This is a genomic window from Streptomyces sp. NPDC127106 (genome assembly GCF_042677605.1).
In the GTDB taxonomy this organism is placed as follows: Bacteria; Actinomycetota; Actinomycetes; order Streptomycetales; family Streptomycetaceae; genus Streptomyces.
Map to the genome: position 1 here is coordinate 1 of NZ_JBHXTC010000046.1, position 47,289 is coordinate 47,289.

The window sequence follows — 47,289 nt, forward strand, 5'->3', positions numbered from 1 at the left end:
GGGCCCCCGCCCCGGACGAGCGGGGCGAGCGGGGCGAGCGGGGCGAGCGGGGCGATCCCGCCACCGTGGCCCCCGGCTCCGGACCGGCCCCCGCCCCCGGGCCCCCGCCCGGGCGCGTCGCGGCCCCCGCTTCCTGGCGGCGGATCGTCCCGCAGGCGCTGGTCGTGGCCTTCCTCGCGGGCGGCACCACCGCGTTCGTCGCCGCCGACAAGTCCGTCCGCCTCACCGTCGACGGGCAGTCCCGGACCCTCCACACCTTCGCCGACGACGTCGACGAGCTCCTCGCCTCCGAAGGCCTCGGCGTCGGCGCCCACGACCTCGTCGCCCCGGCCCGCGGGGCCGCCCTCGACGACGGCGCCGAGGTGGTCGTCCGCTACGGCCGCCCCCTGCAGCTCACCCTCGACGGGCAGAGCCGCCAGGTCTGGACCACCGCCGACACCGTCGAGGCGGCCCTGCGCCAGTTCGGGATCCGGGTCGAGGGCGCCTACCTCTCCGTCCCGCGCACCGCGGCCGTCCCCCGCGCCGGCCTCACCCTCGCCGTCCGCACCGAGCGCAGCGTCACGTTCATGGCCGACGGCGACGAGATCACCGTCCGCACCAACGCCGCCACCGTCCAGGAGGCCCTCGGCCAGGCCGGCATCACCCTGAACGGCCAGGACACCACCTCCGTCCCGCCCGACTCCTTCCCCCGCGACGGCCAGACCGTCACCGTGCTGCGCATCACCGGCACCCGCGAGGTCCGCGAGGAGCGCATCCCCTTCGAGACCGAGCGCGTCGAGGACGACACCCTGTTCGCCGGCACCGAGCTCGTCGAGCAGCCCGGCCGCACCGGCACGCGGCGCGTCACGTACGTCCTGCGGACCGTCAACGGCGTCCGGCAGACGCCCCGCCAGGTCGCCGAGGAGACCGTCCGCGAGCCCGTCACCCAGCTCGTCAAGGTCGGTACCAAGCCGCTGCCGGCGTCCGTCGCGGGCGCGGAAGGCCTCGACTGGTCGGCGCTGGCCCAGTGCGAGTCGGGCGGGCGGCCCGACGCGACCGACCCGTCGGGCACGTACGGCGGCCTGTACCAGTTCGACGTCCGCACCTGGCAGGCCCTCGGCGGCAGCGGCCGCCCGCAGGACGCTTCGGGCGCGGAGCAGACGTACCGGGCCAAGAAGCTGTACGTGCAACGGGGGGCGACTCCGTGGCCGCACTGCGGCCGTAGGCTTTACCGGTGAGCACCGCAGAGCAGCAGCCCGACAGAACCCCTGACGCCCTCCTCGGCGCGGCCGACATCCGCGAACTGGCCGACGCCCTCGGCGTGCGCCCGACCAAGCAGAAGGGCCAGAACTTCGTCATCGACGCCAACACGGTGCGGCGCATCGTGCGCACCGCCGACGTCCGGCCCGACGACGTGGTCGTCGAGGTCGGGCCCGGGCTGGGTTCGCTGACGCTCGCGCTGCTGGAGGCCGCGGACCGGGTCACCGCCGTCGAGATCGACGACATCCTCGCCGCGGCGCTGCCCGCCACGATCGCGGCGCGCATGCCGGAGCGCAAGGACCGCTTCGCGCTCGTCCACTCCGACGCCCTCCTCGTCGAGGAACTGCCCGGCCCGCCGCCCACCGCGCTCGTCGCGAACCTGCCGTACAACGTGGCCGTGCCGGTGCTGCTGACGATGCTGGACCGCTTCCCCAGCATCGAGCGGACCCTGGTCATGGTGCAGTCCGAGGTCGCCGACCGGCTGGCCGCCCGGCCCGGCAACAAGGTGTACGGGGTCCCCTCGGTCAAGGCGAACTGGTACGCGGACGTGAAGCGGGCCGGCGCGATCGGCCGCAACGTGTTCTGGCCCGCGCCGAACGTGGATTCGGGCCTGGTGTCCCTCGTCCGGCGCACCGAGCCGATCAAGACGACCGCCTCGAAGGCGGAGGTGTTCGCGGTCGTGGACGCGGCGTTCGCGCAGCGCCGCAAGACGCTGCGGGCCGCGCTGTCCGGCTGGGCCGGCTCTGCGGCGGGAGCGGAGGCCGCACTGGTCGCCGCCGGGATCTCGCCGCAGGCGCGCGGCGAGTCGCTGACGGTGGAGGAGTTCGCGGCCATCGCCGAGAACAAGCCGGCGCACGCGGAGAGGCCGGCCCTGTGAGTGCTGCTCTGGACGCGGGCGTGACGGTACGCGTGCCCGCAAAGGTGAACGTGCAGTTGGCGGTGGGCGCGGCCCGGCCGGACGGGTTCCACGACCTGGCGAACGTCTTCCTCGCGGTGTCGCTGTTCGACGAGGTGACGGTCACCCCGGCGGACGAGCTGACGGTGACCTGCTCGGGCCCCGACGCGGACCAGGTCCCCCTGGACCGCACCAACCTCGCGGCGCGGGCGGCGGAGCTCCTCGCGGCCCGGGCCGGCCGCCCCGACTCCGCCGTCCACATCCACATCGCGAAGAACATCCCGGTGGCGGGCGGCATGGCCGGCGGCAGCGCGGACGGGGCCGGCGCGCTGCTGGCCTGCGACCTGCTGTGGGGGCTGGACACGCCGACCGGGGAACTCCTGGACATCTGCGCGGAGCTGGGCAGCGACGTACCGTTCAGCCTGATCGGCGGCGCGGCGCTCGGCACGGGGCGCGGGGAGCTGCTGACTCCGGTCGGGGCGGGCGCGTTCCACTGGGTCTTCGCGGTCGCCGAGGGCGGGCTGTCCACCCCGGCGGTGTTCCGCGAGTTCGACCGGCTGGCCGAGGGGCGGGACGTCCCCGAGCCACAGGCCTCCCCCGCCCTGCTGGCGGCCCTCGCCTCCGGAGACCCCGACGCGCTGGCCGCGACCCTGGCCAACGACCTCCAGCCCGCGGCACTGTCCCTCCGCCCGGAGCTCCAGCGCACGCTGACGGCCGGCACGGAGGCCGGCGCCCTGGCCGGCCTGGTCTCGGGCTCCGGCCCGACCACGGCCTTCCTGGTACGGGACGAGGAAGCAGCGGCCAAGGTCGCCGCGGCCCTCGAAGCCTCGGGCACCTGCCGGGCCACCCGCACCACCACCAGCCCCGCCCCCGGAGCCACGGCCGTCTGACGGCCCGCGCCCCACCCGCGCGGGCCACGGCGGGGGCCTACAGGCAGGTGTGGAGGGCGCGGAGCAGCGCCTGGGCGCGGGGGTCGGCGGTGACCGACTTGGCCAGGGCGTTGGTGACGTAGCCGAAGCCGACGCCGGCCTCCGGGTCGGCGAAGGCGAGCGATCCGCCGCGGCCCGGGTGGCCGAACGACGCCGGGGACAGCATCGGCGAGGCCGGACTGTGCAGCATGTACCCCGGCCCGAAGCGGGTGTTCACCACCAGGACCCGGTCCGGGCCGGCCGAGAGTTCCCGGCCCGCCAGGGCCGCGGTCTGCGGTGTGAACAGGCGGGGTCCGTCCTCCGTGTCGCCCAGCAGTGCCGCGTACAGCCCGGCCAGGGCCCGGGCGGTGCCGATGCCCGCGGAGGCGGGGAGTTCGGCGGCCCGGTATGCGGGGGCGTTCTCGTCGGCGAGCGGGGTGATCGCGGCGAAGGCGCGGCGGGTGAGCGACGCGGGGTCGGCGTAGGCCTCGGAGACGTTCCGCCGCGGCCGGGTCCGCAGGGCCCCCGCCGATTCCGGCGGCTCGACGGCGCCGACCCGCCCGACCCGCCCGGACGCCGCCTCGGTCTCCGGCAGCCCGATCCAGAAGTCGAGGCCGAGCGGCCCGGTGACTTCCTGGGCGAGCCACTTGCCGAGCGAGGCACCGGTGACCCGGAGCACCAGCTCGGACAGCAGCCAGCTGTAGGTCTGGGCGTGGTAACCGTGGGCGGTGCCCGGCTCCCAGAACGCCTGCTGTTCGGCGACGGCCCGTGCTCCGGTCAGCCCGTCCGCGGCCTGCTGCGGCGTGAGCGGCACGTCCAGGGCCGGTACGCCCGCCCGGTGGGCGAGGAGGTCCCGCACGAGGGCCCGCTCCTTGCCGCCGGCCTTGAATTCCGGCCAGTACGCGCCGACGGGCGCATTCAGGTCCAGCAGTCCGCGCTGGTGCAGCAGCAGCGGTACGACGGCGGCCACGCCCTTGGTGGCCGAACGGACGACCTGCGCTGTGCCGGCCGTCCACGGTACGGCGTCGCCGTCCGTGTCGGCGTCGACGTCCCGTACGCCGGCCCACAGGTCGACGACCCGGCGTCCGTCCCGGTACACGGTGACCGCCGCGCCCCGGTCGCCGAGCACCTCGAAATTGCGTATGAAGGCGTCCCGGACGGCCTCGAAGCCCTCCGCCACCTGACCCTGGATGTTCACGAGCGGTCCAACCACCTCGGGCTTCCGGTTATGCCGCCGGCACGGAGCGCGGGTCGAAGCCGAAGGGCAGCTCCAGGCGGTGCTCGCGCATCAGCCCTTCGTCGCACATCAGGTCCTGGGTGCGCCCGTCGGCGGCGATGACGCCCTCGCTGAGGACGACGGAGCGGGGGCACAGCTCCAGCGCGTACGGCAGGTCGTGGGTGACCATGAGCACGGTCACGTCGAGCGAGCGCAGGATGTCGGCGAGCTCGCGCCGCGACGCCGGGTCCAGGTTGGAGGAGGGCTCGTCGAGGACGAGGATCTCGGGCCGCATGGCCAGGACGGTCGCCACGGCGACGCGCCGCCGCTGGCCGAAGGACAGGTGGTGCGGGGGCCGGTCGGCGAAGCCGGCCATGCCGACCTGCTCCAGGGCTTCCCGGACCCGCTGCTCCAGCTCGGGTCCGCGCATTCCGGCCGCGGCCGGGCCGAAGGCCACGTCCTCCCGGACGGTCGGCATGAACAGCTGGTCGTCGGGGTCCTGGAAGACGATGCCGACCCGGCGCCGGATCTCGGCGAGGTTCCGCTTCTCCACGGGGAGGCCGGCGACGGACACGGTGCCGACCCCGCCGGCGAGGATGCCGTTGAGGTGGAGGACCAGGGTGGTCTTGCCGGCGCCGTTGGGCCCGAGCAGGGCGACCCGCTCGCCGCGGCCGACGGTCAGGTCCACGCCGAAGAGGGCCTGGTGGCCGTCGGGGTAGGCGTAGGCGAGGCCGGAGACCTCGAGCGAGGGAGCAGCAGCGGAAGTCATATCGTCCAACCCATCACGCAGACGGCGAGCGCCGCCGCCGGAAGCACCGCCGCGTACGCCCACTGCGCACGGCTCGCGGTCACCTCGTCGATCACCGGCATGGAGCCGGTGTACCCCCGGCTGACCATCGCCAGGTGGACCCGTTCACCGCGCTCGTAGGAGCGGATGAACAGGGCCCCCGCGGTCTTGGCCAGCACCCCCCAGTGTCGGATGCCGCGCGCCTCGAAGCCGCGTGAGCGCCGCGCGATCGACATGCGGCGCAGCTCGTCGGTGATGACGTCGCCGTACCGGATCATGAACGAGGCGATCTGCACCAGCAGGGAGGGCAGGCGCAGCCGCTGCAGCCCGAGCAGCAGCTCGCGCAGTTCGGTGGTGGAGGCGAGCAGTACGGACGCGGCCACCCCCAGCGTGCCCTTGGCGAGCACGTTCCAGGCGCCCCAGAGGCCGGAGACGGACAGGGACAGGCCCAGGACGTCGACGCGCTCGCCCTCGGCGACGAAGGGCATGAGCACCGCGAACGCCACGAAGGGGATCTCGATCAGGAGCCGCCGCAACAGCAGGCCCGCGGGCACCCCGGCGACCGCCGCGACCGCGGCGAGCAGGACGGCGTAGAGCCCGAAGGCCCACACCGCTTCGCGCGGTGTGGACACGACGACCAGGACGAAGGCGAAGGTCGCGACCAGCTTGCAGTGCGGCGGGAGCCCGTGCACGGGCGAGTGGCCGTGCACGTAGAGCCGGTGGGCGTGGCCCGCACCCATGTCAGCCCGCCGCGGACGGGGTGGTCGAGGACGCCGACGGGGCGGCGGTGGTGGCGGAGCGGCGGCTGCGCACGACCCAGAACACGCCGGTGCCGACGGCGACGGTCGCGCCGACGCCGATGGCACCGGCGAGGCCGCCGGAGAGGCGCTCGTTGTCGACGTCCTTCACGCCGTAGTCGGCGAGGGGGGAGTTCGCGGAGGCGTGCTCGTACTCGCGCTCGCCCTCCGGCTTCTCCTCGTCGGCCTTGACCTTGGCGTCGATGCCCTTGTCGGCGGCGACCTTCTCCAGGCCGTCCGGGTTCGCGGAGGCGTAGAAGGAGACGAATCCGGCCAGGACCAGGGCGGTGACCAGGCCGGCGGCCCACACCCCGCGGGCGGAGCCGGCGGTGGCCGCAGCGGCGGGCGCGGCTGCCGCGGCCGGGGCGTCGACGAGTTCGCCGTTCACCCGGAGCTTGAGCGGGGCGGCCAGGCCGCGGGCGCCGAAGACCAGGTCCGGGCGTACGGCGATCACGGCGCCCACGGTGGCGGCGGTGATCAGGGCCTCGCCGATGCCGATGAGCACGTGGACGCCGACCATGGCGGTCAGCACCTTGCCGACGGGCACGTCCGTGGTGCCGCCGACGGCGTACATGCCGGTGAAGGCGGCGGCCGCGGCCGGCACGGAGACCAGGGCGGCCGTGAAGGAGGCGACGGTGACCGAGGCCCGGTTCCGCGGCAGCACCTTGAGCAGGCCGCGGAACAGCCCGTACGCGACGAGGACGGTGACCACGCCCATGACCGTGATGTTCACGCCGAGGGCGGTCAGGCCGCCGTCCGCGAAGAGGACGCCCTGCATCAGCAGGACGACGGACATGCACAGCACGCCGGTGTACGGGCCGACGAGTATCGCGGCGAGCGCCCCGCCCAGCAGGTGTCCGCTGGTGCCGGCGGCGACCGGGAAGTTGAGCATCTGGACGGCGAAGATGAAGGCGGCGACGAGTCCGGCGAGCGGGGCGGTCCGCTCGTCGAGCTCGCGGCGGGCGCCGCGGAGGCTGACGGCGACCGCGCCGACGGCGGCGACGCCGGCGGCTACGGAGACGGGAGCGTCGATGAATCCGTCGGGCACGTGCATGAGGCTGGCTCCGCTTCCTGCGGTCCTTGAGCTGACAAAATCTTTATCCGCTCAAGAATAGTCCCTACTTGCAAACTGCTGGCAAGAGCGGCGGCATCACAAATGCGTGTTCGCAGCTTCGTCGGAATGTGCGAGGCTGAAGGGAATACGGACTGATTAGTTCCGATGCGAGGAGTCTTGTCGATGTCTGCCACCGCCGAGAATCCCTCCGGGCCCGCCACCGCCACGGCCGCTACCGCTACCGCGACCGCGACCGCCGTCGCCGCCGCCGTGGTCGAGGAGCGCGTCACCGCCCGCGTGATCACCGACGATCCGCTCTACCGGAAGATCCCCGTCGCCCTGCGCTTCGCCCCCGCCGAGCCGCTCGCCGTGCGGATCGTCTTCCCCGCGGGCCTCTCCCCCGAAGGCACCGACAACGAGTGGGTCTTCCCCCGGGCCCTGCTGGAGGCCGGCCTCCAGGCCCCGTCCGGGACCGGCGACGTACGCGTCTGGCCCTGTGGCCGCGTCCAGGTGGTCGTGGAGTTCCACTCCCCGGAGGGGGTGGCGGTCATCCAGTTCGACAGCGCCGCGCTGCGCCGCTTCCTGCGCCGTGCGTACTCCCCCGCCACCCGGTCGGCGTAACGGGCCGCCCCGGACCGGAACACGCGAACGGCCCGGCCCCGGACCCGGCCGATCCGAGGGGATCGCCGGGTACGGGACCGGGCCTTGCGGTACCGGCGCCGCTGCGGGCGCCGGTCACGCGTCGACCGGCTCCGGTCAGGCGTTGACGAGCTGGCGGTCCTTGTCCGGGCCGCCCTCGGCGGGGCCGGCGGCCTCCAGGTGCTTGCGCAGGCTCTCGCCCTCCACGTCCACGTTCGGCAGCAGCCGGTCCAGCCAGCGCGGCAGCCACCAGGCCCGGTGGCCGAGCAGCGCGAGCACCGCCGGGACGATGGCCATGCGGACGATGAAGGCGTCGAAGAAGACGGCGACGGCCAGACCGAAGCCGATCATCTTCACCATCTGCTCGCTGGCGCCGATGAACCCGGCGAACACCGCGATCATGATCACGGCGGCCGCGACGACCACCCGGGCGCTGTACTGGAAGCCGGTCACGACGGCCTGGCCCGGGCGCTCGCCATGGACGTACGCCTCGCGCATCCGGGTGACGAGGAAGACCTCGTAGTCCATGGCCAGGCCGAAGACGACGCCCACCATGAAGATCGGCATCATGCTCATGATCGGGCCGGTCTGCTCCACTCCGAAGACCGAGCCGAGCCAGCCCCACTGGAAGACCGCGACGACCGCGCCGAGGGCGGCGACGACGGAGAGCAGGAAGCCGAGGGCCGCCTTGAGCGGGACCAGGATGGAGCGGAAGACGACCATCAGCAGCAGGAAGGCGAGGCCCACGACGAGCGCCAGGTAGGGCAGCAGCGCGTCGTTCATCTTCTGCGAGAAGTCGATGTTCATCGCGGTCGCGCCGGTGACGAGGACGTCGTCCCCGCTGCCGTCGCGGATGTCGTGGACGAGGGCCTCGGTCTGCGCGGAGGACGGGCGGTCCTTCGGGATGACGGTGATCACGGCGGCGCTGCCGTCCTGGTTGGGCGACGGCGGGGTGACCACGGCCACGCCCTCCAGGCCCTTGATCCGGTCCGCGGTCTCGTTGGCGAGCTTCTTGTCGCCGTCGACGACGACCAGCAGCGGGCCGTTGAAGCCCGGGCCGAAGCCCTCCGACAGGAGGTCGTACGCCCTGCGCTGGGTGGTGGAGACCGGCTGGGCGCCGTCGTCGGGCAGACCCATCTCCAGCTTGCCCGCCGGGACCGCGATCACGCCGAGGCCGATCACGCCGAGGAGGAGGACGACCACCGGTCGGCGCAGCACGAAGCGGGCCCACCGGGTGCCGGCGTTGGCCTTGGGCTCGGCGTCGGCCGGGCGGCCCTTGCCGAACAGCTTGCTCTTGGTGCCCGCCGGCAGCACCTTCTTGCCGGCGAAGCCCAGGATGGACGGCACCAGCGTCAGGGCGACGAGGACGGCGATGACCACGGTGCCCGCGGCCGCGAGGCCCATCTTGGTCAGCATCGGGATGTTGACGACGGCCAGGCCCACCAGGGCGATGACCACGGTCAGGCCGGCGAAGACGACGGCGGAGCCGGCGGTGCCGACGGCCCGGCCCGCGGCCTCGTCCCGCGCGCGGCCCTCGGCGAGCTCCACGCGGTAGCGGGAGACGATGAAGAGGGCGTAGTCGATGCCGACCGCGAGGCCGATCATCATCGCGAGGGTGGAGGTGGTCGAGCCGAGGTCGAGGACGTTGGCGAGCGCGGTGACGGTGGACACGCCGATGCCGACGCCGATCAGCGCGGTCAGCAGCGGCAGCCCGGCCGCGACCAGCGAGCCGAAGGTGATGACGAGCACGACCGCGGCGACCGCGATGCCGATGATCTCGCCGGAGCCGGTCTCGGGGGCGGCCATCAGGGCGTCGCCGCCGATCTCGACGGTCAGCCCGGCGGCCTTGGCGGGGTCACCGGACTCCGTGAGCGCCTCACGCGTGTCGTCGCTCAGCTCCATGCCGCTGACGGTGTACTTCACGCTGACGTACGCGGTGGAGCCGTCCTGGCTGACGGCCTGCATCTGGAAGGGGTCGGCGACCGAGGCGACCTGGGCCTTGCCCGGGCCCTGCTGGAGGCCGGAGACGATCTTCTCGACCTGGGCCTTGTTCGCCTCGTCGGTGATCTTGGCGCCCTGCGGGGCCTTGATGACGATGCGGGCGGAGGCGCCGTCGGCGGACATGCCCGGGAACTTCTCGTCGAGCAGGTCGAAGGCCTTCTGGGCCTCCGTGCCGGGCATGGAGAACGAGCCGGAGGTGGGCGCGCCGGCCGACGCCGCGCCGAAGCCGGCGGCGAACAGCAGCGCCACCCATATGAGGGCGACGAGGCCGCGGCGCCGGAAGGCGCCCCGGCCGAGACGGTAGAGGAAGGTGGCCACGGAGGCGGTCTCCCGTTCTGGTCGTGGGATGTATCCGGGTACGGATCAGGGCGTGCGGAGCCGGCCCGACGACGAGAGCGGCGTGTCAGGAGCAGCAGGAACGGTGCGCGGGTGGTGACTCAGACGCCGAGGGCGGGGAAGACCACGGCGTCGAGGAACTCGGCGAGGAAGGCCCGGTCGACGGACCGGTCCTCGATGAGCGGGAGCGCGATGAAGGCCCCGATGAGCATGTGCGGTACGAAATCCAGGGCCGGACAGTCCGGGGCGATCTCACCCCGGTCGACGGCCCGCCGGAGCATGACCTGGAGTCCGGTGATCTCCGGGTCGATCAGCAGTTCCCGGAGGGCCTGGTGGAGTTCCGGGCTCTCGTGGACGGCATGGGCCAGGCCCCGGATCAGGGCGGTGTCCTTGGCCATCTGCGCGTCGTCGGAGTGCTGGACCATGAGGCCGAAGTCCCCGCGCAGGCTGCCGGTGTCGATCTCCCCGAGGGAGACCGGCTGCGTGCAGCGCAGGGCCCGCGCGACCAGCTCGGGCTTGCTCCCCCACTGGCGGTAGAGGGTGGCCTTGCTGGACTTGGTGCGGGCGGCGACCGCGTCCATGGTGAGCGCGTCGTAGCCGACCTCGCGGAGCAGATCGAGGACCGCTCCGTGGAGTTCGGCCTCCCGTTCGGGGGTGATGCGGCTGCGCCGCGACGAGACCTCGTCGGACACCACGGCACCTCCCTTCGAACGAAACCGTTTCGTACTTCACGTCGTACAGGTACGACGATACCGCCGACGCGAGCGAAACGAAACCGTTCCGTTTCGCTTTCCGAGTGGCATGGATCACCTGTACGAGTTGCCGGGCCCCCCTGGCGCGGAAAGCATTGTGGGGTGAGCCACGACCTCGCGTACCTCCGTTTCCCGCACCTCCACGGCGACCGCCTGTGCTTCGCCGCCGAGGACGACCTGTGGATCGCGCCGCTGGTCCCCGAGGGCGGGAGCCCCGGCCGGGCCTGGCGGATCACGGTCGACCGCACCCGGATCGGCCACCCCCGCTTCTCCCCCGACGGCCGCCACATCGCCTACACCACCTGGCGCAGCCTCGACCCCGAGATCCACCTGGCCCCCGTCGAAGGCGGCCCGGCCCGCCGGCTCACCTACTGGGGCGCCACGGACACCCGGGTCTGCGGCTGGACCCCGCCCGACAAGGACGGCCGCAGCGACATCCTGGCCGTCTCCTCGCACGGGCAGCCGTTCTCCTACTTCGCGTGGGCCTACAGCGTGCCCACCGACGGCTCCCCCGGCGGAAAGCTCCCCTGGGGCCCGGTCTCGGACATCGCGGTGCACGAGGAGGAGCACGACGGCGACGGCCCCGGCGAGCGGCGCACCCTGCTGCTGACCGGCAAACCCCCGCACGAGCCGGCCTCCTGGAAGCGCTACCGCGGCGGCGCCACCGGACGGCTCTGGCTGCACGGCCAGCGGCTGCTGGAGGACATCGGCGGCCACCTGGACGCGCCGATGTTCGTCGCCGGCCGGATCGCCTTCCTCTCCGACCACGAGGGCATCGGCAACCTGTACTCCTGCCTGCCCGACGGCACCGACCTGCGCCGGCACACCGACCACGAGGAGTTCTACGCCCGGCACGCCTCCAGCGACGGCTCCCGGGTCGTCTACCAGTGCGCCGGCGAGCTCTGGCTCGTGGACTCGCTGGCCCCCGGCTCCGCCCCGCGCCGGCTCGACGTCCGCCTGGGCGGGCCGCGGGCGGGCCGGCGCACCTACCAGGTGCCCGCCGGCAGCCACGTCGACTCGCTGTCCGTCGACACCACCGGCCGCGCCAGCGCCGTCGTCGTCCGCGGCAGCCTGTACTGGCTCACCCACCGCGACGGGCCCGCCCGGACGCTCGCCGACACCCCGGGCGTGCGGGTCCGGCAGCCCGAGATGCTCGGCACGGGCGGGCAGGTCGCGTACGTCACGGACGCGGAGGGCGAGGACGCCGTCGAGATCGCCTACCTGCCGCGGGCGTCCGGCGACCGGGAGCCGCGCCGGCTCGCCTCCGGGCAGCTGGGCCGCGTACTGGAAATGGTGGCCGACCCGGCCGGGGAGCGGCTCGCGATCGCCTCCCACGACGGGCGGCTGCTGCTCATCGACGCGACGGAGGACTCGGCCGGCGAGGTCACCGAGCTCATCCGGTCCGTCAACGGGCCCGTCACCGACCTGGCGTTCTCCCCCGACGGGTCGTTCCTGACCTGGTCGCACCCGGGCGTGGGGCACGCCCTGCGGCAGATCAAGATGGCCCGGATCTTCGGCCCCGGCGCGCGGAACATCGTGGACGTCACCAGCGGCCGCTTCGTGGACGAGAACCCGGTCTTCACCCGCGACGGCCGCTACCTGGCCTTCCTGTCCTGGCGCGGCTTCGACCCCGTCTACGACGTGCACACCGGCGACCTGTCCTTCCCGCTGGGCTGCCGCCCGTACCTGGTGCCGCTGTCCTCGGCGACGCCCTCGCCCTTCGCGTTCACCCCGGACGGCCGCCCGGCGGCGGGCGGACTCGACCCGGTGGAGGGGGAGTCCGGCGAGGAGGGCGACGGCTCGGTCACCGTGGAGGTGGAGGGCCTGGAGAGCCGCGTCACCCCGTTCCCGGTGACGGCGTCCAAGTACTCGGCCCTGTACCCGGTGCACGGCGGCGGGCTGGTGTGGCTGCGCTGGCCGATCTCCGGCGCGCTCGGCGAGACCTTCGCCAACCCGGCCGACACCAGCGGCAAACCCACCCTGGAACACTTCGACATCACCAAGGCCCGCAAGACCGAACTGGCTTCCGGGCTGGACTGGTTCGCGGTCAGCGGCGACGGCACCCGGCTCGTCCTCAACGACGACGGCGACCTGCGGGCCGTCCCCGCCACCGAGGCCGGCGACGGCGACTCCACCGTCTACCTGGACCTGCGCCGCATCCACCACGAGGCGGACCCGGCGGCCGAGTGGCGGCAGGCCTTCGAGGAGGCGGGCCGGCTGATCCGCGCCTACTTCTGGGAGCCGGACATGTGCGGCATCGACTGGGACGGCGTCCTGCGCCAGTACCGGCCGCTCGTCGAACGGGTCGCCTCCCCCGACGAGTTCGCGGACCTGCTGCGCGAGGTGCTCGGCGAGCTCGGCACCTCGCACGCGTACGTCTCCCCCGCCCGCCGCAACGAGGGCCCGCCGCACTACCAGCGACCCATCGGGCTGCTCGGCGCCGACCTCGTCCCCCGCGACGGGGGCTGGGCCGTCCGGCGGATCCTGCCCGGCGAGGCCTCCGACTCCAAGGCCCGCTCCCCGCTGGCCGGCACCGGCATCCGGGAGGGCGCCGTACTCACCCACGTCGACGGGCGGCCCGTCGACGCGGTCTCCGGGCCCTACCCGCTGCTGGCCGCGGCCGGCGGCACCACCGTCGAGCTCACCTTCCAGCCGGCGGAAGGCGAGGGCGCGGCCCGCCGCGTGGCGGTGGTCCCGCTGATCGACGACCGGCCGCTGCGCTACCAGCACTGGGTGTCCAAGCGCCGCGCCGTGGTCCGCGAGCTCAGCGGCGGCAAGTGCGGCTACCTGCACATCCCCGACATGGGCGGCTCGGGCTGGGCTCAGTTCAACCGGGACCTCCGGATGGAGATGACCCGCCCGGCGCTGATCGTGGACGTACGCGGCAACGCGGGCGGGCACATCAGCGAGCTGGTGGTGGAGAAGCTCACCCGCTCGATCCTGGGCTGGGACCTCACCCGCAACGCCCAGCCGGTGAGCTACGCCTCCAACGCGCCGCGCGGCCCGATCGTGGCGCTGGCCGACGAGGCGACCTCCTCCGACGGCGACATGATCACCGCCGCCTTCAAGCTGCTGGGCCTGGGCCCGGTGGTCGGCCAGCGCACCTGGGGCGGTGTCGTCGGCATGACCGGCCGGCACACCCTGGGCGACGGCACGATCATCACCGTGCCCATGAACGCCGCCTGGTTCCCCGAGTACGGCTGGTCGGTGGAGAACCACGGCGTGGAGCCGGACTTCGCGATCCTGCGGACCCCGCTGGACTGGGCCGAGGGACGCCACGGGGAACTCGACGACGCCGTGCACCTGGCGCTGGAGCTCCTGGAGCAGGAGCCTGCCGCGGTGCCGCCGGGTTACGAGGACGTCCCCGACCTGCGGCGGCCGAAGCTGCCGCCGCGCTAGGTGTACTCGGCCGGGCCCGGTGCGGGCCGCCGGGGGCCGTTCAGGCCGGCGTGCTGCCGCTGCGCTCCCGCTCGTCGGCGGCTCCGCCGGCCCCGACGAGCCCCCGGGACACGCCGGCCAGCCGCGGCTCGAACCGCTGCATGTCCCGCCGGCCGCCGACCGCGATCAGCCCCGGCAGGTAGCCCCGTACGCCCTGCATCCCGCGCAGCCACCACTGGGCGTACACGTGCGCCGAGCGCCGCTCGATCCCGGCGACGATCCGGTCCACGGCCGGGCCCAGCGGGTAGGTGCGGTTCGCCGGCCACGGCAGCCGCTGCCGCAGCTCCCGCATCACGTCGTCCCGGTCCGCGCCGCGCACCATGTCGGTGTCGGTCCAGGACAGGTAGCCGACGCCCACCTTGACGCCCTTGTGGGCGACCTCGGCCCGCAGGCAGTGGGCGAAGGCCTCGACCCCGGACTTGGAGGCGCAGTACGCCGTCATCATCGGCGCCGGGGTGATCGCGGCGAGCGAGGCGATCTGCAGGAAGTAGCCGCGGCTCTCCGTGAGGACGGGGAGGAAGGCCCGGCCCGTGACGGCGCTGCCGATCAGGTTGACCTCGATCACGCGGCGCCAGGCCTCGGGATCGGAGTCGGCGAACGGGCCGCCCGCGGCCACCCCCGCGTTGGCGACGACGACGTCGACCTTGCCGAAGCGCTGCTTGACCTCCTGCGCCACCCGGGCCATGGCCTCGTGGTCGGTGACGTCGGCGTGCCAGTGGTCGCTGTCGGTGTGCAGGCGCTCGGAGACCTCCTTGAGGGCCTCCGGCTCCAGTCCCACCAGTGCGATCCGCGCGCCGCGCGCGGAGAGCTTGCGGGCGAGCAGCTCGCCGACGCCGCGGGCGGCGCCGGTGACGACGGCGACCTGGCCTTCCAGACTCCTGTGCGGGCTCACGGCGTCTTCTCCTTGGCGGGTGCGTCGGTGGCGGGTGCGTCGGTAGCGGGTGCGTCGGTGGCGAGGTAGGCGGCGGTCAGCTCGCGCACGGCGTTGGCGACGGCCTCGGGGGCCTCGATCGGGGTCATGTGCCCCATCCCGGTCAGCTCGGTCAGCCCGACGCAGTGCGGCAGCGCGGCGGCGATCCGCCGGGCGTGCACGATCGGGGACAGCCGGTCGGCGGTGCCGCCGAGGACGGCGGTGGGGGCGGTGAGGGCGGCCAGGTTCGCGTCCACGTCGAGCTCGGCCAGGACCTGCGACCAGGCGTGGCGGACCGGAGTCGGGCAGGCGTGCACGATCCGGGCGCAGGCCTCGACCCGGTCGGGCGCCGAACCGGGGCCCATGGTGGCGTACTTGAGCACCCGTTTGGCGGGCGGGGCGACCGGGCCGAGCGGCGCGCGGGAGCCCAGGAGCACGCGGGTCAGGCGGGTCCGCAGGGGGCCGGGGCGCAGCGGCACCACGAGCGCCTCGGCGGCCAGTCGGGAGCTGCCGGTGCTGCACAGCAGGACGGCGGCGGCGTGCTCGGTGACCTCGGGCCGCCCGGCGGCGGCCATGATCGTCATGCCGCCCATGGAGTGCCCGGCCAGGACGGCCCGCTCGCCGGGGACGAGGGCGGCCCGCAGCACCGCGGCCAGGTCGTCGGCGAGGGCGGTGGTGGAGTAACCGGAGCCGACGGGGCTGCGGCCGTGGCCGCGTTGGTCGTAGGCGATGACCCGGTGGTCGGCCGAGAGGTCGCGGATCTGGGCCGCCCAGAAGGCGGTGGAGCAGGTCCAGCCGTGGGCGAGCACGACGGGCGGCGCGTCCGGCTCGCCGTGCTCCTCCACGTGCAGCCGCGCCCCGTCGGCGGAGACGGCGACCAGCTCGCGGCGGGCGGCGGGCGGCGCGTACCGCCCGCTGGTGACGTGCGTCAGGCGGCTCACGCGGCGCCCTCCTCGGCGGAGGCGGACAGGGAGGCGGTCGTGGTGGTGGAGGCGGCCGTGGAGGTGGAGGCGGCCGTCTCGGCGGCAGCGCCGGCCGGGGCCGGGATCCGTTCGGGCCCGGGCTCCCGGAGGCGGACGACCTCGTACTCGCTCATGTCCACGGTCCGCGTCAGCCTGCGGAACTCCCCCGTGGTGCCCGGCCAGACGGTGGTGTTGCGGCCCTGCGCGTCCAGGTACCAGCTGGTGCAGCCGCCGGTGTTCCACACCGTCCGCTCCATCCGGGCCTGGACCTGCCGGTTCCACCGGTTCACGGCCGAGGGGCGGGCGGCGAGGGCGACGCGTCCGCCGAGGACGTTCAGCTGGCGCAGGTAGTCAGCCATGTAGTTCAGCTGCGACTCGATCATCAGGATCATCGAGCTGTTCCCGAGCCCGGTGTTCGGTCCGATGATCGTCATCCAGTTCGGGAAGCCGGCGGCGGTCGCCCCGCGCAGCGCCTGCATCCCGTCCTTCCAGTGGTCCGCGAGGGTGCGGCCCTCGGCACCCACCACGCGGTCCGCGATCGGCATGTCCGTGACGTGGAAGCCGGTGCCGAAGACGATCGCGTCGACCTCGGCCTCGGTGCCGTCGGCGGCGACGAGGACGCTGCCCCGGATCTCCTTGAGCCCGGAGGCGACCAGGTCCACGTGGGGGCGGGCGAGCGCCGGGTAGTAGTCGCTGGAGAGCAGGATCCGCTTGCAGCCGATCCGGTACGAGGGCGTCAGCTTGGCCCGCAGCGCCGGGTCCTTGATCGAGCGGGCCATGTTGGCCTTGGCCAGGGACTCGATCAGCCCGAGCTGGTTCGGCCGCTTGGTGAAGGCGCTGACCTGGAGTTCCCGGATCCCCCACAGCAGCCCGCGGCGGGCGGCCCGGGTGAACGGCAGCTGCCGGTGCAGCCAGCGCTCGGCGATGCTGATGGCCCGGTCGGTGCGGGGCATCACCCACGGCGGGGTGCGCTGGAAGAGGGTGAGCCGCTCCACGTCGGGCGCGATGGCCGGGACGATCTGGATGGCGGAGGCGCCGGTGCCGACCACGGCGACCCGCTTGCCGCGCAGGTCGTAGCCGTGGTCCCAGCGTGCGGAGTGGAAGACGGTCCCGGGGAACTCGGCGAGCCCCGGTATCTCGGGCAGCTTCGGGTCGGACAGCGGCCCGGTCGCGGAGACGACGACGTCGGCGGTGAGCGCGCCGGCGGTGGTTTCGAGCTCCCAGCGCAGCTCGGCCGCGTCCCAGCGGGCCGTGAGCAGCTCGGAGTTCAGCCGGACGTGCGGACGCAGCCCGAAGGTGTCGGCGACGTGCTCCAGGTAGGCCCGGATGTGGGGCTGCCCGGAGAAGGTCCGGGGCCAGTCGGGATTGGGCGCGAAGGAGAACGAGTACAGATGGGACGGCACGTCGCAGGCGCACCCCGGATAGCTGTTGTCCCGCCAGGTCCCGCCGACGGAGTCGGCCCGTTCCAGGACGACGAAGTCCGTGATCCCCTCGCGACGCAGCCGGACCGCCGCGCCGAGCCCGCCGAAGCCGGACCCGATCACCGCCACCCGAACGTGCTCGCGCCGTTGCCCGCGGTTTCCGTGTCCGTGCCCGCCCTCGTGCCTGTCCGTGCCGCCCATGCCGCCTCCCCAGCCACCACACCACACCATCGCGCACGCTGCCAGCAATCACTGGCACAATCGGGAGGGTAGAGCAGCTCCGTACCGCTGGGTAGGGGTCGCACCCGGAAAGTTACTGCCGGTACGCCATAGGCTTCGACCGTGGCAGACACGGAAGCGGGGACGACAGTGCGCGAATACCGTACGGAGGAGCTGGCCGAGGCCGCCGGCATCTCCGTCCGCACCCTGCGCTTCTACCGCGAGCGCAGGCTCCTGCCCCCGCCGCGCCGCGAGGGCCGGATCGCCTGGTACGACGACCACCACCTGGCCAGGCTGCGCACCATCACCGCCCTCCTCGAACGCGGCCACACCCTCGGCGGCATCGCCGAGCTCACCGCCGCCTTCGAGAACGGCCGCGACGTCGGCCAGCTCGGCGAGCTGCTCGGCATCGGCTGGTCCGAGGAGACCCCGGTCCGCCTGACCCCGGAGGCGCTGGCCGACTACTTCGAGGGCGAGGTCACCCCCGAGAACCTGGCGGCCTCCCTCGAACTCGGCTACGTGGCCACCGACGGGGACGAGATCGTCCACGTGAGCCGCCGCCTGCTGGACGTCTCCTCGGCACTGGTGCGCGAGGGCGTCCCGCTCGCCGCGGTCCTGGAGACCGGGCGCCGGGTCCGCGAGCACGCGGACGCCCTGGCGGCCCTGTTCGCCGGACTGATCACAGAACACCTGAACAACGGGGACGAGGAGGACGCGGAGGCGGTCACCCGCCTGCGGCCGCTGGCCAAGAGCGTGGTCGAGGCCGAGCTCTCGATGGCCATGGACCGGCTCCTGGCCACGGCATCCGCCGGCGCACGGTCCGAGGCGCCGGGGAGTCCTCAGGAAGCTCAGACGCCCGCCCCGTAGACGACGGTCACCGGCGCGTGGTCGGACCACCGCTCCGGGTGCGTCTCGGCCCGCTCCACGAACGCCTTCACGGCCCGCGCGGCCAGCCCCGGCGTCGCGACCTGGAGGTCGATCCGCCAGCCGGAGTCGTTGTCGAAGGCCCGCCCCCGGTAGGACCACCAGGAGTAGGGACCCTCCTCGTCGGGGTGCAGCTCGCGTACGACGTCCACGTAGCCGGCGTCGGAGTAGACCTTGCCGAGCCACTCCCGCTCCTCCGGCAGGAAGCCGGCGCTCTTGCGGTTGGTCCGCCAGTTCTTCAGGTCCGCTTCGCGGTGGCAGATGTTCCAGTCGCCGCACACGACGACCTCCCGCCCGTCGGCCGCGGCCTTCTCCTTCAGGGCCGTCAGGTAAGGCAGGAACTCCGCCATGAACCGGTACTTCTCGTCCTGCTTCTCGGTCCCGGCCTCCCCGGACGGCAGGTAGAGGCTGGCGACGACCACGCCGGGCAGGTCGACTTCCAGGTAGCGCCCGGAGCCGTCGAACTCGTCGCTGCCGAAGCCGACCTGCACCCGCTCGGGCTCCCGCCGCGCATACACCGCGACCCCGGCCCGCCCCTTGGCGGCGGCCGGCGCGAAGACGGTGTGCCAGCCCTCCGGCTGCCGCACCTCGTCCGGGATCTGCGCCTCCTCCGCACGCACTTCCTGCAGGCACACGACGTCGGCCTCCGAGCCGGCCAGCCAGGGCGAGAAGCCCTTCTTGGCGGCGGCGCGGATGCCGTTCACATTCACGGAGGTCACGGTGAGCATCCCAGCACCATAGCCCGGCCCTTCCGTACGATGTCCGGATGTCTCACGGGATAGACCTGCGCGCCGTGCCGTACGACCACCCGGACGCGATCAGGCTCAACGACCAGGTTCAGCTCGAATACCAGGTGCGGTACGACGGCGAGGGCGACGCCACCTTCCTCGACCCGGCGATGTTCCTGCCGCCGCGGGGCCTGTACCTCGTGGCGTACGACACATCGGGAACGCCGGTGGCCACCGGCGGCTGGCGCACCCAGGACGAGAACGACGAGGGCTACTCGGACGGCGACGCCGAACTGAAGCGCATGTACGTCGTCCCGCAGGCCCGCGGCCTGGGCCTGGCCCGCCGGATCCTGGCGGAGCTGGAGGCCGACGCCCGCGCGGCCGGCCGCACCCGCATGGTCCTGGAGACCGGTGACAAGCAGCCGGAGGCCATAGCCCTCTACCTCTCCTCGGGCTATGCCGCGACGGAGAAGTTCGGCTACTACCGCGCGTACGAGTCCAGCCGCTGCATGGCCAAGCCCCTGTCCTGACGACCCGCCGAGGGCCCGGGGTCCCGCCCGTCCGGCGACCGGCCGGGCGGGATCACCCCTCCCCGCCCACTGTGCGGCGCCCGCGGAGTCCGCGGCCTGCGGGACACACCGCCCGAACGGGCCCCACAAACGCCGAGATCCCGCCCCGCCTTTCGGCGGAACGGGATCTCGTGACGATTCCTGAGAGCTACTCAGAAACTGTCGTCTGTGGGGTGTTCACGAGCCGGTCCTATCACGCACCATGCGGCGACTCAGAGATCGTTTCCCAGGAGGAGAGTGATCGTTTCCCGCCGATGGCGGCAAGCCGCTGCGGAGGTACCGAAGCCAGCAGCTAGCAGCACCTTCGGCTACGGCTCGACCATCAAAGTCTGCTGATCGAGATCCAGATGCACGGTTCCGCCGCCTTGGGCACGAAGCTGCCGCCAGGCGTCGTACCCCGTCATGATCGCCTGCTCCCAGTCCGCCGAGCGCAGAACGCTGACCTCGAGGTGAGAAGTCATGGAGGTGATGGTCTTGATGAACTCGTGATCGATGTGGCGGACGTTCTCGAAGTAGCCGTGACGGGTCGCGTAGGAGAAGACAAGAGCGGAGATGCCCTCCTCGATGGCGATGGCCCGACCACCGTCCTCGGCCTCGTCAGTCTTGGGGTCACTCTTGCGCTTGCAGCCCAGCAAGAAGCGGGAGACGGGCGACCAGCCAAGAACGGCAGCGTGAGCAAGATGGAAGATGTCGTGGAAGCGGTAGTCGTCGTCGATGTGGGATGCATCGGTCAGCGGATCGCCGCAGGGGGTGCCATCGCGGCTCAAGACGGCGACAGTCCGCCCGTCACGGTCTCGCTGCTGGAGGGCGAAGGTGAGGGTGGCCTGCCGCGGAAGTCTCTCGCCCTGAGGAAAGTGCGCGTCAAAGACGATGCGATCGGCAGCTGGGGTGGGCCGCCACCGGTCACTGATCTTGACGAGGTTGGCGGCGGCAACGTCTTCGAGGTTGAGGTCAAAGCGGTGGGCGAGAGCGGCGACGTACCACAGGACGTCACCAAGCTCTTCCCGCATGTGCTGCTTCCCTGAGGCGAGGCCAGGCCCGTCACGAAGGCGCTTCTTGTAGGCGGTGGCGAGAGAGCCGACCTCGCCGACGAGGCCGAGGAGGGGCACCACGACAGGGTCGGTCCCCGGGGCCGGATCCTGAAGCGTCTTGATGGCGGCTTGCTGGTAGCGGTTGAGATCCACAACTTCCTCCTGTCGGAAATTCCATCACGCAGGTCGGGAATCCCGACTTGTGTCGTATACTAGAGCAGCGCTGCCGGAAAATCAGACGGACAGGAGAGTCTGCTGAACACCACCGAGCCCTCCCTGGAGGACATCGTCACCGTGGTCGTGGAGTTCCTGGCCGAACTACAGGACCGGGATCCCGACGAGCTGCGGATGGAGCTGGAGGAGGCCAGCGAGGAGTTGCCGGTCGACTCCATCCTCATCGTCGAGATCCTGACGCGCATCGAGGAGCGCTATGGCATCAGCGTCCCCGCAGATGAGGAGGCCGCCCGCTCTACCCGGTCGGTGCGCACCTTCGCCACCACCATCTTGAAAGTGATCAACGAGAGGAAAAAGCCATGAGCCCCGAACCTGCCGCGCATCGCGGCCGCGACCCTGAGCTCGAACTCCTCGGGGAGCGCCTGCGCAACACCCGCGACTACCTGGGCATGTCGCAGCAACACGTCTCCGACATGACCGGCATCCCCCGCTCGGCAGTCAGCGACATCGAACGAGGCGCTCGCCGGGTGGACAGCCTTGAGCTGAAGAAGCTCGCGCGCCTGTACATGCGGCCGGTGTCCTACTTCCTCGCAAAAGAGGAGGAGGCCGACCTGGGGGAGCATGCGCTGGCCGGGCTGCCGCGCGCCCTCGTCGGCTTGAGCGACGGCGACTGGGAGGAAGTGTTGAGCTTCGCCGAATTCTTGAAGTTCCGACGGGCAAGCGAGAAGGAGAGGGAGCCCGGGGAGTGAACTGGGACGTGGCCCACAAGGTCGCCGCGATGGAGGCTGTAAAGGCACACCGCGACCTAGCTATCGACCGCAACGGATACGTCGACGTGTACGGCGCACTACTGCGCGCCGGCATGGCCGGGATGGCGCGGCCCATGCCGCGATTGTTCGGGATGTACGCCGCCCCACGGGACAACGGGCCCGCAGTACTACTGAACGCCAGCTTGGACATTGTGGCCCAACGACACACCGCCGCTCATGAGTTGGGACACCATCGAGCCGGCCACGGAACATCGTTGGACGAGGAGCTGGACCGCGCTCGCACGTGGGGGGACGGGTCCTGGCCGGACGAGGAGAAGGTGGCAGAGGCGTTCGCGGCCTGGTTCCTGATGCCCCCGCCTGCTGTCCAGAGCGCGCTGACCCAGGTTGGGGTGAATCGTCCTATGGTCCCCGAGCACGCCTATCGGATCGCTCGCATTCTGGGCACTTCCTACGCCGGGACGGTGACCCACCTGCACCGGCTGCGGCTGCTGTCTCGGCTACAGAAGACCGAGTGGCTGCGGGCCAAACCCGCCTCCATCAAGGCGAACCTCGCGGGCGACACCGTGCCCGGGAAAGCCCACGTCCACCTGATCGACACCGGCACGCACGGCACCACTGTGCGGGTCGATGCAGGCGACCTGGTGGTCCTGAGCAACACCGGGGCAAGGTTTGAGTCCCTGCCGCCCGCGCTGCAGCGCCACGAGGATGCCTATGGTCAGATCTCCTTGGGTGACGCCTCGGCCTCTGGGATTGCGGAGGTCACTGACATGTTCACCGGTGCAGCCTCGGCCACCGTGCACTTCCCCGGGGCCACCGGGCTGTTGGAGTTCACCCTGGAGCGCCAGTCCCCACGCGTCGGTATCCAGAGCCTGTGGCCCGCCTGAACCGCACCTCCTGTATCGCTTGCTCTTCCTCGCACTGCTCTCCCACTGGCACACCTCCAACGTCAGGAGCACGGTGATGTCCCTCTTTATCGTTGACAAGGCGAACACGTCGTTGGCCTGGCAGGAGGCCTGCCTGAAGCTCGACGTACCCGGCAACCCGAAGCGAGACGCCCTGCACACCGTGGTTCGCATCGCCAACGCCGCGGCAGAGGATCCGCAGGTGCGCGCCGAGTTCGACCAGATGCGCAAGGAGCGGGGATACGCGCCGATCGAGACGGTGGCCAACACCCTCTTCCCCGCCGAGCTCGCGGCCGTCTCCGGCACCCCGGAAGAGCTGGTGCGCCGGTACCGGAACATGTATCCGAGGCTGCGCCGCATCGACCGCGGGAACAAGGCGGGCACCTACTTCGGGCGCATCGTGGCCTATCCGGGCGAGAATGGCCCGGTTGACCAGCTGACTGCGCTCATCGACCGGATACGCCGCCAGGCGGCTGGCAGGGGGCCGATGACTGCGGCGTACGAGATGGACATCACCCATCCCGACGACGAGCCCGCTTCCGATCTCACCGGAGGCGACCGCGCTGCCGACGCGGACACAGGCACATGGTCTGCGCCGGTACACGCGGCCGGAAAGGACAATGGGTTGCGCGGCTTCCCGTGCCTGAGCCACTGCTCGTTCCAGCTGGACCGCGACCGAGTCCTGCACGCCGTCGCCCTCTACCGCAGCCACTACATGGTGACCCGCGCCTACGGCAACTACCTGGGCTTGGGCCGGCTGCTGGCTTACCTGGCGAAGCATGCCGAGGTGTCCCCCGGCGCACTGACGGTGATCGCCGGCCATGCCCAGATCGAAGGCGACATCTCAGCCCTGCGTCCGATTCTCCGAGGCCAGACGCGGCTGGTGGCCTGACCGGCGCAAAAACCGTCAGCTCGTCTGGGCACTATGAGTTGATGCCCCACTTGGGTGGGAACCAGGCAGTCAGGAGGGCGCTGTCGGGACGATACAACTGCTTGATGCGACTGCGGCCGCTGATGCCCGCGATGTCCGGGTGGACCACACGCGCGTACTTGTCGACTTCACAGAACAGGTTCTGACAGTCAATCAGCTGCAAGGGACGCCCGCGCAGTCCCGTAAAGATGAGCCCGAGGCGGGCAAAGTGCTCCTCCTGGGTGTCCGCCATGTAGCGGATCACCTCGGCCTCGATGCCGCTCGCGGCGGCGCCGAAGCACTTGCGGATGCCGTCGCGGGCACCCGGGCCGGGAACGACGAAGTCCATCTCGGAGAACGACAGCCCTGCCGCATAGTTGAGGTCGATCAGGTACTGGTAAGCCAGGAACGGGCCGAGCGCCGGAAAGCCCAACAGCACCTGGTAAGCCTCTTGCATTGAGGCAGCCTGTTCCACGCGCTCAGGCGCCCCTTGGTCCATCAGCATCTCAAGCAGGCGTAGGTGGTTACGGTGCTTGCGCTGCTCCCCCAGCTTCGGGGGCGGGGTGATGTACGCAGCGGAGTACAGCCGTTCCCCGGATGCGAATGCCCGCGACAGTACTTGGTCCACGGTGCGATAGTCGTAGCCCTGCCAAGTGACCTCGCCTAGGTGCTCCTCAAGCAGTCGCCAGGTCTGGATCCTGTTGAAGACCTTGAACAGCAACGTACGGAAGAACACTTCCTGCCATGCCTGGTCACCGCGGTAAGACACGTGGCCGATCAAATACTGGCTGACCCGATCAGCCGCCCGAAAGCAGTTGGTAAACCGATGCTGGGCGAGGACGGGGTCCGGTACCGCCGGCGCCTGGGCCTCCCCCAAGCGCGCCAGGTACACCTGCTGCCGCGCGGCCGCGAACCGCCAGTAGGTGTCGAACACCGGCGTGGGCTTCAGTACACGGCCAGCAATCCGCACGGGCTTAGAAGGTTCGGAGTCTTCCGGCCGGCGAACCCGCGGTCGGGCTTGCAGCGTGGTCACCATGAGGTCAATATATATCGGGTATAGGTCTGAGGCCAGAGGGGGCGCAGTATGGAGTTGCTGTGGCGAGCGGAGCGCCGCAACACTCTCATCGCATGGCCCGACGCCGTCAATGAGCGTCTCGACCAGCTGGTCGCCGCAGGGATCGCCGCTGGTGAGAACATCAATCGATCCCATTTGCTCGCGGCCCTCGTGGTTCACGCCGACCTGTCCCCCGAGTTTGTTGCTGGCATCATGCGGGACTACCGCGCACTAAACAGCAATGCCCTGGACGAGGCCAATCGCTCCGCAGCCGAGCAGTGGCCAGCAGTTCGGCGACCTGGACCTCGTCGTGACTCCCGCCGTAGCAAAGCCGGTGGCACACGGCTAGATAGCGATCCCTCCACTACCAACGACGCGCATTAACTGTGGGCACGGCGACAACCAAAAAGGGGCGCTGAGCAAAGAGGGCCCATCGCTGGTTCAGACACGGCATCGCATGCCGTTGGTGACTTCCCGGTAGTCAGCGATTACAGGCTTCGCCATCGACTCTCGGTAGACGACGACCACTCGCCCATAGGGCCAGCTGATGTCGGTGCGTAGCTTGTCGTTGCCGTAGGAGCAGCCGCTGAACATGATGCTGCGCCGCAGGTCGGTGTAGTCACCGCCGTTCTCCCAGGCGGTTACCGACGGGCCAGCAGTGAGGAACATGGTCTGCGCCTCGAGGTTGAACGTCACCTGTACGCCGTCGGACAGTCCCCATTCGTCGCGGAGGAATGGACCTACCTCCTTGTTGATGCCGGCGGCGATGTTCCGCTCGGAGGCTGTCATGGCATCGCGGGCAGCCGACCACTCCTCGACGGTGGGCTGGGCGTTGTCACTGCGGGTGTAGGCCGGTTGCGGCTCCGACGGTGCCTCTGTGGCAGCTGGTGCGCTGGCCGTGGTGGCGGAAGGGGTGGTGCTCGTCGGGCGGATAGAGGCAGCAACCGGAAGGTGCGAGGACGCCGTGGGTGCGGTGCTGGCTGACGCTGTGGAGGGCAATTCCTGCTCTGCACGAAACGTGGCTGCATAAATGGCCGCGGCCCCGATGCTCAGGACGGTGAGTGCTGCGGCCGCGATGAAGCTGTATCTGCGGGCCCGGCCGTCACTCCGAGCGATGGGCCACGCGTCTACCTGCCCAGGTGGGGCGTTCCAATTGCTGGCTACCAGGGTGTCCACGACGGTGTGCGCTGAAACCTGCTGCGGCAAGACATGGGTGTCCTGACGCTCGAGGAACCGTGTGCATTCCTCGCTCAGAATGCGCATGGTGGGCCGGTCGTCTGGCTCCTTTGCCAATGCACTTGCCGCGATACGGCACAAGTCTTCGGGCAAACCAGAGAGATCAGGCTCTTGAGACATCACGCGGTAGGCAACTGTGTCCGGTGCCCCTGTGCCGAACGGATGGCGCCCTGTTCCGGCGTAGGCAACGAGTGCACCCCAGGCGAAGACGTCGGACTGTGGCCCCGCAGCACCAGTGCGGTACTGCTCCGGGCTGATCCAGCCGGGCGTCCCAGTCAGTACTCCGGTGCGGGTGACCGCGGTGCCGTCCAGGGCATGCGCAATGCCGAAGTCGAGCAGGCGCGGACCCTCGGGTGAGAGGATCACATTGCCTGGCTTGATGTCCCGGTGAATCACACCGGCGTCGTGGACCGAAGCCAAGGCAGCCGCGGTGCCAGCTGCCAAAGCGTGCAGCATCACCCCCTGGAGGGGGCCCGACATGGCGATGTGTTGCTGGAGCGTAGGCCCCGGTATGTAGGGCGTGGCGAGCCATGGGCGCTCGTCATCGCAGCCCGCCGCCACCACGGGCACGAGACATGGCCCGTTCACCCTGCTTGTCAGGGCCACCTCGCGCCGAAAGCGGGCACGGAACTCCTCATCACCAGCTTGAGCAGGATGGACGACCTTCACTGCAAGACGATTGCCGCAGCTGTCCAGAGCGGCGTGCACCGTCCCCATACCTCCGCTACCCAAGCGGCCTACTACTCGGTACGGGCCGACACGAGCCGGGTCACCGGGAGACGCGGGAAGGATTCGGGCGGTCACGTGGGTTACCTCTCAGGCCAAGCGTTGCTGGCGGTGGATCCTATTCGGTGCCATTGAGCAGTGAGACGCTCGCCCCGAAACCAGTTCTGTCAGTGACGCCGTGGATGATCGGCCGCATGACACATGGTTCCCGAGATGCCCTGCGCTCTCTCGCCCTGCAGCATCTGTCGCCTGAGGTTGCCGAGAAGTGGCTCGGTCTGCTTCGCCCTGGTGTGCGTCTTGAGATAGCGGCTGGCTCTGACGACGTGGTCGGCCATCTTGGCGGCCTGCCCGCCTTGCCGGCCACCGCAGAGTGGCCAGCATGGGATGGTCACGGTCCACTCTCCTTCATCGCCTCGATCGACTGCGCGCGCCTACCGGCGGCTGAGCTGGACATCGATCTGCCCACCGTCGGGACGCTGCTGTTCTTCTACTTCGATGGGCAGTTGGACGACGGCTATTCTCTCGTTCTTGCTGAGGACCGGGGAAGCTGGGCAGGCGCCCGCGTGCTCCATGTGGCAGCTGACGAGGAGGTGGCGGATCGTGGGACACCTGCAGGGCTCAAGCCCTATCCGGTAGTGCCGCTGGCGGCTCGGGTGGAGATGACGGCGACCGAGCCCTGGAATCCGTCCGTCCGGGCCGCCTTCGCCCCGGGCGCCCCGCTGGGGAATCGGTATGGCCACCCCGTCTGCTCGCAGGAGTTCCTCGACGCGCTGTGGGAGTTCGATGATGAGGTGGGGCATCAGATCGGCGGCCACGCTCACTCGGTGCAGAACCCGGTCGAGATCGAGATCGCGGAGGCGGTTTTGGACGGCGAGGTGTCCTGGGACGACCCGCGGCTGTCCGAGGAGGCGGGCAACTGGGTGCTACTGGCCCAGTTCGACAGTGAGGACGCCGCGGACATGATGTGGGGCGATGCCGGAGCCCTGTACTGGCTGATCCGCCCGGAAGATCTGGCCGAGCGGCGATTCGAGCGGGCGATGTTCACCTGGCAGTGCAGCTGATGAGCGCGGCAGCTCCTGCTTGGGGAGTCCAGTACACGCTGAGCCTGCCGAGTAAGGGCGCTGCCCGCGCCGCCGCGGCCGAGCTGTCCGGGATGGGGCACCGTCTGACGGCAGTGCGTGTCCACGATCACTTCCGGTTCGTTCCGTCGAGCTTCTGGTACGGCCGGCCGTCGATGGACCCGGAGCTGGAGGGGTGGTGGCAGGTCTTCTCGCTGGCCGTCTACAGCGGGTACGACCGCATGGCTCTCGAGCCGTTCTTTCGGAGTGAACGGATTCGCGTGGCCCATGTGGCCCGTGCCCACGGCGGTTTTCAGCAGGGGTACAGCGAGGGGCATGCTGCGACTCTCGAAGGAGTCTTCACACGGGACGGCCTGGTCCATGAGCAGGCTGGCGCCAACGTTGCCCTTCCGAGTCCTCTGCCCAAGGATCCCGTGCGACCTCCGGCCGGTCCGCCGTGGACGTGCAGTGAGGTCGGTGAGCCCGCAGTGGTGGTCGAGGCCGTCGTGGCGGTCGCAGAGCGCATGTACGGCAGCGCGGAGGACGTTCCGGATGCCGTGGGGTGGCTGCTCGATGAGGAGTTCGCGTTCGGCGAGCCCTACGGGTCGACGGGTGAATTCCTCGGTGATCTCGCCGATGCTGTGGCTCACCAAGGCACCTGCACCGACGCCACGGTCGAGGCTGTCCCGTTCCTCATGGAGCTGGTCTCCGACGGCAATGTCACGCCCGGCAGCCGGTTGGTTCTACTCGGCGACCTGTTGCGGCTTGCTGCTTCGGGGCCGGCAGCCGCCGTCTCACTGGCTGATCGCATCACTGCACCGGGGGTGTCTGGGAGGAGTCTGCAGCTGAATACCTGACACGGCGGGGCATCGGCAGCGAGCTGCCGAGACTGCTGTCCCGCTGGGAGGACGAGAGCGATGCCGTCCGATTCACCCTCGCCGCCCTCACGGCGCTCTGCGGTACTCGCGACCAGCGCGCACTCTCAGGGTTGGCCGCTTTCCCGGCACCAGCAGGCAGCTCCCGCGCCGATGTCGTGTCGCTCGTGGCAGCCCTGCTCAGTGACGACCGAGAAGGCTTGGTACGTGCGCTGGACCGCCTGGCCTCCTGGCAGCCCCACGTTGCAGAGAAGGCAGCCAGCCCGAACGTGGATCTTCAGAGTCTGGGACTGGCCATCCTTCCGGATCTCGTCTTCGAAGGCATGGCGTCAGGAATCACGTCAGAGCGTGATCTGCCGTAACTGTTGACGGCGTTAAGCATTACGACTGGCTTCGCAGACACGCAGGTCAGGGGCGCCAGACATCAGGCTCGCGCTCCGGTGTGCCTCAACTGCCAGACTTCGTTGGTCATTTGGCTGCCTGGCACGACTGGCATTCCCTACGATGACTGCCGTTGTCCTGTCGTACGGGAGGGCCGAGGAGGGGCGGATGGACTTCACAGGGGCGGGCGGGCCGGATGCGGCTCCCGGGTTGCGGACCGCTGTTGGGATCTACTCCGGCAAGACCGATCGGACGCTGGCGCGGATCTCGGAGCTCGAAGCAGAACTCGCCGACCTCCGAGTCGAGGCGGCAAAGTACGCGAGTACTCGCGATCAGCTGAGCGAAGCTCTCGCCGAGCTCCTCGCAGGCCACTCGGCGCCATCCGAGGACGATCAAAGCCCCCAGCAGGAAGCTGACGCGGAGAACAAGGACGACGATGCGTCCGCCGGTGACGAGCCGGAACCGAGCGAGCCGTCCGGGGAGATGCGTGCCGGGCAGAGCCGGCCTTCACGGTCGCCGTCCGGGCAGTTGATGCAGGCGGTCGAGCGGATCCTTGTGGGCGCCGGACGGCCGATGAAGGTCAAGGACATCACAGAGGCCCTTGGGCGCCCAGCGAAGGGCGGCGAAGGGCGGGCGCCCATCGAGACGACCCGCGCGACGTGCAAGCGGCTGGTGAAGAACGGCCGTGCCGTGGAGCGCCCGATCGGTACCTTCGCCGCCCGCCGGGTCACGGAATCACAGGGAGGGGACGCCTGACGCCGCCGCCCCGAACATGAGATGTCCCCTCCTCCCATTGCGGGGAGAAGGGGACGGGCTCCGTTGAGCTTGGACCCTCTTCGGAACCAGTGACGTGGACCCTCGTAGTGGCTCACGCATCCCCGAGGCTAGAGCAATCCGCCTCGCCTCGGGGGCGCGTGGCCTATTTCGTCGTTCCTGGGGGCGGGTTTCCCTGGGGACGGAAAGGCCGATTTTGATGCGTACTGCACATTCCGTCCCGCGGGTACAGCGGGACGGCGAGGAAATCTTCCAGACGGGCAACGGTGACGACATCCGGCCAGCATCGGCCGGCGAGCAGGTCGGCAATGGCCTGCCGGTTGACCCCGGATCCGGTAGAGACCTGCCGCAGGCTTCGCTTCTCGCGCTTCAGGGCAAGTGCGAGCGCGCTGGCGATGGCCTGGACGACTCTGGCGGCGATGTCGTCGACGGCCGAGTCGGGCCAGGATTCGGGATCGCGGGCAAGGTCTCTCGGCGCGGTCTTGCGGGCCAAACCTCCGACCATGTCGATGCACTCCTTTCCGTGAAGATCGCCTTCGACGTCTTCACTGGCTGCTTGTCCAGCCGGTTCTGTTGGTCTGTGACGCTGAGTTCGGAGGTCTCCAGCAAGATCCGCGACTACCGGCCCCGGCTGCCGCATCGGCAGTGGGTGCCGGTCGCCGAGCTGGTGAGAGCCACCGTGGCGGCGACAGCTCCAGCTACCTGTTACGCGGCGGAGCATCTGCTGCACGTGATCGGCCGGATCGCGGTCTGGGCGGACCGACGCGGGTTGCCGCGCGACCCGGGAACCTGGCTGCGGACCGAGACGATCGACGCCTTCATCCTGTCGGGCTGCGTTGCGACGAAGGACTCGACGGTGCTGACCTACCGGACCTGGCTCCGGCGGGCGCGGGAGGCTCTGGTGTGGGTCCAGCGCGGGGAGGCCCCTCCGGCTCGACTTTCCTCGCCCCGCAAACCTCAGCCGCCTTATGGTGCCGGGGAGTTGGCTCGCCTGCGGGATTGGGCGAATCATCTGCCGGACCAGGCTCGACTCGACGGCCTCGCCCTCATGGCGCTTGGTGCCGGGTGTGGCCTGATGCCGGGCGAGGTCCCTCCCATGCGAGGCAGCCATGTTCGCGTGACCTCCGGTGGGATCGCGGTGCTGGAGGAGAAGCTCCTCGGCCGACTCGTGGCGTGCCACTCCGATTGGGAAGGCACGCTGGCCGAGTTGGCAGAAACCTCCGGAACCGGGTTCCTCTTCAGGCCGGGACGGAAGGTCGCGGCAGCCAAGAACCTCGTCTCGTCCTGGCCTGCCAGCCATCGGCCCCATGCGGGTCTGCCACCGCTCTCTGCTCGGCGATTGCGGTCGACGTGGATCGTCGGTCGGCTTTCCGAGGGCATCAGTCCGGAGGCCGTCGCTTCCGCCGCAGGCATGGCCTCCCCTGCCGGTCTGGCCGGCTACCACCACTGGGTGCCCCCACTGCCTAGAGCAGAGGTGATCCGATTGCTGCGTGGCCGCCGCTCGTGAGGGCGCGGCCTGAAGCCGACCAGCTGGCCGCCCGCCATGCGCGGCCACGACTGCGGCCTGGACGGCTCACCGAGATCCCCGACTCCAAGGTCGGCCAGCTGCTGACCGTCCTGGACCGCTCCGGCCTCCCCCAGCAGCTGGAGGACATGCTGCGAGGCCGTCCCGGGCCACCAGGCGTACGGCCCAGGACCGTACTGGCCGGCCTGATGCTCGCCGTGTACTACACGGGCCGAGCCACGGTCTCCGACGCCTGGCGGATCCTGCACTTCCGTCTCCAGCCCACAGCTCGCGCCTGGCTCGGCATCCCCGAGATGCCTCCGTCCACGGCACGCGCGTGCATAGCTGCCAGTCGTCGCCTCTACCGGGGGCTGGACCGGATCACCACCGCGCTCGACCCGGCACGCTGCGACCGGCGTCGGCGCCTGGTCCAAGCGGAGGCTGACATCCACTCCGCCATCTGGGGCGAGGCTGTCGGCCGCGCGGCCGCGAACCGGCTCCAACGCCTGGCGAACGATCTCGTACTGGTCCCGGTCCGGCTGGCACAGCAACGCGGATACATGCGGCACTGGGCCGGTGACGTGGGAGTGGACGCCACCTCGATCCCGGTTCTGGCCAAACCTGGTAGCGACTACTCGGGCACGGCCTCCGTCGAAATCACCGCCGGCTGGCACTTCAGCGGCGGCTCCGACAAGGGCATCTTCGGCTACAGCGCCAGCTTGCTCGTCGCCGCCCACTCCCGCACAGACGAAGGGGCTGCGAAGGGCCGCCGCGCGACCTCCTACCCGCAGCTCTGCCTCGGTCTCAGCCTGGACACCCCGACCGTCCGTACGGGCGAGAACGCGGTCACCGCATTGAAGCACCTCGCCGAGCTTCGACTGCCGACAGGTACCTGTGCCGCAGATCGCGCCTACACCGGCTGCTCGCCGGACAACTTTCAGATCCCCGTACGCCGACTCGGCTACCGCCTCGCCCTGGACTACAAGGCGGCCGACCGTGGCATCCAGGGCAGCTGGCAAGGAGCCGTACTGATCGATGGCTCCCTCGCCTGCCCGCACATCCCCAACGCCTTGGCCCAAGCCACTCACGGAATGGACGACAAGACCTTCCGCCGACGGCTCGATGAACTGAAGCCGGTGGTCGCCGAGCGACTGCCCTACTTCCTCAAGCTCAAGCAGAACGCCGACGCCCGAGGAACCACCCGCCTCCAGTGCCCGGCAGCCGGCCCCTCCCCTTCGGTGAACTGTCCACGTCGAGAACGCCTCCGTCCAACGCGGCCTCCCGCCTCGAGCCCACCTCAGACCGTGATCCGGCTGGCGGATCACCGCTCCCGCGACAGCCATGCCTCGGCTCGCCCGACCATCCAGCTTCCTGACAGAGAGTGGGCGGACCCTCCCGGCAAGGAGGCGCTGCCCGCCGTCTGCGGGGCATCCGCTATCAGCGTCCCCGCCGACGCGGCCGGAGACCTGAAGATCGCAAAGTTTCGCCAGGACAGCCACTACCTCAGCCCCGCCTGGGACCGGATCTACAAGCCGATCCGCTCCCACAACGAGGGCCTCAACGGTCGCTTCAAGGGCGCCTACATGGACATAGGCAACCCCATGCACCGCCGAGCACCCGGCCAGGTGACCCAGACGATCCTGATCGCGATCATGGTGACCATCGGAAACCTGGACATCCTGGAAACCTGGCTCTACGAGCGCACTGGCAGCCGGCTCTCCGACGCTGACTTCGAGTCCATTCCGGCTGCCGCTGATCGCGACCAGGCGTACATTCCCGCGCCACTCGACACGGGGCGGCATCCGCCGGCCAACCTCTGATCGGGCAGCGTCACAGCCGCACAGCGCCATCCCCAGCCCCGGGCGACCGGGGCTGGTCCGCATGCCTCGGCAACGGGCGGACGCCTGCCGAGTAACCTGCCAGACCCGATGCGCCGCCATCCACCACCCCGAACAGGCATCGAACGACCCCAGAAACGACGAAGATCCCGCCCGATCTTGCGATCGGACGGGATCTCGTTAACGTTCCTGAGAGCTACTCAAGAACAGTCGTCTGTGGACCTGTGGGGATTTGAACCCCAGACCCCCTCGATGCGAACGAGGTGCGCTACCAGACTGCGCCACAGGCCCTTGCGACGTGTGAAACATTAGCATCCCCGTGCTGCTGCACCAAAATCCGTTGCCCGGGGCGGCCTCGCGGCGGTCATTCGTTGGCTGCGCGGGGGCGGTCGTCGCTTTCGTACTGGTCGAACAGCGGCGTGCGCCCGCGGTCGCGGCCGCGCGGGCGGGCGGCCTGCTGGGCCCCGGCGGCGTCCGGCTTGGCCGGGGCCGCGGGCTGGGCGCGCAGGCGGGGGTCGGTCGGCTCGGCCGTGCTGGAGCGGGAGGCGCTCCAGCCGTCGGGAGCGGCCGGACCGGTGGCGCGGGGGGCGACGGGGGCCGTCACGTAGGTGGGCAGCGGGACCGGGACGGGCTCCCAGCTGTCGCCGCGCCCGGGGCCGCGTTCGCGCTGCTGGTCCACCCACTCGGCGTGGTCGGTCTGCTCGACCAGGGCGCGCCGTCCCGCCTCCTGCGGGGAGACCGGGGGTGCGGGCTCCGGTTCGGCTCCCGGGGTTTCCTCGGTCTCGCGGCGGCCCGGGCGGCTCTCGCGCAGCTGGCGGGCGGCCGCCTCGGCGCGCCGGCGGTCCATGGTGAACTCGTAGCGCCGCCGCTCCTGGGCGCGCAGGTACGCGATGTACGCGCTCAGCATGACGGCCGGCAGGCCGGGGGCCCACAGGTAGGCGACGCCGCCGACCGCGGCGACGACGGCGCCCAGCGTGAAGACGAGGAAGAGGAGCGCGGTGGTGCGCCGGCGGCGGGCGAGCGCCTGGAGGCGCTGCTGGCGCCGCTGCCGCTCCGCCACGGCCTGCCGCTCCACGACGGCCGACCTCGGCTCCGTCCTGGTTGCGGGCACGCCGACGGGCCGGACGTCGGCGTCCACGGAATTCACCGTTTCCGTCGCGGCGCCCGGATCCGCGAGGTACTGGGGATCCGCCTCCTGGTCGGCGCGCTCACGCAGCCCCTTGGCGTAACGGCGCTCCATTCCCGCCCGGCCCGAAAGCAGCCGGATGGCAGTGGAGAAGCGTTCCGTCGGACGGGCCTCGTTCAGCTCGTCCTGCCTCCGGAGCCACATGGGCACCAAGTAGGCGGCCCAGGCCCCCACGATGACTGCGTAGATGAGGCCGCTGCTGCTCACACCTCACACCGTAGAGGGATACGGCCGGGGGGATCCGCCAATTGGGCCGGTGTGTCGCACGAACCGGCTGATATCAACGACTTTTTTTGTGATTCTTCGGATCAGGATATGGGCGAATCGGATCCCGGCAGCAGGAATTCGAACGCATTTTCGGATTTACGGGGTGGGTGCCGCCCCGTTTATGGCGCGCCCGTGTCCGGCCCCGGCCCCCGGTCCCGGGTGCGGTGCCAGCGGGACACCAGCCCCGCCGGGACCTCCTCCGCCGTCAGCGCGTACACCAGGTGGTCGCGCCAGGCCCCGTCGATGTGCAGGTAGCGCGGCCGCAGCCCCTCCTCGCGGAAGCCCAGCTTTTCCACCACGCGCCGGCTCGGGCCGTTCTCCGGCCGGATGCACACCTCGATCCGGTGCAGCCCGACCCGCGCGAAGCAGTGGTCCACCGCCAGCGCGACGGCGGTCGGCATCACGCCCCGCCCCGCCACGTCGCGGTCCACCCAGTAGCCGATGTGGCCCGCGCACATGGAGCCCCAGGTGATCCCGGCGACCGTCAGCTGGCCGACCAGCCGCCCCTGGTACTCGATGACGAACGGCAGCATCCGCCCCGCGTTCGCCTCCGCCCGCAGATGGCGGACCATCTGCCGGTAGGTCGGGCGCTGGACCACCGGCCCCCAGGGCGCGGGCGGCGGAATCGTGGCCTCCCACGGCCTGAGCCATTCCCGGTTGCGCCGGTTCACCTCGCGCCAGGCGCTCTGGTCGCGCATTTTTATCGGCCGGAGGGTGACGTCGCCGTCGGTGAGCGCCACCGGCCAGGTGGGTCCGTTCAGCTCGGGCTCCCCGACGGTGCCGGGTGGTCGCCGCCCCGGATCTGGTCCACCGCGTGCGGCAGGATCCGCGCCAGGACCGCGAGGCCGTCGCGGACGCCGCCGGTGGAGCCGGGCAGGTTGACGATCAGGGTGCGGCCGGCCACGCCCGCCCGCCCCCGGGACAGGGCCGCCGTCGGCACCTTCGCCAGGCCCTCGGCCCGAATGGCCTCCGGGATGCCCGGGATCTCGTAGTCCAGCACCCGCGCGGTGGCGTCCGGGGTGCGGTCGGTCGGCGAGATGCCGGTGCCGCCGGTGGTGAGGATCACGTCGTACCCGGCGGCCACGCCCTCGCGCAGCGCCTGCTCGACGGGGTCGCCGTCCGGGACCACGCGCGGGCCGTCCACCGTGAAGCCGAGCGCCAGCAGCCCCTCGGCCAGCAGGGGGCCGCCCTTGTCGGCGTACACGCCGGCCGAGGCACGGTTGGAGGCGGTCACCACGAGACCGCGCGCCTGCCGGACCGCCCCGGCCGCGGCGGCCGCGGCGGCACCCGCACCGGCTGCTGCCGTATCGCCGCGTTCGCCCTGGTCGCCGCGTTCGCCGTGGGCATGGGCGTGGCTGAAGGCGTCGCCGCCGCGCGGGGCGTTCACGCGCGCGTCCAGTCGCCGGACTTGCCGCCGGTCTTCTCCTCCACCCGGACGTCCGTGATGACGGCGCCCTTGTCGACGGCCTTGACCATGTCGATGACGGTGAGCCCGGCGACCGCGACGGCGGTCAGCGCCTCCATCTCCACACCCGTGCGGTCGGTCGTCTTGACGGTGGCGAGGATCTCGACGGCGTCGTCGGCGACCGAGAGGTCCACCTTCACCCCGGAAACGGCCAGCGGATGGCAGAGCGGGATCAGGTCGGGGGTCTTCTTCGCGCCCATGATCCCGGCGATCCGCGCGGTGGCGAGGGCGTCGCCCTTGGGTACGCCCTCGCCACGCAGCAGTTCAATCACCCGGGGGGAGACGAGCACGCGCCCGCTGGCGCGCGCCGTCCGCGTCGTGACGTCCTTCTCCGAGACGTCCACCATCCGGGCCGCTCCGGCCTCGTCGATGTGCGTCAGCCTGCTCTGCGTGTTCATGGGTCCGTGCCGCTCCCGCTCCCGGGCCCCGAGGGGGCCTGTGTGGTGCAACACGCTACCCGCACCTGCCGGAACGGGGGCGCGCCGGGGAACGGCCCGGGCGCCCCGCGGCCGGCCGCGGCCCCGGCCGAGCGGGATCAGCCGAGCGGGATCACGTCCAGCTCGCTGCCGGGCTCCACGGAGGTGACGTCCTCCGGTACGACCAGCAGGGCGTCGGCGTGGGCCAGTGCGGCGATCAGGTGCGAGCCGGATCCGCCGACCGGGCTGATCGTGCCGCTGTCCGCGTCGTACGCGCCGCGCAGGAACTGGCGGCGGCCGGCCGGGGAGCCGAGCGCCCCGTCGGCCTTCAGGACCGCCCGCACGCTGGGCCGGCTGACGTCCGGCAGGCCCATGAGGGCGCGGATCGCGGGCCGGACGAACAGTTCGAAGGAGACGTACGAGGACACCGGGTTGCCGGGCAGGGCGAGGAGCGGGGTGTGGTCGGGGCCGATGGTGCCGAAGCCCTGGGGCTTGCCGGGCTGCATGGCGAGCTTGCGGAAGTCCATCCGGCCGGTGTCCGGCTCGTCGGGGCCGGTGCCGATCGAGGACAGGGCCTCCTTGACCACGTCGTACGCGCCGACGCTGACGCCGCCCGTGGTGACCAGCAGGTCGGCGCGGACCAGCTGGTCCTCGATGGCGGCCTTGAGGGTCTCGGCGTCGTCGGCGACGGCCCCGACCCGGTAGGCGATGGCGCCGGCGTCGCGGGCGGCGGCGGCCAGCGCGAAGCTGTTCGAGTCGTAGATGGCGCCCGCGGTCAGGGCCTCGCCCGGCTGGACGAGCTCGCTGCCGGTGGACAGCACCACCACGCGCGGGCGCGGCCGGACCCGTACGGCGGCGCGCCCGATGGCGGCCAGCAGCGCGATCTGGGACGGGCCGAGCACCGTGCCCGCGGCGAGCGCGAGGTCGCCGGCCTGGACGTCGCTGCCGCGGGCGCGGACGTGGGCCCGCGCCCCGGCCGGCCGGTGCACCCGCACCTCGCCGCCCGCGCCCTCGGGGGCCGCGCTGGCCGGGGCCATGCCGGCGGCCGCGCCGCCGCCCGTGCCGCCGTCGGTCCACTCGACCGGTACGACGGCTTCCGCGCCGGGGGGCAGGGGCGCCCCCGTCATGATCCGGGCGGCCTGGCCGGGGCCGACGGTGGGCAGCTCGCCGCTGCCCGCCGCCACGTCCCCGATGACGGTGAGCACCGCGGGGAACTCCTCGCTGGCGCCCTGGACGTCTGCCGTGCGGACCGCGTACCCGTCCATCGAGCTGTTGTCGAAGGGCGGGAGTGCGACGGGCACGGTGACGTCCTCGACCAGGACACAGCCCTGGGCATCGAGCAGCTGGAGTTCGATCGGCTCCAGAGGCCGGACGGCGGCGAGCACGTCCGCGAGGTGCTCGTCCACCGACCACAGGCGCGGGCGCTCGGAGGAGCCGCCGGTGTCCTGCGGCGCCTCCGTCGGCTCCGCTGCCGCCTTTGCCGCCTTTGCCGCCTGCGATGCCTCAGGGCTGCTGCTCAAGGTGCTACATCTCCTCCGTGACGTAACGGCGAAGCCAGGTGCGGAACTCCGGGCCCAGGTCCTCACGCTCGCACGCGAGGCGGACGATGGCCCGCAGGTAGTCGCCGCGGTCTCCGGTGTCGTAGCGACGGCCCCGGAAGACCACGCCGTGCACCGGGCCGCCCACGGTCTCGTCGGCGGCAAGCTTCTGCAGGCCGTCGGTGAGCTGGATCTCCCCGCCGCGGCCCGGCTCGGTCTCCCGCAGTATGTCGAAGATCGCGGGGTTGAGGACATAGCGTCCGATGACCGCATAGTTGCTCGGCGCGTCCTCGGGGTCCGGCTTCTCGACGAGGCCGGTGATGCGGACGACGTCCTCGTCGTCCGTGGGCTCGACGGCGGCGCAGCCGTACAGGTGGACGTTGGCCGGGTCCACCTCCATCAGGGCGATGACGGTGCCGCCGGTGCGCGCGTGCACGTCCGCCATCTGGCGCAGCAGCGGGTCGCGCGGGTCGATGAGGTCGTCGCCGAGGAGGACGGCGAAGGGCTCGTTGCCGACGTGCGGCTCGGCGCACAGGACGGCGTGGCCGAGGCCGCGCGGGTCGCCCTGGCGGACGTAGTGCATGGTGGCCAGGTCGCTGGACTCCTGGACCTTCTTGAGGCGGTCGTCGTCGCCCTTGGCGGAGAGCGCCGACTCCAGCTCGTAGTTGCGGTCGAAGTGGTCTTCCAGGGCCCGCTTGTTACGCCCTGTGATCATGAGGACGTCGTCCAGGCCGGCGGACACGGCCTCCTCTACGACGTACTGGATGGCCGGCTTGTCCACGACCGGGAGCATTTCCTTGGGCGTCGCCTTCGTCGCCGGAAGGAAGCGGGTGCCGAGGCCCGCGGCAGGGATGACTGCCTTTTTGATCACGGGGTGCAACTGAGTCATGGGCAGAACCATAGTGGGTGATGCCATGGCCTCCGTTTGGAAACCGGTAAGTAGATCAACGTTTGATCCTTTTTGAGAGGAAAAGCGAGTCACCTGTGGTAACGACGCCTCCGGACCCCGCCCGCCCGCCGCAGCCGTCCGGGAAGACGCTGCTGCGCCGCGAACTGCTGGCCGCCCGCCGCGCCCTGTCTCCCGGCTCCCTGCGCACGGCGGCCCGTGCGCTCTCCCGCTCCGCGCTGGCCCTGCCCGAGCTGGCCGGCGCCCGCACCGTGGCCGCGTACGTCTCGGTCGGCAGCGAACCGGGGACCCGCGATCTGCTGGACGCCCTGCGCACGGCCGGGAAGCGGGTGCTGCTGCCCGTGCTCCTGGCCGACAACGACCTCGACTGGGCCGTGTACGAGGGCCCGGGCTCCCTCGCCGAGACCGTCCACGCGGGGAAGATGCCGCTGCTGGAGCCGTCCGGCCCGCGCCTGGGGCCGGAGGCGGTCACCGGCGCCGACGCGGTCCTGCTGCCCGGGCTGGCGGTCGACGGGCGCGGGATGCGGCTGGGGCGCGGCGGGGGCTCGTACGACCGGGTGCTCGCGCGCCTGGAGCGCGCCGGGGCGCATCCGGCGCTGGTCGTGCTCCTCTACGACGAAGAGGTGGTCGCGCGGGTCCCGGAGGAACCGCACGACCACCCCGTTCAGGCGGTGGCCACCCCCTCGGGGGTGGTGCGTTTCACGGATTCAGCGTGAGCCGGTACTCCGTCGCCTTGTCCACGGCCTCCTTGCCGAAGGGCCAGTCGAGCAGGTCGCCCTTGGCCCACAGCGTGGTCTGGTCCGTGTAGTTGTCGTGGTACGTGTGCCCGGAGGCGCCGGTGAGGTTGATCCAGCGGGACTTGTCCAGGTCGCCGAGGTTCACGACCATCCGCATGGACGGGACCCAGGTGACCCCGTAGCCGCCGGCCGCGTTCCAGCCGGTCGCGTTCACGGTGGCCTCGCCGCCGCCCAGGTTCCACGGGCCGCGGTTGAGCATGAACTGCAGGAAGCCCGGGCCCTCCTTGCCGATGGTCTGGTTCTCCAGCGTCAGCTGGTGCATGCGGCCCCAGCTCCAGGTGGACTGGTCCTTGCCGAGCTTGGCGGTCAGCTCCCAGCGGGCGTCGACCATGGCGCGGGCGAAGAGCTCGTCGCGGGTGGTGGTCGCCGGCTTGTTGCGGAGGGCGGGCGACTGCCACCAGGCCGACTTCTCGTCCTTGACCAGGCGGCGGACCACCTCGAACCAGCGGTCGCCGCCGTCGGGCTGCGCCGAGTCGGCGTCGCGGGCACCGCATTCGCGGACGGTCTTGGCCAGGTCGTCGGCCGGGCCGCTCGTCTCCTCGCGGACGTTCCTGCAGCTGCCCTGGATGCGCAGCTCCTTCGGCAGCTTGTCGCCGAAGGCCAGGCGGAGGATGTTGCTCCAGACCGCGTTGAAGTAGGCGGCCGCCGCCGAGTCCGGCTCCTGGGTGTAGTTCCAGCCGTCCAGCAGCTTCTGGGCGGCGCGGACGTCCGGGTCGCTCATCTCGATCTTGGCCAGGATCGGGGTCAGCAGCGCGGCGATCTCGCTGCTGTTGTCCATCTGCATGGCGCGCATGTCGTCGCTGGAGATCTTGCCGCTGTCCTTGATCTTCGCCTCGATGAGGTCGTTGATCCGCTGGCTGCGGGCGCCGTAGCCCCAGTCGCCGGTCAGCAGGTGCGGGTACTTGCCGGCCCCGGTGCCGTTCTCCACGACGGCCTGGTTCGCGGTGACGATGTAGCCGCGCGCCGGGTTGTAGTCGTACGGCATCTCGTCCTGCGGGATGTAGCCGGTGTTGCCGTCCTTACCGCCCTTCCAGGCGTACTTCGGGTCCCAGCCCGGGGCGGGCATGCGGCCGTCGCCGGCGCCGCGGAGCGGGATGCGGCCCGGGGCCTGGTAGCCGATGTTGCCCTTGACGTCGGCGTAGATCAGGTTCTGCGAGGGGACCTCGAAGTCGCGGGCGGCGTTGCGGAAGCCCGCGAAGTCCTTGGCCTTGTTGAGCTTGAAGACCGCGTCCATCGACTTGCCCGGGTCCAGGGCGGTCCAGCGCAGGGACACGGCGTAGCCGTCGCCGCGGTCCGGGGCCGAGGGGGGCACGGGGGCGCGGCTGCCGACCGTGCCGAGCTCGTCGCTGCGGTCGGAGACCAGCGGGCCGTTGTTGGTCGAGCGGATGGTGATCTTCTTGGGGGCGCCGCCGGCGACCTTGATCTCCTCCACGCGGGTCGTGAAGGGGACCACCTTGTTGTCGTAGACGTAGCCCTCGGGCCGCACCTGCTCCAGGTAGAGGTCGGTGACGTCGGCCCCGAGATTGGTCATGCCCCAGGCGATGTCCGCGTTGTGGCCGATGACCACGCCGGGCATGCCGGAGAAGGTGTAGCCGGCGACGTCGTACTGGCACTGGGGCGAGACGGCGCGGCAGTGCAGGCCCATCTGGTACCAGACCGAGGGCAGCTGCGGGGACAGGTGGGGGTCGTTCGCGAGCAGCGGCTTGCCGGTGGTCGTGTACTTGCCCGAGACGACCCAGGAGTTCGAGCCGATGCCGCTGCCGTTGGGGCCGAGGATGGCCGGGACCTGGTCCAGGGTCTTGGCCAGGGAGGTCAGCGAGGTGCGCAGGCCCACGGACGCGCCCTGGGCGGTGGCGCCGCCGGCGAGGCCGGACTGCGGGGCGGTGGAGGGCTGGGAGGCGGTCGAGGCGCCCGCGGCGCCGGAGCCGGTGCCCGCGCCCGTGCCCGCGCCCGTGTTGCCGGAGCCGGTCGCGGAGCCGGAGCCCGCGCCCTTGCCGTTGTCGGAGCCGGGGGTGCCCTGCGGCGCGAACTTGCCGCCCTCGATCTTGCCGCCCTCGACGACGGGCTTGTTCCGGTCGAAGGGGTAGGGCGGGTAGAGCTCTTCGATCTGCTGCGGGGTGAGCTTGTTCGTCATCAGCGCGCGGTCGATCTCGTCCTGCATGTTGCCGCGCAGGTCCCAGGCCATCGCCTTGAGCCAGGCCACCGAGTCCACCGGCGTCCACGGCTCGGGCCGGTAGCCGTCGCTGAGCTTGAGGGCGGCGTGCTCGACGGAGAGGTCCTTGCCGGACTTCCCCTTCAGGTACGCGTTGACCCCGTCGGCGTAGGCCTGGAGGTACTTCTTGGTCTCGGCCGAGAGCTTCGAGTCGAGCTCCGCCTGGGCGACGTGGCGCCAGCCGAGGGTGCGCAGGAACGCGTCGGTCTCGACCTGGCCGGCGCCGAACATCTCCGAGAGCCGCCCGGAGGTCATGTGGCGGCGCACGTCCATCTCCCAGAAGCGGTCCTGGGCGTGGACGAAGCCCTGGGCGCGGAAGAGGTCGTCGTCGTTGTCGGCGTACAGCTGCGGAATGCCGTTGGTGTCGCGCTTGACCTCGACGGTCCCCTTCAGGCCGGGAACCTTCAGGGAGCCGGTGGTCTGGGGGAACGAAGCCCGGACGGTGTCCAGTCCCCAGTACGTCCCGTACCCGAAGCCCGACAGGAGCGCCAGGACCAGAACGAGCACGAGCAGGCGGGCGCGTCGTCCCTTCTTCTTGACGGAAGGGGCGGTTTCTTTGGCGGGCATCGCTGTCCTTAGAGGGGCAGGGTGGTCCTGGCAGTGCTGGAAGCAACCATAGGCGCAGGACCGCTTCCGTTGATCCGCCAGGGGTCGAGGTCCTCAGGACAAGGGCGAACCGGCGTTTCACAATGTGACTATCACGTAAAGGAAGCGTCAAATGTTAGGTAGGGTAACGACCCACTCGTCGATCCGGTCGCCAGGGGGAACGATCCACCAGGCGTGCTGAGGAGGGCCGCCCACTGACCGTCCACACGCTCAACGAGCTTCTGCTGGTCTGCTCGCTCGTCCTGCTCGTCGCCGTCGCGGCGGTGCGCGTCTCCTCGCGCAGCGGGCTGCCCAGCCTGCTCATCTACCTGGGGATAGGCGTCGCGATCGGCCGGGACGGCATAGGCCACGTCGTCTTCAGCAATGCCGCGCTGACGCAGGTCATCGGCTACGCAGCGCTGGTCGTGATCCTCGCCGAGGGCGGTCTGGGGACCAAGTGGAAGCAGATCGAGCCGGCGCTGCCGGCCGCGGTCGCCCTGTCGCTCGTCGGCGTGGCGATCAGCGTGGGCGTCACGGCGACGGGCGCGCACTACCTGGTCGGGTTGGACTGGCGGCAGTCCCTGCTGATCGGCGCGGTCGTCTCGTCGACCGACGCCGCGGCCGTCTTCTCCGTCCTGCGCAAGGTACCGCTACCGTCCCGGGTCTCGGGGGTGCTGGAAGCGGAATCCGGCTTCAACGACGCCCCCGTCGTCATCCTCGTCGTCGCGTTCTCGGCCGTCGGCCCGATCGAGCCCTGGTACGTCCTGATCGGCAAGATCGCGCTGGAGCTCGCGATCGGCGCCGCGATCGGCCTGGCCGTGGGCTTCGTGGGGGCGTACGGCCTCCGGCACGTGGCCCTGCCCGCCTCGGGCCTCTACCCGATCGCCGTCATGGCCATCGCCGTGACCGCGTACGCGGCCGGGGCGCTGGCGCACGGCTCCGGCTTCCTCGCGGTGTACCTCGCGGCCATGGTGCTCGGGAACGCGAAGCTCCCGCACTGGCCGGCGACCCGCGGGTTCGCGGACGGGCTCGGCTGGATCGCCCAGATCGGCATGTTCGTCCTGCTCGGCCTGCTGGTCACCCCGCACGAGCTGCCCGGCGACTTCTGGCCCGCGGTGGTCATCGGCCTGGTGCTGACCATGGTGGCGCGGCCGCTGTCGGTGTTCGTCAGCCTGGTGCCGTTCCGGCTGCCCTGGCCGGAGAAGACCCTGATGTCGTGGGCGGGCCTGCGCGGCGCCGTCCCCATCATCCTGGCGACCATCCCGATGGTGACCGGGATCGAGGGCAGCGACCACATCTTCAACATCGTTTTCGTGCTGGTCGTCGTCTACACGCTGGTGCAGGGGCCGACCCTGCCCTGGCTGGCCCGCAAGCTCAAGCTCGGCACGGTGGACGAGACGGCCGCGGACCTGGGGATCGAGTCGGCCCCGCTGGAGAAGCTGCGCGGGCACCTGCTGTCCTTCGCCGTCCCGGCGGCCTCGCGGATGCACGGCGTCGAGGTGAGCGAGCTGCGGCTGCCGTCCGGCGCCTCGGTCACGCTGGTCGTCCGGGAGGGGAAGAGCTTCGTACCGCTGCCGTCGACCGTGCTGCGGCGCGGGGACGAGCTGCTGGTGGTGGCCACCGATCAGGTGCGGGACGCGGCGGAGGTGCGGCTGCGGGCGGTGGCCCGGGGCGGGAAGCTGGCCGGTTGGCTGGGAACGGGCAACGGCAAGCCGGATCGTTGACCGGATTCCTCGGCCGACGGCGGATACGACCCGTCCATCCCATGGTCCCGCCCGCCTTCGACATGAGAGCAGCGCTCTAGAATGCGCATTTTCCATGGAATCTGTGGGGCTGTACCCCGATTCCCGGGCTCTTGGAGGGCAAACCTCCGGTTAATCGCAGGCCAAGACACATCTTGTCGGCGGAATCACAGGGCGTGATAGCACACCTGCCTGTACGATAAAGGCACACCACATCGAACCAACTCTGCCTGATGCAGAGCTGGCGCGACCGCAAAGCGGCCGTGGCACCCTCACCGCAGTGGGCGCCCAGGTATCACTCGGTTCTGCGCAAGAGGACAGCTCTCGGGGTTCCCGCGTACGGGTGCGGCCGCTCACCAGCGAAACACCTCCGCAAGCCGGGATCTCTACCAGGCAGCGGAAAGGCCAGGCCGTGACATCCGCGGTCACGACCGACACCTCCGCCCGGCCCGGCTACGGCGCGCTCCTGCGCACCCCCGGCGCCCTGGGCTTCGTCCTCCCGGGATTCGCCGCCCGCCTCCCCTTCGGCATGCTGACCATCAGCATCCTGCTGCTGGTCCAGCACACCACCGGCTCCTACGGCAGCGCCGGCATCGTCTCCGCCGTCACCGGCATCTCGATGGCGCTGTCCGCACCGGTCATGGGGAAGTTCACCGACCGCCGCGGCCAGAGCGCCGTCCTCGTCCCGGTCGTCCTCGCGCACGCCGCAGCCGTCGCCGCCCTGGTGGCACTGGCCCTCCTCGACGCCCCGCTGTGGGCGCTGGCGCTCGCCGCCGTCCCCACCGGCGCCTCGGTCCCGCAGGTCGGCCCGATGGTCCGGGCCCGCTGGACCGCCCGGCTGGAGGGCTCCCCGCTGCTGCCGACCGCAGCCGCCTTCGAATCCGTCACCGACGAGTTCACCTTCGTCGTCGGCCCCGTGCTCGCCACCGCGCTGTGCACCGGCGTCCACCCGGCCGCCGGCCTGACCGCCGAAGCCGCGCTGACGCTGATCGGCGGCTTGGTCTTCGCCGCCCGGCGCGCCACCCAGCCCGAGATCCACGCCCCCGCGGCGGGCGCCGAGAAGCACGCCTCCGCGCTGTCCTACGCCGGCCTGCGCGTCCTGATCGCGGCCTTCCTCGGGATCGGCGCCGTCTTCGGCGGCATGCAGGTCTCCCTGGCCGCCTTCTCGAACGAGATCGGCAACCCGGGCGCGAACGGCGCACTGTACGGCGTGTTCGCGGCCGGCAACATGATCGCGGGCATCGCCTGCGGCGCCATCGCCTGGAAGATCGGCCCGCGCCGCCGGCTGCTGCTCGGATACACCGGCCTGACCGTCGCCGCGTCCGTCCTGTGGACCGCCCACTCGGCGGTCCTGCTCGGCGCCCTCGGCCTGCTCGTCGGCCTGTGCATCGCCCCGGCCCTGATCACCGGCTACACGATGGTCGAGTCGCTGGTCCCGGCCCACACCCGGACCGAGGCCTTCACCTGGCTGACCGGCGCGGTCGCCTTCGGCCAGGCCGTGGCCGTCATCGCGGCCGGCCGCCTGACCGACGCGCACGGGTCCTCGTACGGCTTCCTGGTGCCGATGGCGGGCACGGTGCTGGCCCTGGCCACGCTGCTGGCGCTGCGGTCGAAGCTGGCCCCCAAGGCCCCGAGCCGGATCATCAACTCGTCCGCGCCCGCCGACGAGCACGGGACGCCCGCCGACGAGCGTGGGATGGGTCACCGCGTGCCGGTGACGGTGGACTGATCCGCCGGAATACGTCACCATGAAGCATCGTTAGCACTCATCGAGTCAGAGTGCCAGGAGGAAATTCGTGCCGACCTACCAGTACCAGTGCACCGAGTGCGGTGAGGGCCTCGAGGCCGTGCAGAAGTTCACGGATGACGCACTGACCGAGTGCCCGAACTGCAACGGACGCCTCAAGAAGGTGTTCTCCGCGGTCGGCATCGTCTTCAAGGGTTCCGGCTTCTACCGGAACGACAGCCGCGGCGCCTCGTCGAGCAGCACCCCCGCCTCGAAGCCGGCTTCGTCGTCGAGCAGCACCTCGACGGCTTCCTCTGCGCCGGCCGCGTCGTCCGCCCCGTCCACGGGCTCCACCTCGGCCGCCTGACCGAGCCGCTTCACCGCGAGGCCCCGCCGCCCTGGAGGCAGCGGGGCCTCGCGCATGCCCCGGTTAGGGTGACGGCATGGCTAACGCAGAGATCGGTGTCATCGGCGGCTCGGGCTTCTACTCCTTCCTGGAGGACGTCTCCGAGGTCCAGGTGGACACCCCGTACGGGCCCCCCAGCGATTCCCTCTTCCTCGGCGAGCTGGCCGGGCGCCAGGTCGCCTTCCTGCCCCGTCACGGCCGGGGCCACAAGGTCCCGCCCAACAAGATCAACTACCGGGCCAACCTGTGGGCGCTGCGCTCGATGGGCGTGCGCCAGGTACTCGGACCCTGTGCGGTCGGCGGACTGCGCGCCGAGTACGGGCCGGGGACGCTGCTCGTCCCGGACCAGCTGGTCGACCGTACGAAGTCCCGGGTCCAGACCTTCTTCGACGGGGAGCCGCTGCCCGACGGGACCGTTCCGAACGTGGTGCACACCACCTTCGCCGACCCGTACTGCCCGGTGGGACGCTCGGTGGCGCTGGCCGCGGCCCGCGGCCGGGCCTGGGAGCCCGTCGACGGCGGCACCATGGTCGTGATCGAGGGCCCGCGCTTCTCGACCCGGGCCGAATCGCAGTGGCACGCGGCGATGGGCTGGTCGGTCGTCGGCATGACCGGCCACCCCGAGGCCGTCCTCGCCCGGGAGCTGGGACTCTGCTACACCTCGATGGCGCTGGTCACCGACCTTGACGCGGGCGCGGAGACCGGCGAGGGCGTCTCCCACACCGAGGTCCTGAAGGTGTTCGGCGAGAACGTCGGCCGCCTGCGCGAGGTGCTCTTCGACGCGGTGGCGGCCCTGCCGGCCACGGACTCCCGCGACTGTCTGTGCACGCACGCCCACGACGGCTGGGACCTGGGCATCGAACTGCCGTAGGCGGCCCGGATGCCCGCAGGACGATGCGGCCCCCCCCCCCCCGCCGGGGGGGGGGGGGGCCCCCCGCCCCCCCGCGGGGGGGGGGGGCCGCCCCCCGCCCGCGGCGGGGGGCCCCCACGGCCGCGTGCTGTATGTTAATAACA

General features: G+C 71.2%; 43 protein-coding genes and 1 tRNA gene. 22 read left to right on the plus strand and 22 right to left on the minus strand.

Annotation, left to right across the window (positions count from 1 at the left end):
• Positions 1-65: 65 nt before the first annotated feature.
• Genes ACFVGY_RS28595 through ACFVGY_RS28605 form a run of 3 tightly spaced genes read left to right on the plus strand, consistent with a single transcriptional unit; the run spans position 66 to position 3,024 of the window.
• The gene (locus ACFVGY_RS28595; protein ID WP_385682449.1) at positions 66-1,217 is read left to right on the plus strand and encodes a ubiquitin-like domain-containing protein; all 1,152 of its coding nucleotides are present in this window, start codon (positions 66-68) and stop codon (positions 1,215-1,217) included.
• Positions 1,214-2,116 (plus strand): 16S rRNA (adenine(1518)-N(6)/adenine(1519)-N(6))-dimethyltransferase RsmA, encoded by a 903-nt coding sequence (gene rsmA, locus ACFVGY_RS28600; protein WP_385682300.1) that lies wholly within the window; start codon positions 1,214-1,216, stop codon positions 2,114-2,116. The genes ACFVGY_RS28595 and rsmA overlap by 4 nt, the downstream gene beginning before the upstream one ends.
• Before the next feature lie 8 nt (positions 2,117-2,124).
• Positions 2,125-3,024: a 4-(cytidine 5'-diphospho)-2-C-methyl-D-erythritol kinase gene (locus tag ACFVGY_RS28605; protein ID WP_385682452.1), complete on the plus strand. Its 900-nt coding sequence runs from the start codon at positions 2,125-2,127 to the stop codon at positions 3,022-3,024.
• A 37-nt stretch (positions 3,025-3,061) separates the two neighbouring features.
• Here ACFVGY_RS28605 and ACFVGY_RS28610 read toward each other — a convergent pair whose 3' ends face one another.
• The 4 genes from ACFVGY_RS28610 to ACFVGY_RS28625 are packed head-to-tail and all read right to left on the minus strand — an operon-like array spanning position 3,062 to position 6,896.
• Entirely contained in the window at positions 3,062-4,240 is a 1,179-nt protein-coding gene (locus tag ACFVGY_RS28610) for a serine hydrolase domain-containing protein (protein WP_385682302.1), read from the minus strand.
• A gap of 28 nt (positions 4,241-4,268) precedes the next feature.
• Positions 4,269-5,027: an energy-coupling factor ABC transporter ATP-binding protein gene (locus ACFVGY_RS28615; protein WP_385682304.1), complete on the minus strand. Its 759-nt coding sequence runs from the start codon at positions 5,025-5,027 to the stop codon at positions 4,269-4,271.
• Positions 5,024-5,785, minus strand: coding sequence for a cobalt ECF transporter T component CbiQ (gene cbiQ, locus ACFVGY_RS28620; RefSeq protein ID WP_385682306.1), 762 nt, complete (start codon positions 5,783-5,785; stop codon positions 5,024-5,026). Before cbiQ ends, ACFVGY_RS28615 begins: the two co-directional genes overlap by 4 nt.
• Before the next feature lies 1 nt (position 5,786).
• Positions 5,787-6,896: an energy-coupling factor ABC transporter permease gene (locus tag ACFVGY_RS28625; protein ID WP_385682309.1), complete on the minus strand. Its 1,110-nt coding sequence runs from the start codon at positions 6,894-6,896 to the stop codon at positions 5,787-5,789.
• Between the two features lie 183 nt (positions 6,897-7,079).
• Here ACFVGY_RS28625 and ACFVGY_RS28630 point away from each other — a divergent pair, with 183 nt between their 5' ends.
• Positions 7,080-7,517 (plus strand): SsgA family sporulation/cell division regulator, encoded by a 438-nt coding sequence (locus tag ACFVGY_RS28630; protein ID WP_385682312.1) that lies wholly within the window; start codon positions 7,080-7,082, stop codon positions 7,515-7,517.
• Between the two features lie 135 nt (positions 7,518-7,652).
• Here ACFVGY_RS28630 and ACFVGY_RS28635 read toward each other — a convergent pair whose 3' ends face one another.
• Together ACFVGY_RS28635 and ACFVGY_RS28640 are read right to left on the minus strand one after the other, a co-directional pair.
• Positions 7,653-9,854 (minus strand): MMPL family transporter, encoded by a 2,202-nt coding sequence (locus tag ACFVGY_RS28635; RefSeq protein ID WP_385682314.1) that lies wholly within the window; start codon positions 9,852-9,854, stop codon positions 7,653-7,655.
• Between the two features lie 119 nt (positions 9,855-9,973).
• Positions 9,974-10,564 (minus strand): TetR/AcrR family transcriptional regulator, encoded by a 591-nt coding sequence (locus tag ACFVGY_RS28640; protein WP_385682455.1) that lies wholly within the window; start codon positions 10,562-10,564, stop codon positions 9,974-9,976.
• A gap of 162 nt (positions 10,565-10,726) precedes the next feature.
• Between ACFVGY_RS28640 and ACFVGY_RS28645 the strand changes: the two genes are divergently transcribed.
• Positions 10,727-14,023: a S41 family peptidase gene (locus ACFVGY_RS28645; RefSeq protein ID WP_385682316.1), complete on the plus strand. Its 3,297-nt coding sequence runs from the start codon at positions 10,727-10,729 to the stop codon at positions 14,021-14,023.
• A 40-nt stretch (positions 14,024-14,063) separates the two neighbouring features.
• Here the strand turns inward: ACFVGY_RS28645 and ACFVGY_RS28650 are convergent, their stop codons facing one another.
• The 3 genes from ACFVGY_RS28650 to ACFVGY_RS28660 are packed head-to-tail and all read right to left on the minus strand — an operon-like array spanning position 14,064 to position 17,556.
• Complete coding sequence (locus ACFVGY_RS28650) at positions 14,064-14,954, minus strand: SDR family oxidoreductase (protein ID WP_385682319.1); 891 nt, start codon at positions 14,952-14,954, stop codon at positions 14,064-14,066.
• Positions 14,951-15,913, minus strand: a complete 963-nt coding sequence (locus ACFVGY_RS28655; RefSeq protein ID WP_385682322.1) for an alpha/beta fold hydrolase — start codon at positions 15,911-15,913, stop codon at positions 14,951-14,953. The genes ACFVGY_RS28650 and ACFVGY_RS28655 overlap by 4 nt, the downstream gene beginning before the upstream one ends.
• The gene (locus ACFVGY_RS28660) at positions 15,910-17,556 is read right to left on the minus strand and encodes a flavin-containing monooxygenase (RefSeq protein WP_385682325.1); all 1,647 of its coding nucleotides are present in this window, start codon (positions 17,554-17,556) and stop codon (positions 15,910-15,912) included. Before ACFVGY_RS28660 ends, ACFVGY_RS28655 begins: the two co-directional genes overlap by 4 nt.
• Before the next feature lie 141 nt (positions 17,557-17,697).
• Here ACFVGY_RS28660 and ACFVGY_RS28665 point away from each other — a divergent pair, with 141 nt between their 5' ends.
• Positions 17,698-18,441: a MerR family transcriptional regulator gene (locus ACFVGY_RS28665; RefSeq protein ID WP_385682328.1), complete on the plus strand. Its 744-nt coding sequence runs from the start codon at positions 17,698-17,700 to the stop codon at positions 18,439-18,441.
• Here ACFVGY_RS28665 and ACFVGY_RS28670 read toward each other — a convergent pair.
• Positions 18,423-19,226, minus strand: coding sequence for an exodeoxyribonuclease III (locus ACFVGY_RS28670; protein ID WP_385682331.1), 804 nt, complete (start codon positions 19,224-19,226; stop codon positions 18,423-18,425). The genes ACFVGY_RS28665 and ACFVGY_RS28670 overlap by 19 nt on opposite strands.
• Positions 19,227-19,264: 38 nt before the next feature.
• On the opposite strand from ACFVGY_RS28670, the gene ACFVGY_RS28675 reads away from it, so the two are divergent.
• Positions 19,265-19,756, plus strand: a complete 492-nt coding sequence (locus ACFVGY_RS28675; RefSeq protein ID WP_385682335.1) for a GNAT family N-acetyltransferase — start codon at positions 19,265-19,267, stop codon at positions 19,754-19,756.
• 347 nt (positions 19,757-20,103) lie between these two features.
• Here ACFVGY_RS28675 and ACFVGY_RS28680 read toward each other — a convergent pair whose 3' ends face one another.
• Positions 20,104-20,979 carry a nucleoside triphosphate pyrophosphohydrolase family protein gene (locus tag ACFVGY_RS28680; RefSeq protein WP_385682338.1) on the minus strand — a complete coding sequence of 292 codons (876 nt, stop codon included), beginning with the start codon at positions 20,977-20,979 and terminating at the stop codon, positions 20,104-20,106.
• 141 nt (positions 20,980-21,120) lie between these two features.
• Here ACFVGY_RS28680 and ACFVGY_RS28685 point away from each other — a divergent pair, with 141 nt between their 5' ends.
• From ACFVGY_RS28685 to ACFVGY_RS28700, 4 genes are all read left to right on the plus strand, one after another.
• Positions 21,121-21,363 (plus strand): acyl carrier protein, encoded by a 243-nt coding sequence (locus ACFVGY_RS28685; protein ID WP_385682341.1) that lies wholly within the window; start codon positions 21,121-21,123, stop codon positions 21,361-21,363.
• Positions 21,360-21,749: a helix-turn-helix domain-containing protein gene (locus ACFVGY_RS28690; RefSeq protein ID WP_385682344.1), complete on the plus strand. Its 390-nt coding sequence runs from the start codon at positions 21,360-21,362 to the stop codon at positions 21,747-21,749. Before ACFVGY_RS28685 ends, ACFVGY_RS28690 begins: the two co-directional genes overlap by 4 nt.
• Positions 21,746-22,654: an ImmA/IrrE family metallo-endopeptidase gene (locus ACFVGY_RS28695; protein ID WP_385682347.1), complete on the plus strand. Its 909-nt coding sequence runs from the start codon at positions 21,746-21,748 to the stop codon at positions 22,652-22,654. Before ACFVGY_RS28690 ends, ACFVGY_RS28695 begins: the two co-directional genes overlap by 4 nt.
• A 76-nt stretch (positions 22,655-22,730) precedes the next feature.
• The gene (locus ACFVGY_RS28700; protein ID WP_385682350.1) at positions 22,731-23,564 is read left to right on the plus strand and encodes a hypothetical protein; all 834 of its coding nucleotides are present in this window, start codon (positions 22,731-22,733) and stop codon (positions 23,562-23,564) included.
• Positions 23,565-23,595: 31 nt separating this feature from the next.
• Here ACFVGY_RS28700 and ACFVGY_RS28705 read toward each other — a convergent pair whose 3' ends face one another.
• Positions 23,596-24,618 (minus strand): nucleotide kinase domain-containing protein, encoded by a 1,023-nt coding sequence (locus ACFVGY_RS28705; RefSeq protein ID WP_385682353.1) that lies wholly within the window; start codon positions 24,616-24,618, stop codon positions 23,596-23,598.
• 48 nt (positions 24,619-24,666) lie between these two features.
• On the opposite strand from ACFVGY_RS28705, the gene ACFVGY_RS28710 reads away from it, so the two are divergent.
• Entirely contained in the window at positions 24,667-25,020 is a 354-nt protein-coding gene (locus ACFVGY_RS28710) for a hypothetical protein (RefSeq protein WP_385682356.1), read from the plus strand.
• A 57-nt stretch (positions 25,021-25,077) separates the two neighbouring features.
• On the opposite strand, the gene ACFVGY_RS28715 is transcribed toward ACFVGY_RS28710, so the two are convergent.
• The gene (locus ACFVGY_RS28715) at positions 25,078-26,589 is read right to left on the minus strand and encodes a serine/threonine protein kinase (protein WP_385682359.1); all 1,512 of its coding nucleotides are present in this window, start codon (positions 26,587-26,589) and stop codon (positions 25,078-25,080) included.
• A 203-nt stretch (positions 26,590-26,792) separates the two neighbouring features.
• On the opposite strand from ACFVGY_RS28715, the gene ACFVGY_RS28720 reads away from it, so the two are divergent.
• The 3 genes from ACFVGY_RS28720 to ACFVGY_RS28730 all read left to right on the plus strand — a co-directional run bounded on the left by ACFVGY_RS28720 (position 26,793) and on the right by ACFVGY_RS28730 (position 29,668).
• Positions 26,793-27,659, plus strand: a complete 867-nt coding sequence (locus ACFVGY_RS28720; RefSeq protein WP_385682361.1) for a YwqG family protein — start codon at positions 26,793-26,795, stop codon at positions 27,657-27,659.
• A complete protein-coding gene (locus tag ACFVGY_RS28725; protein ID WP_385682364.1) occupies positions 27,650-28,513 on the plus strand; it encodes a hypothetical protein in 864 nt (287 codons plus the stop codon). The genes ACFVGY_RS28720 and ACFVGY_RS28725 overlap by 10 nt, the downstream gene beginning before the upstream one ends.
• 567 nt (positions 28,514-29,080) lie before the next feature.
• Positions 29,081-29,668: a hypothetical protein gene (locus ACFVGY_RS28730; RefSeq protein ID WP_385682367.1), complete on the plus strand. Its 588-nt coding sequence runs from the start codon at positions 29,081-29,083 to the stop codon at positions 29,666-29,668.
• Positions 29,669-29,831: 163 nt separating this feature from the next.
• Here the strand turns inward: ACFVGY_RS28730 and ACFVGY_RS28735 are convergent, their stop codons facing one another.
• Positions 29,832-30,179, minus strand: coding sequence for an XRE family transcriptional regulator (locus tag ACFVGY_RS28735; RefSeq protein ID WP_385682369.1), 348 nt, complete (start codon positions 30,177-30,179; stop codon positions 29,832-29,834).
• Positions 30,180-30,209: 30 nt separating this feature from the next.
• On the opposite strand from ACFVGY_RS28735, the gene ACFVGY_RS28740 reads away from it, so the two are divergent.
• The gene (locus ACFVGY_RS28740; RefSeq protein WP_385682372.1) at positions 30,210-31,193 is read left to right on the plus strand and encodes a hypothetical protein; all 984 of its coding nucleotides are present in this window, start codon (positions 30,210-30,212) and stop codon (positions 31,191-31,193) included.
• The gene (locus ACFVGY_RS28745) at positions 31,190-33,010 is read left to right on the plus strand and encodes a hypothetical protein (protein ID WP_385682375.1); all 1,821 of its coding nucleotides are present in this window, start codon (positions 31,190-31,192) and stop codon (positions 33,008-33,010) included. The genes ACFVGY_RS28740 and ACFVGY_RS28745 overlap by 4 nt, the downstream gene beginning before the upstream one ends.
• A gap of 235 nt (positions 33,011-33,245) precedes the next feature.
• Here ACFVGY_RS28745 and ACFVGY_RS28750 read toward each other — a convergent pair.
• The 7 genes from ACFVGY_RS28750 to galU form a co-directional block, all read right to left on the minus strand.
• A tRNA-Ala gene (locus ACFVGY_RS28750) sits at positions 33,246-33,319 on the minus strand.
• A gap of 73 nt (positions 33,320-33,392) precedes the next feature.
• Positions 33,393-34,421, minus strand: coding sequence for a hypothetical protein (locus tag ACFVGY_RS28755; protein WP_385682378.1), 1,029 nt, complete (start codon positions 34,419-34,421; stop codon positions 33,393-33,395).
• Between the two features lie 179 nt (positions 34,422-34,600).
• The gene (locus ACFVGY_RS28760) at positions 34,601-35,221 is read right to left on the minus strand and encodes a GNAT family N-acetyltransferase (RefSeq protein ID WP_385682381.1); all 621 of its coding nucleotides are present in this window, start codon (positions 35,219-35,221) and stop codon (positions 34,601-34,603) included.
• Positions 35,222-35,238: 17 nt separating this feature from the next.
• The gene (locus ACFVGY_RS28765; RefSeq protein WP_385682458.1) at positions 35,239-35,718 is read right to left on the minus strand and encodes a molybdenum cofactor biosynthesis protein B; all 480 of its coding nucleotides are present in this window, start codon (positions 35,716-35,718) and stop codon (positions 35,239-35,241) included.
• A gap of 146 nt (positions 35,719-35,864) precedes the next feature.
• A complete protein-coding gene (moaC, locus tag ACFVGY_RS28770) occupies positions 35,865-36,344 on the minus strand; it encodes a cyclic pyranopterin monophosphate synthase MoaC (protein ID WP_385682384.1) in 480 nt (159 codons plus the stop codon).
• Between the two features lie 137 nt (positions 36,345-36,481).
• A complete protein-coding gene (gene glp, locus ACFVGY_RS28775) occupies positions 36,482-37,777 on the minus strand; it encodes a gephyrin-like molybdotransferase Glp (RefSeq protein ID WP_385682461.1) in 1,296 nt (431 codons plus the stop codon).
• Between the two features lie 109 nt (positions 37,778-37,886).
• Positions 37,887-38,789 carry a UTP--glucose-1-phosphate uridylyltransferase GalU gene (gene galU / locus ACFVGY_RS28780; protein ID WP_385682387.1) on the minus strand — a complete coding sequence of 301 codons (903 nt, stop codon included), beginning with the start codon at positions 38,787-38,789 and terminating at the stop codon, positions 37,887-37,889.
• A 95-nt stretch (positions 38,790-38,884) separates the two neighbouring features.
• Here galU and ACFVGY_RS28785 point away from each other — a divergent pair, with 95 nt between their 5' ends.
• Positions 38,885-39,523, plus strand: coding sequence for a 5-formyltetrahydrofolate cyclo-ligase (locus ACFVGY_RS28785; protein ID WP_385682390.1), 639 nt, complete (start codon positions 38,885-38,887; stop codon positions 39,521-39,523).
• Here ACFVGY_RS28785 and ACFVGY_RS28790 read toward each other — a convergent pair.
• Positions 39,507-42,383 carry a penicillin acylase family protein gene (locus ACFVGY_RS28790; RefSeq protein ID WP_385682393.1) on the minus strand — a complete coding sequence of 959 codons (2,877 nt, stop codon included), beginning with the start codon at positions 42,381-42,383 and terminating at the stop codon, positions 39,507-39,509. The genes ACFVGY_RS28785 and ACFVGY_RS28790 overlap by 17 nt on opposite strands.
• A gap of 260 nt (positions 42,384-42,643) precedes the next feature.
• Here ACFVGY_RS28790 and ACFVGY_RS28795 point away from each other — a divergent pair, with 260 nt between their 5' ends.
• From ACFVGY_RS28795 to ACFVGY_RS28810, 4 genes are all read left to right on the plus strand, one after another.
• Complete coding sequence (locus ACFVGY_RS28795) at positions 42,644-44,125, plus strand: potassium/proton antiporter (RefSeq protein WP_385682464.1); 1,482 nt, start codon at positions 42,644-42,646, stop codon at positions 44,123-44,125.
• A 430-nt stretch (positions 44,126-44,555) separates the two neighbouring features.
• On the plus strand, positions 44,556-45,872 hold the full coding sequence (locus ACFVGY_RS28800; RefSeq protein ID WP_385682396.1) for an MFS transporter: 1,317 nt from the start codon (positions 44,556-44,558) through the stop codon (positions 45,870-45,872).
• Between the two features lie 67 nt (positions 45,873-45,939).
• Positions 45,940-46,236 carry an FmdB family zinc ribbon protein gene (locus ACFVGY_RS28805; protein WP_385682399.1) on the plus strand — a complete coding sequence of 99 codons (297 nt, stop codon included), beginning with the start codon at positions 45,940-45,942 and terminating at the stop codon, positions 46,234-46,236.
• 76 nt (positions 46,237-46,312) lie between these two features.
• Positions 46,313-47,146, plus strand: a complete 834-nt coding sequence (locus ACFVGY_RS28810) for an S-methyl-5'-thioadenosine phosphorylase (RefSeq protein ID WP_385682402.1) — start codon at positions 46,313-46,315, stop codon at positions 47,144-47,146.
• Positions 47,147-47,289: the final 143 nt, after the last annotated feature.

Excerpts from the sequence above, each read along its gene's own strand:
- ACFVGY_RS28615 (WP_385682304.1), bottom strand. The coding sequence starts at position 5,027 with ATGACTTCCGCTGCTGCTCCCTCGCTCGAGGTCTCCGGCCTCGCCTAC.
- cbiQ (WP_385682306.1), bottom strand. The coding sequence starts at position 5,785 with ATGGGTGCGGGCCACGCCCACCGGCTCTACGTGCACGGCCACTCGCCC.
- ACFVGY_RS28625 (WP_385682309.1), bottom strand. The coding sequence starts at position 6,896 with ATGCACGTGCCCGACGGATTCATCGACGCTCCCGTCTCCGTAGCCGCC.
- ACFVGY_RS28630 (WP_385682312.1), top strand. The coding sequence starts at position 7,080 with ATGTCTGCCACCGCCGAGAATCCCTCCGGGCCCGCCACCGCCACGGCC.
- ACFVGY_RS28660 (WP_385682325.1), bottom strand. The coding sequence starts at position 17,556 with ATGGGCGGCACGGACAGGCACGAGGGCGGGCACGGACACGGAAACCGC.
- ACFVGY_RS28670 (WP_385682331.1), bottom strand. The coding sequence starts at position 19,226 with ATGCTCACCGTGACCTCCGTGAATGTGAACGGCATCCGCGCCGCCGCC.
- ACFVGY_RS28675 (WP_385682335.1), top strand. The coding sequence starts at position 19,265 with ATGTCTCACGGGATAGACCTGCGCGCCGTGCCGTACGACCACCCGGAC.
- ACFVGY_RS28690 (WP_385682344.1), top strand. The coding sequence starts at position 21,360 with ATGAGCCCCGAACCTGCCGCGCATCGCGGCCGCGACCCTGAGCTCGAA.
- ACFVGY_RS28700 (WP_385682350.1), top strand. The coding sequence starts at position 22,731 with ATGTCCCTCTTTATCGTTGACAAGGCGAACACGTCGTTGGCCTGGCAG.
- ACFVGY_RS28705 (WP_385682353.1), bottom strand. The coding sequence starts at position 24,618 with ATGGTGACCACGCTGCAAGCCCGACCGCGGGTTCGCCGGCCGGAAGAC.
- ACFVGY_RS28710 (WP_385682356.1), top strand. The coding sequence starts at position 24,667 with ATGGAGTTGCTGTGGCGAGCGGAGCGCCGCAACACTCTCATCGCATGG.
- ACFVGY_RS28715 (WP_385682359.1), bottom strand. The coding sequence starts at position 26,589 with ATGGGGACGGTGCACGCCGCTCTGGACAGCTGCGGCAATCGTCTTGCA.
- ACFVGY_RS28720 (WP_385682361.1), top strand. The coding sequence starts at position 26,793 with ATGACACATGGTTCCCGAGATGCCCTGCGCTCTCTCGCCCTGCAGCAT.
- ACFVGY_RS28730 (WP_385682367.1), top strand. The coding sequence starts at position 29,081 with ATGGACTTCACAGGGGCGGGCGGGCCGGATGCGGCTCCCGGGTTGCGG.
- moaC (WP_385682384.1), bottom strand. The coding sequence starts at position 36,344 with ATGAACACGCAGAGCAGGCTGACGCACATCGACGAGGCCGGAGCGGCC.
- galU (WP_385682387.1), bottom strand. The coding sequence starts at position 38,789 with ATGACTCAGTTGCACCCCGTGATCAAAAAGGCAGTCATCCCTGCCGCG.
- ACFVGY_RS28790 (WP_385682393.1), bottom strand. The coding sequence starts at position 42,383 with ATGCCCGCCAAAGAAACCGCCCCTTCCGTCAAGAAGAAGGGACGACGC.
- ACFVGY_RS28810 (WP_385682402.1), top strand. The coding sequence starts at position 46,313 with ATGGCTAACGCAGAGATCGGTGTCATCGGCGGCTCGGGCTTCTACTCC.